The organism is Caballeronia sp. ATUFL_F1_KS4A, from assembly GCF_023630905.1.
GTDB lineage: Bacteria > Pseudomonadota > Gammaproteobacteria > Burkholderiales > Burkholderiaceae > Caballeronia > Caballeronia zhejiangensis.
Window position 1 is genome coordinate 1 of the sequence record NZ_JALQEB010000042.1, and the last position, 57,671, is coordinate 57,671.

The window sequence follows — 57,671 nt, forward strand, 5'->3', positions numbered from 1 at the left end:
ATCAGATACCATTTGCCGTCGTGGCTCTCGACTTCGCGCTCGATGAGCTTGAGCGTATCGAAAGCCTGCTTCACGTCGTCCGCGAGCGAGGAATAGCGCAGCGAATGCGTGATGTCGAAGAGCGAGCGGCCGATATCGACGTCGATCAGCTTGAACACGCGCGTCGCGCTCGTCGTAAAGCGCTTGACGCGAATCTGCTTGTCGACGAACACCGTGGCGATTTCCGTCGCCGCGATGATGTTCTGCAGGTCGTCGTTCGCCTTCGCCGTGTCCTCGACGCGCGCCTGCAATTCGGCGTTGACCGTGGTCAGTTCCTCGTTCACCGATTGCAGTTCTTCCTTGCTGCTTTCGAGCTCTTCGGTCGCCGAGCGCAGCTCTTCGTTGATCGCCTGCAATTCCTCGTTCGACGCCTTCAGTTCCTCGACGGTCGTCTCATGCTGCTCGATCGTCGTCGCGAGTTGCTCGCGCGTGTGCTGCAGTTCGCGTTCCAGTTGCAACAAGAGCGGATCCTGGCCGCGTTGCTCGGGCAGTCCTTCGTCGGCCATGTGCTCTTGCACCTCGTCGAACAATACGAGGAAAAAGTCGGCGTTCACGCCGGTGTCATGAAATGGACGCACCGTCATGTTGACCCAGACGGCGCGGCCGTCCTGAGTCAGCTTGACGCGCCGCGCCTCGACGCTGCCGCCCGTCTGATGCGCGCGAAAGAGCGTCGTGCGCAGGTCGAGCCGCAACTCGGGCAGCACGAGCGCCATGATGTTCGAGGACAATTCGCCGCCGCCGTGCCGCAGGAATCGCCCGGCCGTCGTGGACAGATGCACGATGTTCGAATCGCGATCGACAACGACGCTAGGCGGCGCATATTCTTCCAGCACGCGCTGATGCAGCGCCGCGAAGGAGAAGCTGCGGCGCTCCGGCGTTTCGGGCCCGGCGGCCATGCTCACCGGCGCGGCGGTCGTCATCAGCTCTTCGCGCGGCCCGATGTTCGTGGGGCCAAGCGATGGAAACGAGACCGGCGGCTTCACGCGGTTCAGCACGGTGCGCGCGCGATAGTTGCGGCTCTTCTTGTCCACGATGGTGAAAAGATCGTCGGCGGTATCGGCGGATTCGGCCGTGCCGAGAAAGAGATAACCGCCCGCCCGCAGCGCGAAGTGAAAGAGCTCGAGCACTTGCCGCTGCACCGCGCGATCGAGATAGATCAGCACGTTGCGGCAGGAGATCAGATCGAGATGCGAAAACGGCGGATCGCGCAGCAGGCTGTGCGCGGCGAACAGAATGCGCTCGCGCACCGATTTGACGATCTGGTAGCGTCCGCCTTCGTGCTTGAAATAGCGGCGCAAAAGCTCAGACGGGATATCGGTCGCGATCGAGCCGAGATAGGAGCCGCTGCGCGCCTGCGCGATGGCGGGCTCGTCGATATCGGTGGCGAAGATCTGATAGGTCGCCTCGAAACCGGCGGTTTCGCGCGCCTGCGCGAGCATGATCGCGAGCGAATAGGCTTCCTCGCCGGTCGAGCAGCCGGGCACCCACACGCGTATCTGCGACTCGCCCTTGGTCGCGTCGAGCAACTGCGGCACGACATCGCGCCGCAGCGCGTCGAACGCCTCGCGATCGCGAAAGAACTGCGTCACGCCGATCAGCATGTCGGCGAGCAGCGACGTGGTCTCGTCCGGATTCGAGCGCAGATGATCGCGGTATGCGCCGATATCGCGCAGCCCGTTCACCTGCATGCGCCGCTCGATGCGCCGCAGGATGGTCGCGCGCTTGATCAGATACCATTTGCCGTCGTGGCTCTCGACTTCGCGCTCGATGAGCTTGAGCGTATCGAAAGCCTGCTTCACGTCGTCCGCGAGCGAGGAATAGCGCAGCGAATGCGTGATGTCGAAGAGCGAGCGGCCGATATCGACGTCGATCAGCTTGAACACGCGCGTCGCGCTCGTCGTAAAGCGCTTGACGCGAATCTGCTTGTCGACGAACACCGTGGCGATTTCCGTCGCCGCGATGATGTTCTGCAGGTCGTCGTTCGCCTTCGCCGTGTCCTCGACGCGCGCCTGCAATTCGGCGTTGACCGTGGTCAGTTCCTCGTTCACCGATTGCAGTTCTTCCTTGCTGCTTTCGAGCTCTTCGGTCGCCGAGCGCAGCTCTTCGTTGATCGCCTGCAATTCCTCGTTCGACGCCTTCAGTTCCTCGACGGTCGTCTCATGCTGCTCGATCGTCGTCGCGAGTTGCTCGCGCGTGTGCTGCAGTTCGCGTTCCAGTTGCAACAAGAGCGGATCCTGGCCGCGTTGCTCGGGCAGTCCTTCGTCGGCCATGTGCTCTTGCACCACGTCAAACAATACGAGAAAAACGACGGCTTTCACGCCGGTGACATTAAATGGACCCACCGTATTGTTGACCCAGACGGCGGGGCCGTCCTGAGTCAGATTGACGCCCCGCGCCTCGACGCTGCCGCCCGTCTGATGCGCGCGAAAGAGCGTCGTGCGCAGGTCGAGCCGCAACTCGGGCAGCACGAGCGCCATGATGTTCGAGGACAATTCGCCGCCGCCGTGCCGCAGGAATCGCCCGGCCGTCGTGGACAGATGCACGATGTTCGAATCGCGATCGACAACGACGCTAGGCGGCGCATATTCTTCCAGCACGCGCTGATGCAGCGCCGCGAAGGAGAAGCTGCGGCGCTCCGGCGTTTCGGGCCCGGCGGCCATGCTCACCGGCGCGGCGGTCGTCATCAGCTCTTCGCGCGGCCCGATGTTCGTGGGGCCAAGCGATGGAAACGAGACCGGCGGCTTCACGCGGTTCAGCACGGTGCGCGCGCGATAGATGCGGCTCTTCTTGTCCACGATGGTGAAAAGATCGTCGGCGGTATCGGCGGATTCGGCCGTGCCGAGAAAGAGATAACCGCCCGCCCGCAGCGCGAAGTGAAAGAGCTCGAGCACTTGCCGCTGCACCGCGCGATCGAGATAGATCTGCACGTTGCGGCAGGAGATCAGATCGAGATGCGAAAACGGCGGATCGCGCAGCAGGCTGTGCGCGGCGAACAGAATGCGCTCGCGCACCGATTTGACGATCTGGTAGCGTCCGCCTTCGTGCTTGAAATAGCGGCGCAAAAGCTCAGACGGGATATCGGTCGCGATCGAGCCGAGATAGGAGCCGCTGCGCGCCTGCGCGATGGCGGGCTCGTCGATATCGGTGGCGAAGATCTGATAGGTCGCCTCGAAACCGGCGGTTTCGCGCGCCTGCGCGAGCATGATCGCGAGCGAATAGGCTTCCTCGCCGGTCGAGCAGCCGGGCACCCACACGCGTATCTGCGACTCGCCCTTGGTCGCGTCGAGCAACTGCGGCACGACATCGCGCCGCAGCGCGTCGAACGCCTCGCGATCGCGAAAGAACTGCGTCACGCCGATCAGCATGTCGGCGAGCAGCGACGTGGTCTCGTCCGGATTCGAGCGCAGATGATCGCGGTATGCGCCGATATCGCGCAGCCCGTTCACCTGCATGCGCCGCTCGATGCGCCGCAGGATGGTCGCGCGCTTGTAATGACGGAAATCGTGTCCGGTGCGAACGCGCAGCTGCATGAGGATATCGCCCAGCGCGCGCTCGGCGCTGCCCGCCGTGGGCGGCGTTTCCTTCTCGGCCGCTTCGTTGGCCTCGGCGATCGGCAGGTGGATTTTCTTGGCGTTGTTCCAGAGATCCAGCAGCTTCTCAGGCATCTCCGCCGCCGGCAGGATGAAATCGACCTGGCGCGTGGTGATCGCGTGTTGCGGCATTTCGGCGAAATGCGCGTCTTCCGGTTTCTGCGCGACGGTGATGCCGCCCATCTCCTTGATGCGCGAGAGTCCCGCCGCGCCATCGGAGCCCGAGCCGGACATCACGATGCCGATCGAACGCGTGCCGTGCGCCGAGGCGAGCGTGGCGAAAAAGTGGTCGATGGTCGTGGGCGCGCCGTTGGCCGCGCGATCCACCGCACGAAGATGACCCTCCGACATTTCCAGATGCTTGTCGGGCGCGTTGATATAGATATGATTCTTCTCGATGGCCGTGGTCGCGGAGACCTGCTTGACCGGCATGTCCGTCACGCGTTGCAGGACTTCATCGGCGCGGCTCAGGCGATCCGCCGGCAAATGCACGATGACCACGAACGCCATGTCCATTTCGGCCGGCGCGTTATCGAAGAAATTGAGCAATGCTTCGATGCCGCCCGCGGACGCGCCCATGCCGACTACGGCGAAAGGCAAGGGTTCGAAGTTCTCGGATGCCGCCGCCTTCGATCGACTGCTGGTCATGTCTCCGAATCCTCCGGGTTCATCCCTTGTTTCCGATCACCGCGCATATTGTTTGAGTTCACTCGTGAGCCATGTCGTTGTAATGAAAACCCGGCGCGGGACGCGCGTCGCGCCTCTTGAGGCATCGATTGTAGTGTACGCAACGCGACCATTCGGCGCGCGGGTTTCAATTCGACGCGTTTGGCACGCGTCGTCAGACATGGAAGCATAAAACCGGCCGCTGCGTCAGGACACGCAGGGAGAGAAACGTCGCCCGGAGACGAACCGTGCGTCGCGCTACTTCGCGTCGTTGGCGGCGAGCGGTTCGGGTCCGTCCGGAGCCTCGATGACCGCGTGCACCGCGCGCTCTTGCGGCGGAGCGGCGTGCGCGTTGCGCAAGCGCATGATGGTCTGCCGCGACGTGTTGAGCGAGCGGGCGATCTCGGTCACGGTGAGGCCGGCGTCGAGACCGAGCATCGCCTGACGTTGCTGCGCTTCAGAAAGCGAACTCGGGCGGCCCTGCGCAACGCCACGCTCCTTGGCGGCGCTCGCCGCCTCGCGCGCGCGGCTGCGGCGCGTGACGCGTTCGAGCTCTTCCGCGAGCCGCAGCGTCTCGACGAACGCGAGACCTTCCTTCGAGCACAGATCGCTCTTGCCGTACGCGAGACAGATCGTGGCGATGCCGCGCCGCTCCAGCAGGCCGATCGTCGCGACGACGTCCTGCACGCTGTTGCCGAGACACCAGAGTCTCGTCGTGATCATCGTGTCGCCCGCCTGCAGCCGTCGCAACGCGCGCTGGAACGCGGGGCGCGCAGCCGCGGCGATCGTGCAGCTGCAGCGCTCGACGAAGACCGCGCTCATATCGACGAGAAAACCCGCGGAGTCTATCTCCAGCAAGTCGCGCTCGTGGGTCGGTACACCTCTGCTTTCCTCGAAAACGTATACGACGGTTGCCATCGGTTCGGCCTTTTCCCGGTGCAAAGATCGTGCGCGAGCCATAACGGACAGACGCACGGATGCCTGCAGTATGACAGTCCGAAACGCGCGTTCAAGGTACGAAACCCGTTATTTTCGGACTTTCGGACGCAGTCGAAGGAACGAGCGGGATCCCGCTCGACTTGTTTCGAAACGATGCGAACGATCGTTTCAGGCGGCGGCTGCCGAATGCCACAGACGGCGGTCCACCTCGTCCTTGCCCGCGACGAGCGCGAACGCACGGGCTTCCTCGACGGACGCGAAATGTCCAAGCACGCCCGTCGCGCGCTGGAGCCCTCCGGTGTCGGAGATGATCGTCATCGCGGCGTAGAGACCGCCGTCGAATGCGGCCATCGGCATGATGACGAAGCCGCGATAGGTGACTTGAGGCTGGTTCATGGCGTGCCCTCTCTCTTTTATCTAATGACCGTCCCTTGCTCTTTCGGGCAGTGTGAATGCCCGTAGGCTGTGCGCAGATTGTCCATCAGAAGAATGAGCCGACGATCAGGGGAAACCATAATCAAATATCGTACGAAAGTAATCCCTTTAGGCGGCACGACCGTACGTTCACAACTCCGGGCGCGCCAGGTCGGCCTTCACGAGCTCGTCGCCTCGGTCGAGCGCGGCGGCGACCGCGGCCGCCTTCGACGGAAACGGACCGATGCTGTCGGCGCCGTCGAATGGAAACAGCAGCTTGCCGTCGGTTTTGCGCACGACCTTGAGCGTGCCGAAAAAACCGCTTGCGCTGCTGCCCCGGTACGAGGCGTAAATTTGAAAGTCGTCCTCGCTGGTTCCGGGCGTAGGCGTCATCGTGCGCGTCGGATACAGGACCAGCTTAGGGCGTCGGCCGCTCGATTGATTCACTGGAATCACCGCTTCTCATGTCGATGATTCATTGTGGGACACCGCACATGCGCTCATCGTGTACTTAACGCATCCCTTCGCGCCGCTATTGCAAAGGGGGTCGACGGCATGTCCATTGCTGCATGCCAAGACCCGAAAACCGGGCGACTTGCGCATAAACCGCGCGAAGTCCCAATGCCCGAGACCGATAACAAGAACGATGAAGGAAGCGCAAATGCGGGCCACCATCCTCTCTCACGAAGTACCGTCGGAAGTATCGTCCGTGGAGGTGCATCGGTTCAGCTTCAGGATCGACGACGAGCCGTCGCGACCCATGACCGAATTCATATCGCTGCGCACGGCGCGCGTGCTCGTGCAGCACTTCGAGGATGGCAACGCGTTCATCCGGATGCTGCGGGCGATCGTCGCCGCGCGTCGCGACGAATACGACGACCTGCTCGGACGCGTGTATACGGATCATCCCGGCTGAAAGGATCAGCGGCGCGCTTCGGTCGCCATTCTCAACGCGAGGCCGGCGAGCACGGTGCCCATCAGCCAGCGTTGGATCAGCAGCCATGCGGGCTTGCGCGCGAGAAAGAGCGCGATGGTTCCGGCGGTCATCGCGACGATCGAATTGACGGTGATGCTGAGGATGATCTGCACGACGCCGAGCACGAGCGACTGGCCGAGCACGCCGCCGTGCGAAGGATCGATGAACTGCGGCAACAGCGACAGATACAGCACCGCGATCTTCGGATTCAGCAGGTTGGTGACGAAGCCCATCGTGAAGAGCTTGCGCGGGCTGTCGATCGGCAGATCGCGCACCTGAAACGGCGAGCGTCCGCCGGGCTTCACGGCCTGCCACGCGAGATAGAGCAGATAGAGCGCGCCGCCGAAGCGCAACGCGTCATAGGCGAACGGGATTGCGATGAGGAGCGCGGTGATGCCGAACGCCGCGAATAGCATGTAGACCACGAAGCCGAGCGCGACGCCGCCGAGCGAGATGAGTCCTGCGCTGCGGCCCTGACAGATCGAGCGCGAGATCAGATAGACCATGTTCGGCCCTGGCGTGAGCGCCATGCCGAGCGCGACCAGGGCGAAAGCGAACAGTTGCGGCGCATGAGGCATCGACGGACTCCGGCGGAAATAATGTCGATGCATTCTGCCGCGCGGTTTTCCACGACGCCAGATACGGAACCGGCGTCGCCCGTCGATACACTTCGTGTTTAACGCATGCCGCCGCTTGCAATGAGACTTTCGCCGGTCATCCAGCGCGCGTCGTCGGATGCGAGGAACACCGCGATTGATGCGATATCGTCCGGCTGACCGAGACGTCCGAGCGGCGTTTGCGCGAGCGCGGCCTTGTCGAAGTCGGAATCGATGATGCCCGCGCTATGCGTGCCTTCGGTCACGACGACACCCGGATTGATCGAGTTCACGCGAATCTTGCGCGCGCCCAGCTCGCGTGCGAGCACGCCCGTGATCGCATCGACGGCGCCTTTGGTGCCGCTGTAGACCGCGCTCGTCGGCGGCGTGATACGCGTCACGACCGAACTCACGTTGATGATGCTCGCGCCTTCGCCGAGGTGTTTCGCGGCGGCTTGCGTCGTCAGCAGCGTGCCGAGCACGTTGATGTTGAACTGTCTATGAAAGTGCTCTTCGGTGATCTCTTCGAGCGCGGCGAATTCATAGACGCCCGAGTTGTTCACGAGGATATCGAGGCGTCCGTAGGTCTCGATCGCCGCATTCACGATGCCCTGCGCATCGGCCGCTTTCGACACGTCGCCGCCGACGGCGATCGCCTTGCCGTTCGATGCCGTGATCTCCGCGACGACTGCATCCGCGCCCGCCTTGCTGCTCGCATAATTGACGACGACCGACGCGCCTTCTGCCGCGAGCGCCTTTGCAATCCCGGCTCCGATACCTTTCGATGCGCCCGTGACGACCGCGACCTTGCCTGCGAGTTTGCTCATGATGGAATCCTTGAAGAGGTTATTTAATGCCCGGATGCGCCGTTGCGTTTTGCAAGAGCGGCGCGACAGGATGAAATGTAGCCATCTCCGCCAAGGCGATAAAGCAGCGTAGAGTGAAAAGACTTGAGGCCTCACGCGAATAATCGATCGGAGACGGCGCATGAATACGACTATGCCTCGCACGGACGTTCAGTTCGCCGGTCAGATTCCCGAGCTTTACGAGCGGCTTCTCGTGCCGATGCTCTTTGCGCCCTACGCCGAAGATCTTGCAGCGCGCGCGGCGGCGCTCGCTCCATCGCGCGTGCTGGAAACGGCAGCGGGCACCGGCGCCGTCACGCGCGCGATGGCGCTTGCATTGCCCGCTCATGTCGATATCGTCGCGACCGATTTGAATCAGGCGATGCTCGATCGCGCCGCGACGACGCCCATCGGACGCACCATGACATGGCGGCAGGCGAACGCGTTGCAGTTGCCTTTCGACGATGCAAGCTTCGATATCGTCGTCTGTCAGTTCGGCGCGATGTTCTTTCCCGACAAGCCCGCGGCTTTCGCAGAAGCGCGTCGCGTGCTGCGGCCGGGCGGCGCGCTGCTCTTTAACATATGGGATCGCATCGAAGAGAACGCGTTTGCCAATACGATCACCGATGCACTCGGCCATCTCTTTCCCGATGATCCGCCGCTTTTCATGAAGCGCACGCCGCACGGCTACTTCGATCGCGGAGCGATTTCACGCGATCTCGCATCGGCGGGCTTCGACGCGATGCCGCGTTTCGAAACCGTCACGCGACGCAGCCGCGCATCGTCGGCGCAAGAGGTCGCGCTCGCCTATTGCCAGGGCACACCGTTGCGCAACGAGATCGAATCGCGTGCGGGCGCGAGTCTGGACGAAGCGACATCGATATGCGCGCAAGCCATCGCCGCGCGCTTCGGCTCCGACTATCCGGACGGGAAGATTCAGGCGCACGTCATCGAAATCCGGCGCTAACCGAGCACGCGTCCGAGCCATGCAATCAACGCATCCGGCGAGCAACGCGCGCTTCTATAACCGATATGTCCGTCCGGCCGCACGACCCACGCCATGCCGTTCTTCGCGCCGAAGGCATCGGCGAATTCGCGCGCTTCGTCGCTCAACGTCCGATACGCTTCACACGCAGGCACGAACGACGCCGCCTTCGCAACGTCCGGCGACACGATCAGCACCGCGCTCGCCGCCGTGCCGAGTGCGGCGCGCCATGCTTCGACCGTTGCAGCGAACGCGGCGACGCGTGCGCCATCGGCATCGTCATCGATATAGCCGATGAGCGTGTGACGTCCGCGTCCGAGATGATCGTGCAAGCGCTGCGCATGACCGATGAACGCCTCCACGAGACCGCCGGCTTGCGGTGCACGATCCCCGGGCGCGGGCAATTCGGGCGTCATGTCGATGGTTTCGTCTGCAACTATCGAGCTGCTGCCGCGATAACTCACCAGCAATTGCGTCTCGCGCATCGCGGGCTTGATCTCGCCGTGCGCGAGAACCGTGTTCAGCGCGCGGCTCGTCGATTCGACGACATCGAGCCCGACTGGCCGCCGCTCCGCTTCGTAACTGTCGAGCAGCGTCTGACTCGCGAGACCGCGCGACGCGAGCGTGAGTTTCCACGCGAGATTGTGGACGTCCTGCAAGCCCGTGTTCATGCCCTGCCCGCCGACGGGCGGATGAATATGCGCCGCATCGCCTGCGAGAAACACGCGGCCGCGCGAATACTGCTGCGCGATCCGGTGACTCACGCGATACACCGATGACCAGCGCATCGACGAAAGCCGCGTGCCCTTCGGCAGGACCGGCAGCATGATGCGCTCGATCTCGTCGAAAGCGGGCGTGGCGTTCGGCGCGTGTCTGGCGGCATCGTCGGGAAGCAGGACCATCGACAGACGATAGCGACGCACCGAACCGCGCACCGGCAACGCGGCGAGCGTCGTCGATGCGGCCCTGTCCTCACCCGACACATTGAAGCGATACATCCTTCCGCGCGGCAGATTCCAGTCGACATCGACATCGGCGAGCATGAAGGTCTGCGGATACTGATCTCCTTCGAACGCGACGTTCAGATGACGACGCACCGTGCTGCGCGCGCCGTCGCAGCCGACGAGCCAGCTGCATCGAACCGTGCGGCTCTCGCCACACGCGTCCTGTACGCATGCGTCGATGGCATCGGCCGATTCGGTGAAATCGATGAGCGTCGCCCCGTATTCGACGTGCCCGCCGTTGCGCGCGAGCGCCGCTTCGAGAATGCGTTCCGTCTCGAACTGCGCGAGCGAGAGCGCGCCGTACGGCAGCCCGACGCGCGGCACTTCGGCGCTGAACGCGGGCGCGCCGTCCTGATACGTGTCGGCGCCGGTCAGCCACACGCCCGCATCGATCGCGTCGCGCGCGATGCCGATATCCTCGAAAATCTCAAGCGTGCGCGCCGTGACGCCCAGCGCCTTCACGAAAAACGCGCGCTCGTCGTGTGCATCGATGATGCGCACGTTCACGCCATCGCGGCGCAGTTCGGCAGCCAGCATGAGGCCGACGGGCCCCGCACCGGCGATCAGCACATCGGTCGAATCGAACATGATGCGTGTTTCTCCTGAGGAAACCGGCGAATGTCATCGACTGCCGTCAGGGAGAATAACCGCTGGATGCGCGCTCGTGGCGATGTGCATCAACCGGCGAGCGGCCCGAGACGCATGCCGATCGCGCAGCCCGCCGCGATCACGAGAAGCACGGTCGCGGCGATCGTCGCGTAGAGGAAATCGCGTTGCCGCGCGAACACGGCGAGCATCAGCACGACGCGCAGCGCCGGCAGCAAGATGAAGAGCGCGACGCCCGCCGTCAGAAGTTTCGTGCCGGCGAAGAGACCCGCGCCGATCAGCGCGCACGCGGCCCACGTGCCGCACTGTAGAAAACCGGCGAGCAGGCGATCGAGCGTTTTCGGCGTGAGGTCCTTCATCGCAGCAGATCGATACCGATGCCTTGCATGAACATCTGACAGGCGACGAGCAGCAGCATCGACAGAAACAGCAGGCGCAGGCGCTCGCCGCGCACTTTCATCAGCACGCGCGCGCCCGCGATCGCGCCGATCACCGAGCCGAGCGCGACCGGTCCCGCGATCGCGCTCACGATCTCCCCGCGCAGAAAATACGCGCTCGCGCTCGCGGCGGCCGTGACGCCGATCATGAAGTTCGACGTCGCCGTCGATACCTTGATCGGCAGACGCAATGCGTTGTCCATCGCCGGAATCTTCAGGATGCCGCTGCCGATGCCGAGCAGCGCGGAAACGAGTCCTGCCGCGTACATCAACGTGAGGCCGACGGGCACGCGGCGCACTTCGTAAGGGATGTCGCGACGCAAGGTTCTGTCGGGGTAGCTGGAATGAAGGCCGAGCGCGGCGGCGAGTCCGTTCGATGGAATCGGCCTCGACGTGCCCGCCGGATCTTCGCGGCGGATGAACATCTGCCACGCCGACACCAGCAGCACGCCCGCGAAGAGGAAATCGAGCGCGGCCACCGGTACGACGCCCGCGACGAACACGCCCGTCAGCGCGCCGAGCGTCGTGCCGGTTTCGAGTACGACGGCGAGCCGCACGTTCGTCAGACCGCCGCGCAGAAACGCGGCCGCGCCGCCGCAGGAACACGCGATCACCGACACGATGCTCGTGCCGATGGCGGCGTGCATGTCGATATGGAAGAACATCGTCAGGATGGGCACGATGAACAGGCCGCTCGCCATGCCCAGCATGCCGCCCGCCGCGCTCGCGCCCAGGCCCGTGCAAAAGAGCCAGAATGTGGCTTCGAAACTCATCGTCAAAGCATCGGTGAGGTATCGCCAAAGAATCAATATAACATGTTATAACGAGCGGCAAAAGCCGACGATGCATGGTCTCGCGCTATGATTGCCCATTGCACGACGACAACGACAGCCAACATGGCCCGACGAAGCAAACAGGAAGACATTCAGGCGGAGACTCTCGACACGACGGATGAGGACGCGTCATCTGGCGGCGGTTCCAGCTATCTCGTGCCGGGCCTCGAACGCGGCTTGCGCATCCTCGCCGAATTCTCGGCGCGCGAGCCGGTGCTGGCCGCGCCGGAGCTCTCGCGGCGCATCGGCATTCCGCGCACGACGACGTTCCGTCTGCTGCAAACGCTCGAAGCGCTGGGCTTTCTCGAACGCGTGAACGGCGATCGTAGTTTCCGGCTCGGCGTCGCCGTGCTGCGGCTTGGGTTTGAGTACGTCAACTCGCTGGAGCTGACCGATTTCGGCACGCCGATTCTCGAACGTCTGCGCGATGCGACCGGGCTTTCGACACATCTGCTGATCCGCGATCAGCGCGATGTCGTGTTCGTCGCGAAAGCGCAGAGTCATGAGCCGCTGTTCAGCTCGGTGAAGGTGCATGTCGGTACGCGTCTTCCTGCTCATGCGACCGTGCATGGTCATGTGCTGATGGGCGATTTGTCGATGGCCGCGCTGAAGGCGCTTTATCCCGAGGCTCAACTGGAGAAGTATACGGAGCGGACGCCCGCGACTATCGAGGAGCTTTACGAACGCGTGGAAGAATGTGCTTCGCTCGGGTATGGGCTCAGTGAAGCATCGTTCGAGCGGGGGATTTCGGTCGTTACTGCGCCCGTACGGGATCATTCCGGCGCGATCGTCGCGGCGGTGGCGGCGACCGTGCCGCGGTCGGATATCGGCGCCGATGATGAGAAAGCGCGGCTTGTCGCGAAGGTATGTGGCGCTGCGGTCGAGCTTTCCATGCGGCTGAATTATCGGCCTTCTGAGGGGGACCGTACTGTGGGGCGCGCTGCGAGTGCTTGAGGTTTTCTCTCGCCGGATCCCGTTTTCTTTTTGGTCTATTAGCACTGCCCCTGTGCGGGGCGGCGGTCACTTTCTTTGCTGCAAAGAAAGTAAGTTTTCTTATCTACGAGTTTAATATTAAAAGAATTTCTCGACCGTCGAATACCGCGAGCGTACACATTAGTAGACACTAGGAGTGTCGAGCAAAAACGCCGCATCGACGCTTTCGCGCATTCCGCCAAGTTCGGTCCTGAGACAAGCCGCACTTGTTACGTCGCGCATTTCATAAAGACTGTCTTCATGGTTGCGCATCGTGTCGACGGTTCTTTGAAGCGTGCGAAATAGCAGTCGCATGGCAGCGATACGTGGATCGAGCGTGGAAGGCTCGGAGTACGCTGAGGAAGGTTGTCGCCGTGAGGATGCGTGTGAGACTGCCGATTGTTTTTGATGTAGCACCGGTCTAGCTCCTGTTTTGGACAAACCCGGAGCCGCCCCCTTTCTCTCAGTTGGGGGCGGGCGGGAACAATGACAGGGTTGGAAGACCGGGACGCTACACCATTGCCAGCAACCCTCGCGGGTTCTCTGCCACGTCCCGCTCTTAGGCCCGACAAAGCATCGAGCGCCGTTGGTCAGATGGCGCACGTGGTCTAGCTGCGCTCCATGTCGAAAGAGCGCGACGAACGTCAGCCGGCATTGCGCGGGCTCACGGGTGCAGAGTGTCTTCAAAACCGCCGAGTCCTGGCTGGCGCTACCACGCGCCAGCGATGTAATTATGCGTCGCACCTGCGCGAAATCATTTTAAGAGAAATCCGACCTTGTATTGCTGCTTCTTGGCAGTGTCTTTGGCCTAAGGGTTTTTTTTGCTTCCTCTCGAAATAATTCCCGCCTACGTTTCGCCGGTCGTGCGCTGAATCCGTATGCGCCCGATTAGATAGGAATGTTTATCAGGCCATGGCCTGACAGCATCTCGATGCAGGGAATCTGAATGGAAGCACAATCAAAGCGATCCACCGCCCTCGCGCGCTGGATCACGGCCAGGCAGAACTACTATCTCAAGGTGCGAGGCGCACCGCCGAGCGATGGCCTCTCGATCATCTCCGTCAAGGCGATCGAGCGGCTAGGCAGTCCGTATCACATCACGCTTGAACTGACCGCCAATGTGGAACTGGCGCGCGCCGACTATCTCGGGCACAACGCGACGTTCAGCATCGAGCCGTTACCCGGCGACGGCACGCCGCGCGAGTGGAACGGCAACATCACGCGCTTCACACGAACTCGCAAGACGCGCGACTTCTGCGCGTATCGCGTCGTGGTCGAATCGCCGCTTGCGCGTTTGCGCATCACCAAGCGCTCGCGCATCTACCAGAACAAGACCGTGCCCGAGATCATCGAGGCGATCTTGCGCGATCACGATTACCACGCGTGACGACAGCGATTACGCCGAGCTGGACGAGAACGGTCACTACACCGTGCGCTTCGACTTCGACACGGATCAATGGCCCAGAGGCGGCGAGAGCGTTCGCCTGCGGCTCGCGAAACCGTTCGCGGGCGCGAATCAGACGGGCTTTCACCTGCCGCTCCTACGCGATACCGAGGTCGGCATAGCCTTCGCGGGCGGCGATCCGCGCTGTCCCTATATCGCTCATGCTCATCACCACAGCCACGCGACCGACCTAATTCATGGGCGCAATGGATGGAAACGGCACCGACGAAAGCGAAATCGCCGCGGAACGTCATGCCGTGCGTCTGCTGTTCGATTTCGAGCCGCACGCCGATGACACCGTTTGCGCCATCGCACGCCTCGTCCGTTCCACGAGCGGCCAGTTCCAGCTCGACCGGCGCTACGTGCCGCCTTGCCTGTCGCTGGGCGCGCATGAGCTTCACGTCGAGCGCATCGGCCGGATCGCCGACATCCTGCTGGCGAAGAGCCTCGCCCTCGGCGCGCGGCGCAGCGAGCGCATCGAACAGGTCGCGGAATACGGCGTCGCCGACGTGCAGTTGTTCTGGCTTCTGCATTGCATCCATGCCGCGTGGCCGCAACTCCGATTCCTCGCTTCGAATCCGAACTTGCCGCCCGAGCGCTTGTACACGGTCCTCGCCGAGCTCGCCAGCGCGTTGATGACGTTCTCCACGAGCTCGCAGCTCACGTACATTCCTGCGTACGACCACGTCCGCGCCGACGAAGTGTTTGCGGAAATCGAATCGATGATCCGGAACTTGCTGGATGCGATCATCCCGTCGCGTGTCGTGCCGATCGATCTCGCGCACGAGAACGCGACGACGTGGACCGGCCAGATTCTCGACACCCGTATCGCCGATGGCGCCGCCGACTGGTATCTGTCGGTCAATTCGACGCTGCCCGCGTTCGAACTCGTCGAACGCATTCCGCGGCTGTGCAAGATCGGCGCGCCGGACGAGGTCGATCACATCGTCAATTCGGCTCTGGCAGGTATCGCGTTGAAGGCCGTTCAGCGCGTGCCGGCGGCAATTCCCGTGCGCCTCGATAACCAGTACTTCGCGCTCGATGCCGCGAGTCCCGCGCACGCGCGGATGCTGGCCGCGCGTGCATGCCAGATCTATCTGCCGACATCCGTCCCGGATGTCTCGCTCGAACTCTACGCGGTGCTGCGCTCATGAACATGCTGTCCACGTCTTCCGCACACTCGAGCCTCGTCGAGCCGGCTCCGGGCGTCGCGCCGTCGGTCATGACCGGTATCCGCGATCTGCTGCGCGACACCGCGCTCTTCGTCGCGAATCTGTCGACAGGCGGCTCCTCTGCCGAGTTCGCATCGTTGCGTGCGCACTGCAAGTCGATGACCGACGAATTCAGCGCGGCGCTCCATCTCCGAGGCTATCCGGACGACGTACGCGAGGACGCGGTGAAGGCCCAATGCGCCTTGCTCGACGAAACGGCGCTGCATCATCTCTCCGATGAAGAGAAGCCGCTGTGGTCCGCACAGCCTTTGCAGGTCGAGAGGTTCAAGCAGCACGACGGCGGCGAACGCGTCTTCGAGCGGCTGGAGTTCCGCATGCGCGAACACTCGCCGCAAGTCGATCTGCTCGAGTGTTACGCGGCGATTCTCGGACTGGGCTTTCGCGGCCGATATTCGGGCAATGGCGAGAATCAGCGTCTGGCACTCATCGATGAGTTGAGCGCGCTGATCGCGCGCCTTCGTCCCGAAAGCGAGCGCTCGCTCGTCATCGACCAGCCGGGCCGGCGCTTCGGCAACTGGCTTCGGCGCATCTCGCCGTGGGCCGTCGCCGGAATCGGCTGCGCCGTCGCGCTCGTTACGTGGTTCATCTGGCACGTCACCCTCGACATGCAGCTCGCCGCGCTGATTCCCAACGCAGTCAAGCCGTGAGCGCCATGCAGAGACTGGGTTATCCGGCGCGCACCATCGTCGTCTTCGCGGCGCTGCTCGCGCTCGCCGTGCAGTGGTTCGTGCAGCCGTTCGGCAAGGAATGGATCTGGCTTTCGACGGCAGGCATTGTGATCGTCGCGGCGGCCCTCGTCGGCTGGCGCACGCGACGCCTGTCACGCGCGCGCCGCAGCAGCATGCATGTCCTGAACGCGCTGGGTGCGGCGACCGTCGATATTCCGCTGAACCTGCGCACGCGCATGCCGCTCGTGCTCGTCATGGGCGATGCGCTCGCCTCGCTTTTCGATCACGGCTCGGGCACGCCGCGTCTCGTGCTTATCGGCGATGGCGCGATCTGGCTGCGCGTGGATCGTCCGCAGGATCTGCCCGGCATCGCACTCGCGATGCGCCAGTGGCGCGACGGCCAGGCGCCCGACGGCGTCGTGCTGAGCATTGCGCCCGCGCTCCACGCCGACGCCGATGTGCTCTCGCAAAGCCTGCGCGTGGCGCGCCAGGCGCTCGCCGATGCCTCGCGCATCGTGAGCGTGCGCTTGCCGGGTTATGTCGCGGTGTATCAGCGCCTGACACGTACCGCGTCCAGCGACGCAAACGCGGCACGCCGATGGCACTGTGTGTCGTCGGGGACGCCGCTCGTCGACGCCCGGCGCTTCGAAGCGCTGATCCGCAATGCGGAAGACGATGCCTGCCGCCATGCGGGCGATCGTTACGCGTCCGCCCATGCGGCCGCACTGGCATCCATCGTCGGCTGGACGCAGCGCATGGTGTTCGGCACGCTGACCGATCCGCGCCAGCCGGCCACGCCCTGGGCGCTCTACGGCGCAGGCTGGATCGACTGCGGGCCCGCCAGCGACGCACATAAACCGTGGGAGCAGGACGTGCAGATGCAAACGCACATCGCGCCCGCGAGCGTCGAAGCAAGCCCGGCTCCGTGGCCGTTGCCGCAATCGCTGATCGAAGCAATGCCCCGCCGCATCGTGACGTCGCCGCGCGTGGCCGCCTTCGCACATGCCATCGGCATCGTGGCACTGGCGGCAGGCGCCGCGATCCTCGGCGCGGGCCGCAACAATGCGGCGCTGCTCGAGCGCCTGCAGGCGGACATGGACCGCTACGCAGCCGTCACGCCGGAGCACGACGCCGCGCGCCGCGACGCGTTGAAGGCGCTCGTCGCCGATCGCGATGAACTGGATCGCTACGCGCGCACGGGCGTGCCGCTCAGACTGTCCTTCGGGCTCTATCGCGGCGCGCAATTGCTGCCGACGTTGAATACCGCCATCGCCAGCTATCAGCCGCCTGCGCCGCCGCCCGCCGTGGTGACGCTCGACAGCATGTCGCTCTTCGACAGCGGCAAGGCGCAACTTAAACCGGGATCGACGCGCGTGCTCGTCGAAGCCGTCGAAATGATCAAGGCGCATCCGGGCAAGCGGATCCTCGTTGCGGGCCATACGGACAACGTGGGCAATGCCGCGAGCAATCTGAAGCTGTCGAACGCGCGCGCCGCGGCTCTGCGCGACTGGCTGATCGAAGCGTCCGGCATACCGGCTACGCAGTTTGCGGTTCAGGGCTACGGCGACACACGCCCCATCGTCGCGAACGACACGCCACAAGGGCGCGCGAAGAACCGTCGCGTGGAAATCACTCTCGTACCGGACACCGCGAACGTCGCGAACTGACATCGTTAATCGAATTCCCGGAGTTCTCTCTTCGGGATCTTGTCGCTCAGGAGTTGTTTTTCTGAGCATTGCTTGGCAGTACCAAAGAGGAGTAGTAAATGGCAATTCCCGCATACATGTGGCTGAAGGATGACGGCGGCGCCGACATCAAGGGTTCCGTCACCGTGCAAGGCCGCGAAGGCAGCGTCGAGATCGTCGAGTTCGGTCATGGCGTGCATATCCCGACCGATGGCAACACCGGCAAGCTCACCGGCACGCGCGTGCACGCGCCGATCACGCTGACCAAGGAAACCGATTCGTCCACGCCGTATCTGTACAAGGCGGTGACGAGCGGCCAGACGCTGAAGTCGGTCGAGATCAAGTGGTACAAGATCGACGACGCGGGCAAGGAGAAGGAATACTTCAACACCAAGCTCGACAACGTCAAGGTCGTCGCGGTCCGTCCGAAGATGCTCGACATCAAGAACCCGGCTTTCGAGAAGCACAACCATCTCGAAGAAGTCGAACTGCGCTACGAGCAGATCACCTGGTCGTTCAAGGACGGCAACATCATCCACAAGGACACGTGGAACGAGCGCGCGTAAGCGCGTGACCCAGCGGCTCATGACAACGTGAGCCGTCGAAGCCAGCCTGCTTGCGGGCTGGCTTTTCTTCTGCAATTCATCCCCACCATACGCCCTCTTTCATTCACCTCGGCACCGACTTCATATGACAATGCGCGACTCCACTCATCTGCTTCGCCGGCTCAACCAGCACTGCGCCCGCACGCTCGAAGCGGCCGCGAGCCTGTGCCAGACGCGCCTTTCCGACGAAATCACCGTCGAGCATTGGCTGCTGAAGCTCATCGAGGCGGACGAAGGCGACATTCCCGCGATCCTGCGTCACTATGAAATCGATGTCGATGCGATCTGGAACGCACTGCTCGCCGCAATCGACCGCCTGCCGCGCAATCTGCGGGGCATGCCGTCGCTTTCCATCCAGCTCGCGAGCGTGCTTCAGGACGCGTGGAATCTCGCATCGCGCGAGGATATCGACGGCACGATCCGCTCGGCGCATCTGCTGCGCGCGCTCATCGGCGCACCGCATGTCATGCGGACGCAGGACGCGTGGCCGCTTTTTTCGCTTTCCGATGCGCAGATCGAACGGCTCGTGCCGCGTCTCGGACGCGCGTCGTGCGAGAACGCGCCCGCGCAGGAAGACGAAGGCGACGCAAGCGCACCAGTTGCAGATGCTCAAGCGCCCGTCAAGCAGGCGGCCCCGCGCTCGACCGAAGGCCAGGCGCTCGAGCGCTTCGCCATCGACCTGACGGAGAAGGCGCGTCGCGGCGAAATCGATCCGGTGTTCGGCCGCGATCGCGAGATCCAGCAGATGATCGACGTGCTCGTGCGGCGGCGCAAGAACAACCCGATCCTCGTGGGCGAGCCGGGCGTCGGCAAGACGGCGCTAGTCGAAGGGCTCGCGCTGCGCATCGCCGAAGGCAGTGTGCCGTCTCTCTTGCGCGACGTGCGCATTCTCACGCTCGACCTCGGGCTGCTGCAAGCCGGTGCGGGCGTGAAAGGCGAATTCGAGCAGCGCCTGAAAAACGTGATCGATGAAGTCAAGGCATCGGCGACGCCGATCGTGCTGTTCATCGACGAAGCCCACACGCTGATCGGCGCGGGCAACTCGGCCGGCGGCTCGGACGCTGCGAACTTGCTGAAGCCTGCACTCGCGCGCGGCGAGTTGCGCACCATCGCCGCGACGACGTGGTCCGAATACAAGGAATACTTCGAGCGGGATGCGGCGCTCGAGCGGCGCTTCCAGATGGTCAAGGTGGAAGAGCCGGACGACGATGCCGCCTGTCTCATGTTGCGTGGCCTCGCGACGCGCTACGCACGGCATCACAACGTGCATATCCGCGACGAAGCGCTCGTTGCGGCAGTCAGACTGTCGCGCCGCTACATCCCCGCGCGCCAGTTGCCGGACAAGGCCGTCGATCTCATCGATACCGCCGCGGCGCGCGTGCGTATGGGTCTCGACGCGCCGCCCGCCGAACTGCAGCGCGCGCGCGCGGTCGTGGCCGCGCTGGAACTCGAAGGCGCGAGCATCGATGCCGACGAACGGGCGGGCATCGACGATACAGCCGCGCATCGCGACGCGCTCCGCGCCTCACTGGCGCAAGCGAAACAGGAACTCGCGGACGTTCAGGCGCGCTACGACCGCGAACTGTCGCTGGTGCGCGCGCTGCTGGAACAACGCGGCGACGGCAAGACGAAGCCGGATGCAGATGCGTTCGCCGCAGCGAAGCACGCCCTCACGGATGCGCAAGGCAAGTCGCCGCTGATCTTCGCCGATGTCGATGCACAGGCCATCGCGCGCGTGGTCGCCGAATGGACGGGCGTGCCGGTCGGCAATCTCGTCGAAGACGAGCTGCTCAATCTGCTCACGCTCGAAGATCAACTGGCGAAGCGCGTGGTCGCGCAAGACGACGCGCTCGGCATGCTCGCGCAAAGCCTGCGCACCGCGAAGGCGGGGCTCAAGAGCGAACATGCGCCGCTCGGCGTGTTCCTGCTGACCGGACCCTCGGGCGTCGGCAAGACGGAGACGGCGCTTGCGCTCGCCGATGTGCTGTTCGGCGGCGAGGCCGCGCTCACCACGATCAACATGTCGGAGTATCAGGAAGCGCACACGGTGTCGCAGTTGAAGGGCTCGCCGCCGGGTTACGTCGGCTATGGCCGCGGCGGCGTTCTGACCGAAGCGGTGCGTCAGCGCCCATATAGCGTCGTGCTGTTGGATGAAGTCGAGAAGGCGCATCGCGACGTGCTCGACATGTTCTATCAGGTGTTCGATCGTGGCTCGATGCGTGACGGCGAAGGTCGGGAAATCGACTTCCGCAACTGCGTGATTCTGATGACGTCCAACCTCGGCTCCGAACAGATTCACGATGCGACCACGGACACGCCCGGCATCGCGCACGCCGCGTTGCTCGACGCCATCCATGATCCGCTCGTGAAGCATTTCCAGCCGGCGCTGCTCGCGCGTTTCCAGACGCTCGTGTTCCGCCCGCTCGACGTAAGCGCGCTCGGCGATATCGTGCGCCTCAAGATCGCGAAGATCGCCGATCGCCTGAAGCGTCAGCACGATGTGACGCTCGCCTGCGAGGAATCGCTGATCGCATCGCTCGCTCAGATGTGCCTGTCGCGCGATTCGGGCGCTCGCAATATCGACGCTTTCCTCGACCAGCGCATTCTGCCGACTGTCTCGCGCGAACTCCTGACGCGCATGGCGAGCGGCGCCGCACCCGCGGAGATTCGTCTCGCCTATTCAGAGGAAGGCAATCTGACGATCGAGTTCATCGATCGCGACTCGTCCGTGCCCGCAACCGCCTGAAGCGAGAAAAGATGCCAGGCCCGTCCCTATATGAAATGCTGCTCGGTCAGATCGACGGCGAACCGCTCAGCGATTTCGATGACCGCACGCTCGAAGTCCTGAGCGTGCAGCAGAACGTGCGACGCATCCTGAACACGCGCGCCGGTGCCCTCAAGCATTTGCCGGACTACGGGCTGCCCGATCTGACCAACATCTACAAGGCGCTGCCGGCTTCTTCACAGGCGCTGAAGGAGCAGATGGAAGTCGCGCTGCTGAAGTACGAGCCGCGCATCCGCGCGATCGACGTCGCGATGGTCGATACGTCCGAGCCGGGCCTGCAAGTGAGCTTCGAAATGACCTGTCATCTGAAGCGCGCGGGCCTTGTGCGCTTCGGAACGTACTTCGTGCCGCCCGGCGTTTTCCGGCTGGAGCGGCGCGTGCGCGAGGGCAGGATTTGACTCAGCTTGCGCGCGGGCTGATTCGCGCGCTACACCGAAGCCCCCCGCTCGCCGACCAACTCGCGAAGATCGTCCGCGATCCGGCCGATGACCGGCTCCCAGTCATGCAGCTTCTTCTGTCGATACAGACGCACGGCGGGATACCATTCGGTTCGCTCGCCCTGCAGTCCCCAGCGCCACTCGGGCGCGGACGGCAAGATTCCCCATGTCGGCTTGCCGAGCGCGCCAGCGAGATGCAACGGCGAAGAGTCCACCGATATCACGAGATCGAGATGATCGATGAAGCCGGCGGTATCTGCAAAGTCCGTCCACTGAGACGACACGTCGTGCGCGCGAATGCCCGACTGCCTCGTCAAACTGGCGTTCGCCTGGTTCTTCTGCAGCACGAACCATTCGATACCCTCGATCTCCGACAGCGGCTTCAATGCGCGCGCAGGCACGAAGCGGTCGATGCCGCTGAAGTTGTGCGGCCCGCTATACCAGCACAGTCCCACCTTCAGCTTGCCCGCATACGGCTGCATGAAGCTGTCCCAGCGAGCGCGGGCATCAGCTGGCGCCTCGATGTATCCGCGTCGACTGTCGGAGATGGCCGCTGCTGTCTCGTGCATGTATGCGGGCAGCAAGTAGTCGAAGACCCAGTAATCGTAATTCGCCAGTTCGTCCGGCCGCCAGCCAGATGCAACGCTTTGCGCGCCGTCGAGATCGCGAAACAGCCGGTGCAGTTCCGGCCGGCAAACGAAGTGAACCGACGCGCCCGCCGCTGTCAGCCGGCTCGCGTAACGCGCGAGCATCAGATTGTCGCCGACGCCCGCATGGTAGGCGACCAAGATACGCTTGCCTTGCAGCGATTGACCCCGCCACCATTTTGAAAGATACGGGGCAATATCCGGATCAAGCGCAAGAACATACTCATCGCTCGACACCCCTTCGAGCTTGCGCCATCCCTCGCGCTCGCGTCCGAGCAGAATGAGCACGTCCCCAAGCGGACCGAAGGCATCCACTCGGTGCGGTGCAATCTCTTCGGCTCGGCTAAATGCATCCAGCGCTTCGAGATAACGGCTCTGCATGTACAGCGCTTTCCCCAACATCAGCCAGATGTCGACGTCGTCGGGAGTCTGCGCGAGCAGCGCGCCCGCACGTTCGATGACCCCGGCATAATCGGAGAGGAATCGTCCGCGAAGATGCAGCGCGCTCTTCTCGTCGGCCCGGATAAGCGCCTGCTTCGCATGGAACCGCATCAGTTCCGGTCGACCAGCGAACAGGTAAATCTGCGCGAGGGCGGAATGTGCGTCGCAGTTGTCGGGATCGAATTCGAGCGCCTCGACAAAGCACTCGATCGCGCTTTCCCGATCCCCGCATTCGTTCAGATAGATGATGCCGCGCTGTACGCGGACGATCGCGTTGTCGGGGTTCCGCGCGATCCATCGCGTGCACATTTCCAGCGCGAGAAGCGGCTCACCTAATCGGATGAGGCCATTCGTTGCCTCGATCGCGTAATGAGCCTCGTGAGGTTCGATATCGAACGTCCCGTGCCACAAGGCGATTGCCTGGTCGCGTTTGCCACGCTCGATTGCAGCCTGAGCAGCGCTGGCGAGCGCCGTCGCTCGCTCCCTGATGTCATGCTCCACCATCGCTCTTCCGTCGTTCAATAAGGATGCCGGAGCGTAACAGAGCCGAGCGTCTCAACCGTAACAATGCGACGCGCGAACGCCGCTACTCATGCCACTGCCCCGCCCCTCCCGCGAACGCCGGCACGCCCATCTCCTCGCGACTGCGCGCCGCACGCGCTTCATCGGCTTCCACGGTCTTGCTCGTATCGATGAAAAGCGCCGCGACCGCACCGACCGCGAGCAATCCCGCTGAAATCGTGAACGGCACGTTATAGCTTCCTGTCTGCTGGATCAGATAACCGAACGCGACCGGCGACACCATTCCCGCGATGCCGAAGCCCGTGTTCATCATGCCGCCCGCCGTGCCCGCATACTTGCCCGCGATATCGAGCGGCAACGTCCACAGCACCGGATTCGTGATCTCGAGGAAGAAGAACGATGCCGTCAGGAACCACACCGCCATGATCGGGCTCGGCGCATTGACCATCGGCAGAAGGAAGGCGAGCGACCCGCCCATGCCCACGACGAGAATGCTGCAGCGCGCGAGCCGCAGTTTTCCCGTGATCCGGTAGATGCGGTCCGACAGGACGCCGCCGAGCGTATCGCCGATCACACCGGCAAGCAGCGGCAAAGCGGTGAACAGCGCGAGATGCTTCAGATCGAAGCCGCGCGATTCCTTCAGATACGAAGGCAGCCACGTCAGATACACCCACAGCAGCCAGCCATAGCAAAAGTCGACGAAGGTCACGAGCCACATGCGATGAATCAGCATGCGCCACGGCGTCGGCTGCTTTCTCGCGCGCGCGCATTCTCCCGCGCGATAGCCGATCTCAGCGGTTTCCTCGGGCGTCACGCGGCGGTTTTCATCGGGTGAATTGGTGAAGACGAAGAGATACAGCACCGTCCACGCAAGGCTCGCGATGCCCAGCAGAACGAATGCCTCGCGCCAGCCGCTCGCTGCGACCACGGCAAGCACGAGCGGCGGCGTCACCGCGCCGCCGAGCCGCGCGAAACTATGCGTGATGCCTTGTGCAAAGCCGCGTTCGCGCACCGGCATCCAGAACGTGAAGGCGCGCGTGGCGGTCGGAAACGCGCCGCCCTCGCCGATGCCCAACGCAAGGCGCAACAGCACGAGCATGCCGATGCTGCCCGCGAAGCCCGTCGCGAGCGTCGCCGCGCCCCATATCAACGAGAGCACGGTCAATACGAGCTTCGGGCCGAATCGATCGGCAAGCCATCCGCCGACGATCTGCATCACCGCATACGGATACGCGAACGCGGAGAACACGAGCCCGAGCTGCACGGACGTGAGACCCATCTCCTGCCGGATCAACGGTCCTGCCACGGCGATGTTCACCCGATCGATGTACGAGATGAAGTACATCAGACACATCACGCCGAGAATGATATGGCGCGTCTTCACGCGCTGACGTTGCTTGTTCACAGTGTCTCCTTCCTTTGGTCCATCTGATGTGGAATATCGAGCCGTGTCAGCTATACGAGCTTCAGGCGCTGCACCTTGCCCGAAGGTCCGCGCGGCAATGCATCGGTGAAGCGGAATTCACGCGGCGTCTTGTAACGGCCGAGTTCGCGCAGACAGTGCGCGCGCAAGTCGGCCACATCGAGCGATGCCGCGCCGCCGTTCGGCACGATGTACGCGACGATGTCCTGGCCATACGCCGCATCGGGCACGCCGACGGCCGCTGCTTCGAGCACGCCGGGATGACGCAGCAGCGCTTCGTCGATCTCGCGCGGCGCGATGTTCTCGCCGCCCTTGATGATCAGTTCCTTCGCGCGTCCATTGATGTAGAAGAAGCCCGCCTCGTCGCGGTAGCCGAGATCGCCGCTGCGCAGCCATCCGTCTTCCGTGAACGCGTTGCGCGTTTCTTCCGGACGCTTGTAGTAGCCGCTCATCAATTGCTCGCCGCGCAGCACGAGCTCGCCGGTTTCGTTGGGCGCGCACTCACGTCCATCGATGTCGACGATCTTCGCTTCGCCGCCGGAAGGCAAGCCGATGCTGCCGATTCGCCTTAACGTTTCATCATACGGATTACTGAATATCGGCGCGGCGGTCTCCGTCATGCCCATCGTTTCGATGACGCCGATGCGAAAGCGCTTCTCGAACGCCCGATGATGATCGGCCGGCAACGCTGCCGACGCGCTGCGGCAAAATTTCAGCGCCGACAGATCGCAGCCCTCAGCGCCCTCGCCGTTCAGCAGATAAGCGACGATGGTCGGCACCACGTTGATCCATGTGCATCCGAACTGCGATGCCTCGTTCCAGAACGTGCGCGCCGAGAAACGCGGCGTCATCACCGCCGATCCGCCGTGCCACAGTGGCGACAGCAGCGCGACGACGAGACCGTTGATGTGATAGAGCGGCAACGATACGAGCACGCGATCATCATCGGATAGCCGATGTTCGTCGCTGATGTTGCGCATGTTGGCGAGCAGGCTGCGATGACTCAGCAGCACGCCTTTGGGCGCGCCCGTCGTGCCCGACGTGTACATGAGCAGCGCCGTATCGCCGGGATTCATCGCGCCCGCATCGCTCGCGACGATATGCGCGCCGGGCGTTTCGTCGCGCGCGAGTCCGATCGTGCGTGACGGAAGCGTCGGGATATCGGGTAAAGCGTTCGCATCGGGCGACGTACGCACCACAGCGACGTCACGGTCCATGCCTTCGCGACGCAACACGTCGATCGCTTCGACGATGGTGTCGTGCGTGTCATCGGCGACGAAGATCGCGCGCGTCTCCGAATGCTCGACGATATAGCGCACCTGCGAAGGCTGACACAAGAGATTCAGCGGATTCGCCACCAGGCCGCTATACATCGCCGCCAGCAGCAGCCGCGCGGTCTGAATGCCGTTGCCCATGAAGACGGACACGACATCGCCCGCACGCAGGCCCGCAGCATGAAAACGCTCTTCCAGCGCGAGACATGCTTCGCGCAACGCGCCGAAGGTCAGCATGTCGTCTCCGACCGCGGAGAGCAGGAAGGGTTTGTCCGGCGCGCGTCCGGCGCGAGCGTCGATCAATGCGCGCAACGTGGATGCAACGACCGGCGCACGATCGGAAGGAACGATTCGATCCGCTAGCGCGCTCATCGCCCGATCCTCCTGAAGTAATCGCCGAGCAACGCGTCGACTTCCGGCACGCGCTCCGCAATCCGATACGCGATGCGCGTCACGTTCAGGTATTGCCGATAGCCGAGATTCGCCGAGAAGTTGTTGCCGCCCCAGGTGCCGCATCCCATCGACAGCGAGAACGGCAGGCCGTTGTCGAAGTTGCCGCCGGTCGCGAGGCAGTGCGCCTGATCGACGATCACGCGCGCCACCGGCAATTCAGTGCCGAGCCGGACGGCGAGGGCATCGTCCGCGCCGTGCACGCCGACCGAATGTCCCGCGCCCATGTATTGGTAGATGCCGCGCACGATGCCGATTGCGGCGTCGATGTCGCGCGCGCGATAGACCGTCAGCACGGGCGAGAGCTTTTCGCCGGAGAACGGATACTCGGCGCCGTAGCCGCTCTCCTCGACCATCAAGAACTTCGGCTCGCGCGCCGCGATATCGTCGAGGCCCGCTTCGCGCGCAATGGCCGTCGCCGAGCGCGCGGTGCAGCGCGCCGAGAGCTTGCCGTCGTGCCACATCGCCGCCTGCAACCGCGCCTTCTGCGCACCGTCGAGCAGCACGCCGCCCTGCTTCGTCAACGCATCGAGCATGCGTGCATGGATCGCGTCTTCGATCACGACACTGTTCTCCGATGAACAACTCGTCGCGTTGTCGAACGTCTTGGACGCGGCAATCTTGCGCGCTGCATCATCGGGAATCGCGCTCGCCGTGACGATCGATGCGACGTTGCCCGCGCCCACGCCGAACGCGGGCGTGCCGCTCGTATAGGCCATGCGGACGTTCGCCTGCGAGCCCGTCGCGACGACGAGATCCGCGAGCTTCATCAACGCGGCGGTCGCGGCCTTGCCGATCGGATGCGGCAACATCTGCACGAGATCGCGATCGAGACCGGCCTTCGCGAACTCCGCATGAATGAACTCGATGAGCAACGCGCACGACGAATAGCCCTTCGGTGAGGGCGCGACGATGACCGCGTTGCCGCACTTGAGCGCGTTGATGATCTTGTTGGCGGGCGTCGCGGCCGGATTCGTCGATGGCGTGATCGCCGCCACGACGCCGACCGCGCGCGCAATTTCGACGATGCCGTGTTCCTCGTCGCGCGCGATCACGCCCGTCGTCGCGACGCCGTGAAGATCGCGCAGCAGGCCGAGCGTCTTGCGATGGTTCTTGCGGAATTTGTCGTCGGCGTTGCCGAGGCCCGTATCGCGCACGGCCAGGTCCGCGAGTTGCCGGTTGCGCTGCGGCTCGATGATGGCCCACGCAGCGGCCGATGCAGCTAAGTCGAGCGTCTCCTGGCCCGCTTGTTCGAAGCGTCGTTGCGCGGCGCGCGCTCGCGTCACGAGCGCGGCAACGATGCGCTCCGCATCGGGTTCTGGTTGATTCGGCGCATCGTCGTGAGGACGTGCGAGCGTCGCGCCGCTTGCCATGTGATTCATGCGATAAACCTCGGCTGTTGGAAGATTGAAGGTGCTTTCCAATCTAGTCAGCCGCGTCCGTCGCGCGGTCCCGTTTTCTGGACTAACGCGTGCAGCGATAGCGCGAGCATCGGAAATTCAGCTTTTCGGGACTTTTTAGAGTCCCGAAAACCGGTGTTTTCGACGCACAATGAAATAAAACCGAAAAGTATGCGAACGGAGACAAGCGTGACTTCGAATCAATCGAATGCCGCCGCCGTGCGCGCGTTTCGCGTGCTCGAAACGCTCGCCGAGGCGAATCGCCCGCTTTCCATGACCGAGCTCGTCGATGCATTGGGTCTGCCCAAACAGACCGTGCATCGCATCCTGGTGCAGTTGATGGACGCATGGCTCGTCACGCGCGGCGCAAGCGACAAGCTTTATGAATGCTCGGCGCGCGTGCGTACGCTCGCCATCAACGTGCTGATGCACGCGGGTCCCGCTGCCGCGCGTCATGCGCTATTGGAACAGCTCGTCATGCGCGTCGGCGAAACATGCAATCTGACGATGCTCGCGGGCAACGACGTCGTCTATGTGGATCGCGTCGAAACGGGATGGCCGCTGCGCATGCATCTGCAGCCAGGTTCGCATGTGCCGTTGCATTGCTCCGCAAGCGGCAAGCTGCTGCTGAGCTTTTTGCCGAAGGATCGGCGCGAACGCATGATCGAACGCTTGCCGTTGCGTTCGTATTCGGAGCGCACGATCACCGATCGCGACGCACTGCGCAAGGAGCTCGCATTGACACGCCGCCGCATGCTCGCCATCAACAATCAGGAGCATTTGCAGGGACTCGTTGCGATCGCGGTGCCGGTGATGCTCGATCGCAATCGCGCGTGTGCGGCGATTGCGATTCAGGCGCCGGTGGGGCGCGTGGCGCTCGATCAGTTGCTTGCGTTCGAACCCGATCTGCGCCGTGCTGCGGAAGAAACCGCGAAGACGTTCAAGGATTGAAGGCCGGTTTTCGATTCGGCAAACCGGCCTTTGCTTCAGTGCTTATCGTTCGCTGGTCTGGAGATGCCGCGTCGAATGATGTTCGTCTTCGACCTCGACTTCCTTGCGGCCGCGCTTGAACACGACATACGCGACGATCAGAATGCCGAGACTCGCGACGCCCAGCCACAGCGGCTTGCGTTGATCGGGAATGAAGGCCATCGCGACGAGAATCGCCATCATCCCGAAGATCGCGAGCCACGTGAGATAGGGAAATCCCCACATGCGTACGCGCAGGTCGCTTACTTCGAAGCTCGTCATACGGCCGCGCAAGCGCAGTTGCGAAAACGCGATCAGCAGATACACGAAGATCGCCACCGTGCCATACGAATTCACGAGGAACGCGAACACCGTATCCGGCGATACATACGACATCACCACCGACACATACCCGAACACCGTGCCGAGCAGAATGGCGCGCGTCGGCACGCCGCGCTTGTTGACCTTCGCGAGTCCGAGCGGCGCATCGCCGTGACGCGTCAACGCGAACAGCATGCGCGATGCCGCATAGAGGCCCGAGTTCAGCGCGGACAGCACGGCGGTGAGGACGATCGCGTTCATCACGTTGGCTGCGGCGGGCATGCCCATGACTTCGAGCGCGCTGACATAAGGCGTCGCCATCTGATGCGAATTCCACGGCACCAGCGCGACGACGAGCGCGACCGATCCGACATAGAACACGAGCACGCGCGTGATGACGGAATTAGTTGCCTTCGCAACTGCCTTCGCAGGCTCCTTCGCTTCGGCCGCCGCGATCGTGACGATTTCCGCGCCGAAGTAGAAGCCGGTCGCCGCGACCGCGCCCGTCATCACGGGCCCGATGCCCTTCGGCATGAAGCCGCCATGGCCGAGGAACGTCGCCGCGACATCGGTCGTGTGCATCGATGCGGGCCAGAAGCCGCAGACGTACAGGCCGCCGAGAAACAGGAACACGATGATCGCGCCGACCTTGATCGACGAAAACCAGAACTCGAATTCGCCATAACTGCCGACCGAAATGAGATTGGTCAGCGTGAGCACGACGAGCAACACGAGGCTGATCATCCATGCAGGCACATCCGGTATCCAGAACTGCACGAGCTTCGCGCCCGCGACTGCTTCGAGCGCGATCACGATGACCCAGAAGTACCAGTACATCCAGCCCGTCAGGAACCCGGCGAGACGGCCCGGCCCGCGCTGCGTCTTGAACGCGAGCCGCGCATATTCGTAGAACGAGCCGACGGCGGGCATCGCGCAGGCCATCTCGCCGAGCATACGCATGACGAGAACCACGAGGCCGCCCGTGATGAGAAACGAGAGAATCGCCGCGGGTCCGGCCTGCTGGATCACCACGCCGCTCCCGACGAATAGTCCGGCGCCTATGACGCCGCCCAATGCGATCATCGTCATGTGGCGCTGCTTGAGGCCACACTTGAGATCGCTCTGCTCCGTACTCGATTGCATGTCGTCTCCTGATTTGCTTGTACCGATTCGGCGCTCGCCCGCGGGTTCGTTGCCGGCGGGTCGAGACGTTCGTTCAATGACGCTTCAAAGCGCCGGACGATCCTTTCGATAGGCGTTCTTCACCGCGATCCTGCCATCGCTGAACGTGAAGACGTCCACCATGCGCGCCTCGATGCGCGAGCCGTCCGCCTTCGTGCCGCGAAACGTCGATTCCGATACGCCGCGATTGCCGCTCACGAAGTGCTCGCCGTCATTCCACGATGCATCGGGAAAGGTTTCCCACGCAAGCGTGAAGCCCTTGCGCACTTCGTCCCGGCCCTTGAACGTGCTGCCCAGCGCATCGGGTCCGGCCACGCCGTGAAAAACGCATTCGTCCGCCATGCAGTTCATCAGCGCGTCGATGTCGTGGCGGTTCCATGCATCGTTGAACGTCTGCAAGAGGCGAATGTAATCCTGATTCGTTTGTGTGCTCATGTGTCGATGTTTTCAGTGCGTTGCGAAAGAGACCAAAATGCGTTCAGCGCTTCTCGTCCTGCGCCAGATACTTGTGATACAGAAACCGTTGGCCGACGCGGCGGAACGGCGCGAAGCCTTTCCACTTCACCATGCCCATCACGTTCGGATATTCGAGCGCGGAGTCGTAGATCGGCAGATCGTCGCGGCTGTGCTGCCACTTTCCCGCGACGCGCTCGGCCATGCGCCGCCCCGCATGCGCGGAGAACGACACACCGTTTCCGCCATAACCGACTGCATAAAAAATGCTCTGTTGCGGATCGGGTTGCGCGACGCGCGGCATCATGTCGTGACTCACATCGACCCAGCCCCACCACGAGTAATCGATGCGAATGCCTTTGAGCGATGGAAACTTGCGATGCAAGCCCTCGATGAGCACGTCCATATGGCGAGGGTTTGCCGCATCGGCGCCGGTGATCGCGCTGCGGCTACCGATCTGCACGCGGTTATCCGGCAACAGCCGATAGTAGAAGCGCAGCGTGCGCGTATCGGTAATGACCTGGCGCGAGAGGAAATTGGTCGATGCGAGTTCTTCCTGCGTAAGCGGCCGCGTAACGAGCGAGTTCGAGAGTATCGGCATGATCTTCGCGGATAGCGCGCGATGCATGTCGTTGCGCGTATAGCCGCCGGTCGCGAACGCGATCGCCTTCGCGCGAATCACGCCGCGCGGCGTGCGGACATGATGCACGCCGCGAATCGTCTCGACGTTGAGGACCGGCGTGCCCGGATGCACCTTCACGCCGAGCGAGCGCGCCATACGCATATAGCCGAACGCGAGCTTCAACGGATGCACGCCGATGCCATCGGGCTCCAGCAGCGCGCCGCAATTCTCGCGATCGTCGACATACGATTGCGCGACTTCCTTCGCGCTCAGCATGCGCGCGTCGTAGCCGAATACGTCGCGCATCACTTTGCATTCGTTCGCGAGAAAGTCCATCTTGCGCGCGCGATGCGCGATGTACAGATGCCCGCCCGGCTGCGGATCGCATGTGAACTCGCCGATCAATTGCTTGAAGGTGTCGAAACCTTCGCGGATCTCGGCATCGAGCCTGAGCGCCGTCTGCTTGCCCCAGCGTTCGATCCATTGCGAGCGATAGAGGCGTCCGCTCGCGTTCTGCCCTTGCCCGCCGTTGCGGCTCGTGCAGCCCCATGCCGTGCGATTCGCATCGACGATGGTCGCGCGGATGCCATGTTCGCGCGCCAGAAAGAGCGCCGTCGAAAGGCCGGTGAATCCCGCGCCGACGATCAGCACGTCGACGTCGGCATCGCCGGGCAAGGGGCCGTCGTCTTCGGGCGGCTCGCCTGCCGTCGCGACCCAGTAGGTGGGCGCGTAATCCATCGGCTGACGGCCGATGGGCGAAACGAGCGGGTCGTAGAGCGGATCGTATGGGGCGCACGCGCCACGAAAGGCCGGCGCAACGTAGTCGAGAGTAGCCACCGATGACTCCTTGGAAAGTACCCTCATACTGCACCGAACTCGACGTACCGCTTAGAGCCACGCCGAAACCATCGTTAGTGCCAGGATGCCGCCGCCGCTGGCCCCAGCGATTGATCGCGTCTGGCACTACGACGCGCGCTTTTTGTCTGGTCATACTGGGCCGAATCCCTTCTCTCTCGCACCGAATGTCTCGGGAGGCCAATGATCATGCGGAGTGACCCATGCCGAAGCGCTTTCAGGCATCGAAGGGCAAGCATTCATGCCTTCGAGTCATCTTCCCGCCGATCTGCGCAGCGTTGCCTTTCGCTCCGATGAGCGTTTCGATCGCCGCTTGCCCAAGGCCACGTGCGCGTCGATCGGCGATCGCCTCTTGCGCGCGAAGAGCATCGCGCGGCTCGTGATGGAACGTGTGCCGAGATTCACGTCGTCGGCAAGCGCTGGCAAGTCATGCCATGCCGCGATGTCGACGAAACCGCCATCGTCTTCATCGGCCTGTTCGAAAACGACGACATACATCGCGCGTTAAGTCGTGCCTCTGCGCCGCGCACCGAGCCATGCGGCGAGCTTCGCGAATAGCGTCATGTCCGGCGCAACGCTCAGATCCACTGCGAAGTGATGCCGATAGTACGTGCTCAAATCGAGGCCGACGCCAAGGCCGAGCACTTCCACAGCGCGCGATGCTTCGTGCTTCTCGACGACCTCTCTCAAGTGCTGATCGAGATAGTTCGGCTCGTTGGCTTGCGCGGTCGCGCTGTCCATCGGGCTTCCATCGGAGATGACAACGAGGATGCGGCGCGCTTCGTCACGCGCGATGAGCCGCGAGCATGCCCAATCCACCGCTTCGCCGTCGATACCTTCGCGGAACAAATCGGCCTTGAACAGCGCCGCGATATCGCGTCGCGCGGCACGCCAGCCTGCCTCCCCTTCCTTGAAAATCATGTTGCAGGCTTCGTTGAGCCGGCCCGGATACTTCGGCCGGCCCTTCGCGAGCCAGTCGAGCTTCGCGCGCCCGCCATTCCATGCGCCGGTCGTGAAGCCGAGCACTTCCGTCGTGACGCCCGCCATGCCAAGCGCTCGCACGAGCACGTCGATCATCACCGTGACCGGCTCGATGCTCGCCTTCATCGAGCCCGAGCAGTCGATGAGAAAGCCCACCGCACAGTCCGCGTGCGGACGTTCGCGCTCGCGTCTGAATACGCGCCGCTCATCCGGCGATGCCACCACTTGCGCGAGCCGCCGGCCGTCGATGCGCCCGTCTTCCTCGCCGAACGACCAGCCATCGCGACGCGGCACGGTGATCGATGCCTGCAACATGCGCGCGAGACGCGGCACGTTGATATGCCGCGCGGCAATCAGAGCGTCCAGCCGCTCGCGATATTCGCGCAACAACGCGGCCCGGATCAGCGTCGATGGGCGAACGGTCTTGTCGTAACGCGTGGTGAAGATGCGATACGCCTCGCCCGTCGCCTCGCGCGCGCTGCTGTCGCCACTCGCAGCGAGCGCCAGCCGTTCGAGTTCGCCATGTTCGTCGTCGGTATCGAACCAGGTGCCGAGCATGGTGCGCGCGGCATCTTCTTCGTCGTCGGGTGAATCGCTCTCGACGAACGTGTGCCGCACTTCCTGCACCATTTCGCCTATCGTTCGCGCGATTTCCAGCGCATGGACCGCATACGCGCGCTGGTCGTGACGATGGCGGCGCATGCCCGCAAGCGCATTGCCGAGCGATGGCGCGAGCGCCGCACGCGTCGCTTCGATGAGCCCTTCGGTTTCTTCGAGCACGGCGCGGCCCGAAAGACGCGACTGCGCCATTTGCGCGGCTGTGTAAATCAACAAGCCGATATCGCTGTCGAGCAAGCCGGATTCGTAGCACGCGAGCGACCACGCATCGAAGCGATGCCGCACATTGCGCTTCACGCCTTCCATGCCGGAAGGCACGCGCGTTTCGCAGCGCAACTGTTCGAGCATGTCGAAGACCATGCGCGCGACGGGTTCACCGGGAGCGAGTTCGCGATGCAGCGCGGCATCCGAATGCGCGATGCGCAACGCGGACGCATCGGCCGCGCCGCGCGTCGAATCGGCGTCATCTTCCTCTCTGTGCTCGCCGCGCAAATGCGGCGCACGCAACGGCACCGGCCGCAGATGCCGATACAACTTGCCACCGCGGTAATGCAATGCGTCGTCGCCGGTCAGGGCTCGCACGGTGGCCGCGCACAGCGCATCGCGTCGCGCGCGTTCGCGCGAGTCGTTCATCGCGCCGACTCGTCGTGCCACTGCGATGGCGTATCGAGTTCCTCGCCGAACGCGCGCTGAAAATATTCCGCGACGATCGGCCGTTCCGCTTCATCGCATTTGTTCAGGAAAGTGAGACGCAGCGCGAGCTTCGTATCGCGGAAAACTTCGCGGTTTTCCGCCCAGCTAATGACGGTGCGCGGCGACATCAGCGTCGAAAGATCACCCGCCGCGAAGCCGCGCCGCGTGAGGCCCGCCATGCTCACCATCGAATCGACGAGCGCGCGGCCCGCGTCGTCATCGAGCTGCGGCACGCGCGCGAGCACGATGCGGGCCTCTTCCTCGCGCGACAGATAGTTGAGCGTCGCGACGACGTTCCAGCGATCGATCTGCGCGTGATTCAACATCTGCGTGCCGTGATACATGCCGTTCAGGTTTCCGAGGCCGATCGTGTTGGTCGTCGCGAACAGCCGAAAAAAACGATGCGGCTGGATCACGCGGTTCTGGTCGAGCAGCGTAAAACTGCCGTCGCGTTCCAGAATTCGTTGAATCACGAACATCACGTCGGGACGGCCGGCGTCGTATTCGTCGAACACGAGCGCAACCGGCCGTTGCAGCGCCCAAGGCACGACGCCTTCCTGAAACTCGGTGATCTGCACGTCGTCGCGCACGACGATCGCGTCCTTGCCGACGAGATCGAGGCGGCTCACGTGGCCATCGAGATTGACGCGCATGCAAGGCCAGTTGAGCCGTGCCGCCACCTGTTCGATGTGAGTCGACTTGCCGGTGCCGTGCAGCCCCTGCACCATCACGCGCCGGTTGAATGCGAAGCCGGCGAGAATCGCCAGCGTGACCTCGGGATTGAAGCGGTACGCCTCGTCGATTTCCGGAACGTGCGGATCGCGCGTGCTGAACGCAGGAACGTCCAGATCGGTGTCGATTCCGAAAAGCGAGCGCACGGACACCTTCCGATCCGGCTCGTCCATCCATGTGTCGCGCATCATGAGGCTTCGTCTCCCGTAGCAGAGACTTCAGCATAGCAACTATTCTTTTTCGGAACAATTCATTTCGTTTATTTTTATCCAAACGGCGTATGAGGCGGCGATCGGCACCTCATTTAAAATAATGTCGACAAATTGATATGGAAATCATGCCGATGGACAAGCCCGACACGCCCACGCTGCGCGCCTTCGCGCTGCTGGAATATCTGGTCCAGGCGGGCAACCCCGTGTCGCTGACGGACATGGCCGACGACATGGGTATGCCGAAGCCTTCGCTGCATCGCATGCTCGCGTCGCTCGAAGCGGGCGGACTCGTGATTCGCGAGCCCGGCGACCGAAACGCGTATGTCGTCGGCCCGCGTCTTGCGCAACTCGGTCTCAACGTGATGACGCACGCGGGCGCACGGCGTTTGCGTCATGCGATCCTCACCCGGCTCGTCTCCGATCTCGGCGAGACCTGCAATCTGACGATGCTGCATGAAAACGAAGTGCTGTATCTGGATCGCGTGGAAGCGCCGTGGCCGCTCAGGCTCGACCTGAAGCCCGGCTCGCATGTACCCGTCTGGTGCAGCGCGAGCGGCAAGCTGCTACTCGCGCTGCAACCGCGCGAGGAACGCAATGCGCTCGTGCGCGCGATGAAACTCGAGCGCTACACCGCAAACACGATCACCGACACGGAAATGCTGGAAGCGGAATTGGACCGCATCGCGAAGAAGGGCGTGGCGATCGACAACGAGGAGTTCGTGCAGGGCATCGTGTGCGCGGCCGCGCCCATCGCCGACGCGCACGGCACATGTATCGCGGCGATCGCCGTTCACGCGCCTGTGTCGCGCACGCCGCTCTCGCGCGCGCTGGAAATGGTGCCGCGTCTGAAGGAAGCCGCGGTGGAGTTGGGCAAGACATTCTGAAGGCCCGTTCCGGATCAGCCGTATAAAAAAACGCAACCGGACGTTCTGAAAATCGTGGCGTCGCCGCCGCTTCCCGGCGTAAAGTAGTCGTAATCCGAAACCAACCGTTCCGTTTCCGATTCATGCGCGACGTCACACATCTCGATCCTTCCGAACACGCCGGCGATGAAGCACGGACGCTTCGCCCCCTTGCCGTGCTCGAACAACTGGCGGCCGCCGGCCACGCCTACACGCTGTCGCAACTGGCGGCGCGCGTACGCATTCCCAAGGCGACATTGCTCCGGCTGATCGATTCGCTCGAAGCGCAGGGCTATGTCACGCACATGCCCGACTCGCGCGGCACCGATTGCGGCATCGCGCTCGGGCCGCGCGCCGCCCAGCTTGCACTCGCCACGCTCGCCAACAATTCGTTCACGCGCGCATGCCGGTCGATCCTGCGCTCGCTCGTCGACGTGATCGGCGAAAGCTGCAATCTCACCGCGCTCGACGGCGATACCGTCCTTTACATCGAGCGCGTCGAAACGGCCGAGCCGCTGCGCTTGCACATGCAGGCCGGCATGCGCGTGCCGCTGCATTGCACGGCGAGCGGCAAGCTGTTTCTTTCGCAGATGCCGCTGGCCGAGCGCCGCCAGATTCTAGGACGCCTCACGCTCACCAAGAAGACGCATCGCACGCTGACTGACCGGTCGTTGCTCGAAGCCGAGCTCGACCGGCTCGCGGCGCGCGGGATCGGCATCGATAACGAGGAGTTCGTGCTCGGCATGGTCGCGGTCGCGGTGCCCATCACCGACGCCTCCACCGGGCGCGCGCTCGCGTGCCTCGCCGCGCATGCGCCGACCGCGCGCGCGAATCTCAACGATCTGCTGCAGGCGGTTCCGCAGTTGCGCGAAACCGCCGTGAAACTCGCAACGCTCATCGATACGTCCGACGGACTGACGCTCATGACGCGTCAACGCCCCGCCGCACGCTGACTCCGCATTTCGCCGAACTTCCCGCCGAACTTCCCGCCGAAGCCCGCCGCACGGGCATCGGCGGCGATTCGCCCTTCTTTTGAACGACTACATTCCGATTTTTTTAGAGACGAATCATTCCATTTATTCGAAAAACAGGTTGACCACGGAATCGGCCTGTCCTACGATGTCTTCACGATACGAATTCCGGAACCGAACGTTCCGTTTTATTTCACCCGGAGACATTCATGAGCGAGCACGACCAAGCACGTCCGTCCAAGACCACCCTCGCCGCCACCGGCGCGGCGCCCAGCGGTCCGCAGGCGATGACCCCGTCCGAAGCATTCGTCGAAACGCTCGCCGCCAATGGCGTGACCGAGATGTTCGGCATCATGGGTTCGGCATTCATGGACGCGATGGACATCTTCGCGCCCGCCGGCATCCGTCTCATTCCGGTCGTGCACGAGCAGGGCGCGGGTCATATGGCCGACGGCTATTCGCGCGTGTCCGGTCGTCACGGCGTCGTCATTGGTCAGAATGGTCCGGGCATCAGCAATGCGGTGACGGCCATCGCTGCGGCGTACTGGGCGCACAGCCCGGTCGTGATCGTCACGCCGGAAGCCGGCACGATGGGCATCGGCCTCGGCGGTTTCCAGGAAGCGAAGCAACTGCCGATGTTCCAGGAATTCACGAAGTATCAGGGCCACGTCACGCATCCGGCGCGGATGGCCGAATTCACCGCGCGCTGCTTCGATCGCGCGATGTCCGAAATGGGACCGACGCAGCTCAATATTCCGCGCGACTATTTTTACGGCCAGGTGAAGGTCGAGATTCCGAAGCCGCAGCGTCTCGATCGCGGCCCCGGTGGCGACCAGAGCCTGAACGAAGCGGCCGATCTGCTCGCGCAAGCGAAATTTCCCGTCATCATCTCGGGCGGCGGCGTGGTGATGTCCGATGCCATCGAAGAGTGCAAGGCGCTCGCGGAACGTCTGGGCGCGCCGGTCGTCAACAGCTATCTGCATAACGACTCGTTCCCGGCGAATCATCCGTTGTGGTGCGGCCCGCTCGGTTATCAAGGCTCGAAGGCGGCGATGAAGCTGCTCAGTCAGGCCGATGTCGTCATCGCGCTCGGTTCGCGCCTCGGACCGTTCGGCACGCTGCCGCAGCACGGTCTCGACTACTGGCCGAAGGAAGCGAAGGTCATCCAGATCGATGCGGATCACAAGATGCTCGGCCTCGTGAAGAAGATTTCCGTCGGCATTTGCGGCGATGCGAAGGCGACTGCCATCGCGCTCACGCAACGTCTCGCGGACCGCAAGCTCGATTGCGATGCGACGAAGGATGCCCGCGCGAAAACCATCGCTTCTGAAAAAGCCGCGTGGGAGAAGGAGCTCGACGAGTGGACGCACGAGCGCGATCCGTACAGCCTCGACATGATCGAAGAGCAGAAGGGCGAGAAGCCCTTCAGCGGCGGCCAATATCTGCATCCGCGTCAGGTGTTGCGCGAACTCGAAAAGGCGATGCCGGAAGACGTGATGGTCTCGACGGACATCGGCAACATCAACTCGGTCGCGAACAGCTATCTGCGCTTCAACAAACCGCGCAGCTTCTTCGCGGCGATGAGCTGGGGTAATTGCGGCTATGCGTTCCCGACGATCATCGGCGCGAAGGTCGCGGCGCCGCATCGTCCGGCCGTGTCGTATGCGGGCGATGGCGCGTGGGGCATGAGCCTGATGGAGACCATGACATGCGTGCGCCACAACATTCCGGTGACGGCCGTCGTCTTCCATAACCGTCAATGGGGCGCGGAGAAGAAGAATCAGGTGGACTTCTATAACCGCCGCTTCGTCGCGGGCGAGCTCGACAATCAAAGCTTCGCCGAGATCGCGAAGGCGATGGGCGCGGAAGGCATCGTCGTCGACAAGCTGGAGGATGTGGGCCCGGCGCTGAAGAAGGCCATCGATCTGCAGATGAATCATGGCAAGACGACGATCATCGAAATCATGTGCACGCGTGAGCTCGGCGATCCGTTCCGCCGCGATGCGCTCTCGAAGCCGGTACGCATGCTGGACAAGTACAAGGACTACGTCTAAGTCCTGCCTCACGCCGCTGCGCGCCCGCGCAGCGGCGTTTTCCGACCGACCATCGAGAGCCCGCCATGAAAGCCATGCATCGCATCATCGATCAGGCTCGCGACCTGCCGATGCGCGTCGTCCTCTCCGAAGCCGAAGACACGCGCGTCCTTCAGGCGGCGCAACGCGCGCACAGGGAAGGTATCGCGCGCATCGTGCTCGCGGGTGCGAAAGCGCGCGCGTATCAGGTCGCGGATGGCGCGGGCATCGATCTCGAAGGCATCGAGGTGATCGATCCTTCTCAATCATCGCTTGGCGAACGCTTTGCGGAAGAGCTTTTCGCGTTGCGCGAGAAAAAGGGCATGACGCCCGATCAGGCGCGCGCCGCCGTGCGCGATCCGCTGTGCTTCGCGAACCTCATGGTGCGTATGGGCGAGGCCGACGGATCGGTCTCCGGCGCGGTCAACACGACGGCGGATGTCGTGCGTAACGCGATTCAGATCATCGGCGTTCGGCCTTCATTCAAGCTCGTTTCCAGCTTCTTTCTGATGATGCTCTGCGAGCCCTTTCATGCGATGAAAGGCGGCCTCGTCTTTTCCGATTGCGCGCTCGTCGTCGAGCCGAATGCGGAGCAACTCGCCGAAATCGCGATGGCCGCGGCCGACAGCGCACGCAGTCTCCTGATGGAAGACCCGCGCGTCGCGATGCTGTCGTTTTCGACGAGCGGCAGCGCGCATCATGCGGCCGTCGACAAGGTCATCGAAGCGACGCGGCGCGTGAAGGAAGCGCGCCCCGGCCTCGCCATCGATGGCGACGTGCAGCTCGACGCCGCGATCGTCGCCGAAATCGCGATGCGCAAGGTGCATCACTCGCAGATCGAAGGACACGCCAACACGCTGATCTTCCCGAGTCTGGAAGCGGGCAACATCGGCTACAAGCTCGCGGAGCGCATCGGCGGTGCGAAGGCTATCGGCCCGTTGTTGCAAGGGCTGGCGAAGCCCGCCAACGATCTGTCGCGCGGCTGCAGCGCGGACGATATCTTTCACGTAATCGCCGTGACTTGCGTGCAGGCGCAGGCAGCGCGGCATCACCCGGCGTGAGCGCGCATCATGGACACGCGAGCCGATACGGAAGCCTTCGCTCACCCTGAATCGACGGATGGCGCGCCGCTCGCCGAAAGCGCCGCGCGCAACGAAACGCCTACGCTGCGCGCATTCAGCGTGCTCGAACATCTGGTCGCGGCGAAGGGCGCGCTGTCGCTCGCGGAGCTGGCGAACATCATCGAGCAACCGAAGGCATCGCTGCATCGCATGTTGCAATCGCTCGAAGCGGGCGGCTTCGTCGCGCGCGAGCCGGGCCAGAAGAACGCTTACGTGATCGGCCCGCGCCTCGAACGGCTCGGCGTCGACGTGATGATGCACAGCGGCGCGCGGCGCCAGCGTCATGCGATTCTGGAGCGTCTCGTCGCCGATCTCGGCGAAACGTGCAACCTGAGCACGCTGCACGACACGCAAGTGCTTTATCTCGACCGCTGCGAATCGCCGTGGGCGCTGCGACTGGAGCTCAAGCCCGGATCGCATGTTCCCGCGCATTGCAGCGCGAGCGGCAAGCTGCTTCTTTCGATGATGCCGCGCGACGAACGCAGCGCGCTCGTTCGCGCGATGCGGCTCGAACGCTTCACGCCCAACACGCTCGACGATCCGAACCTGCTCGAAGCGGAACTGGATCGCATCGCGAACAAGGGCATCGCCGTCGATAACGAAGAGTTCGTGTTGGGCATCGCCTGCGTCGCCGTGCCGGTTTTCGACTCGCGCGGCAAGTGCATCGCGGCCATCGCCGTGCATGGGCCGGTCTCGCGCATGGCGCTGTCCCGTGCGCTGACGTTCGTGCCGCGCCTGCAGGAAGCCGCCGCCGAGCTCACGGCCACTTTCTGACGCGCCGCAGCATCGTTACTTCGGATGGCGAATCAATAAATCGCGGCTCAGGGACTACCCCCATCCCCCTTCCGCTTCTGAATCGGAATTCGCACTTTCCGTTTCACTTTCGCGAGCTTCCGCGCTTTTCTCTTGGCTTCCTTGCCCGCTTCTTCCACATTGAACGAAACGCAAGCGAAACGATTCGTTCCAAAAGAAGACCTCAGGAGACAGGTGTCATGCAGCAGGAAGTCGATTACGTCATCGTCGGTGCGGGCTCGGCAGGTTGCGTGCTCGCCAACCGTCTGAGCGCCGATCCGTCCAACACCGTGCTGCTGCTCGAAGCGGGCGGGCCCGATGCGAGCCCGTGGATTCATATCCCCGTCGGCTACTTCAAGACCATGCACGATCCCGAGCTCGACTGGTGCTATCGCACGGAACCGGACGATGCCGTCGCAGGACGCAGCATCGACTGGCCGCGCGGCAAGGTGCTGGGCGGCTGCAGTTCGCTCAACGGGCTGCTCTATGTGCGCGGTCAGCGCGAGGACTACGATCGCTGGGCCGAACTCGGCAACGCGGGATGGAGTTACAAGGACGTGCTGCCCTACTTCAGGAAATCGGAAGATCAGGAGCACGGCGCGAGCGAATATCACGGCGCGGGCGGGCCGTTGAAAGTATCGGATTTGCGCTTGCGCCGTCCGATCGCCGATCACTTCATCGCGGCGGCGCAGGAAATCGGCATCCCGTTCAACGAGGATTACAACGGCGCGACGCAAGAAGGCGTCGGCTATTTTCAGCAGACGGCCTACAAGGGCTTTCGCTGGAGCACCGCGAAGGGCTTTCTCAAGCCGGTGCGCGACCGGCGCAATCTTATCGTCGAGACGCGGGCGCAAACGCGCAGGGTGCTGTTCAACGGCAAGGAAGCGGTCGGCATCGAGTACATGCATGAAGGCGTCGTGAAGAAAGTACGCGCGCGTGTCGAAGTGATTCTCGCGGCTGGCGCGATCGGCTCGCCGCAGATTCTGCAGAACTCGGGCGTCGGGCCTTCGAGCGTGTTGAACGGCGCAGGCGTGCAAGTGAGGCACGACCTGCCGGGCGTGGGCCGGAATCTGCAGGATCATCTGCAAGTGCGGCTTGTGTTCAAGACGCGCGAGCGGACGTTGAACGACGAGATCAACAATCCGCTGAAGAAAGCGCTCATCGGCTTGCAATACGTTATCTCGCGCACCGGGCCGCTGACGCTCGCGGCGAGCCAGGTTGCGATCTTCACGCGTTCGTCGCCGGATGTCGCGCGTCCCGACATCCAGTTTCACATGCAACCACTTTCCGCCGACAAGCCCGGACAAGGCGCGCATCCGTTCTCGGCGTTCACGTCTTCGGTGTGTCAGTTGCGGCCGTACAGCCGCGGCAGCGTCGAGATTCGCTCGAACGATCCGCTGCAATATCCCGCGATTCATGCGAATTATCTTTCCGACGAACGCGATCATCCCGTCGTGATCGGCGGCATCAAGGTGGCGCGACGCATCGCGGCGGCGCCTTCGCTCGCGAAGCACATCGTGTCGGAGTTCATTCCTGGTTCGGAGTATCGAACCGATGCCGATCTGCTCGACGTCGCGCGCAAGTTCAGTCAGTCGATCTATCACCCGGCGGGCACCTGCAAGATGGGCAACGATGCATCCGCGGTCGTCGATGAGCGCCTGAAGGTGCGCGGCATCGGACGACTGCGTGTGGTCGATGCGTCGATCATGCCGGAGCTCGTATCGGGCAACACGAATGCGCCTGTCATCATGATCGCGGAGAAGGCGTCCGACATGATTCTCGAAGACCAGCGCTATCAGCACGTCACGCATGTGGAAGACGTAACCCAGGTCGTTGCGGAAAAGCCCATGGCCCATGCAGGCCAAAGAGACTGAGCACAAGTCTCGAACCCATCACGGAGACAAACCATGAACGCACTGCCCCGAACCGATGGCAAACAGATGAGAAAGGTCGTCGTCGCAAGTCTGATCGGCGCGACGATCGAGTGGTACGACTTCTTTCTATACGGCGTGGTCGCCGGCATCGTCTTCAACAAGCTCTATTTTCCAGGCAGCGATCCGCTCATCTCGACGATGCTCGCTTACGGCACCTTCGCCGTCGGCTTTCTCAGCCGGCCGCTGGGCGGCGTGATCTTCGGGCACTTCGGCGATCGCGTCGGCAGAAAGAGCATGCTCGTGATGACGCTGACGATCATGGGCGTCGCGACGGTGTTGATCGGCATGGTGCCGACGTATGCGCAGATCGGCATATGGGCGCCATCGCTGCTGCTGTTTCTGCGCGTGCTGCAAGGCATCGGTCTCGGCGGCGAATGGGGCGGCGCCGTGCTGATGGCGTTCGAATACGCACCCGAGAACAAGCGCGGCTTCTATGCGAGCATTCCGCAGATTGGCCTCGCGCTCGGCTTGTGTCTGTCGTCAGGCGTCGTCGCGGGGCTCTCGCTCATGCTGACCGACGCGCAGTTCCTCGCGTGGGGCTGGCGTATCGCGTTCTTCCTGTCGTTCGCGCTTGTGCTCATCGGCATGTATATCCGCCTGAACGTGATGGAAACGCCGGAGTTCGCGCGCATCCAGAAGACGGGCAGCGAAGCGCGCATGCCGATCGTCGATGTCATCACGAAGTATCCCGGCAATACGCTTGCGGGCATGGGCGCACGCTTCATCGATGGCGTGTTCTTCAACGTGTTCGGCGTGTTTTCGATTTCTTATCTCACCGGCACGCTGCATCTGCAACGCACGGACGCGCTGCTCGGCGTAATGGTCGCCGCGTTCGTGATGATCTTCACGATTCCGTTCTTCGGACGGCTGTCGGATCGCGTTGGGCGTGCGCGCATTTACTTCTGGGGATCGCTTGCGACCGGGCTTTCCGCGTTCCTCGGCTTCTGGCTCATGAAGAATAGCGGCGGCAATACGATGCTCGCGTGGCTCGCGGTCGTGATTCCGCTCGGCGTGGTTTATGCATCGATCTATGGTCCGGAAGCCGCGCTCTTCTCCGAACTCTTCGACGCGAAAGTGCGCTACTCGGGCATCTCGTTCGTGTATCAGTTCTCGGGGATCTTCGCGAGCGGCATCAGCCCGATCATCGCGACGTGGCTCTTGCAACGCAACGGCGGCGATCCGTGGATGATCGCGGGATACTGCCTCGCAGCGGGCATCGTCAGTGCGATGTCCGCGGCGTGGGTCGGGTTGCGGCAGAGAAGGGAAATGGCGTTTTCGGTGCGGGGCGCGAGTTGACTTGCAGCTCAGAAGAAGAGACTCATCAAAAACTTCACCGGCCTGAACGACACCGGCTCGGCGTGCTCGTCGAGCGAGAGCCGGGCGAAATAGACGGCGTATGCGGGCACTTCGCGCCAAATCGAATACGCGTCCATCGCCCTGACTTCACGCGGAAACGCACCCGGCAAGACCTTTGCGCCAAGGCTCTCGAACGCGAGCTGCGCTCGTGGAAGGTGGAAATAGCGAGCAAAGACCCGCACGATGACACTTCGACGCGGTCTCGAGCCGCGCCGCGAGAATGGGCTTTGGCGTGCCGTCATCTTGGAGCGCATTTCGGAAGATCACGGCGACGTCGGCGCGTTCGAAAGGCACGGTGATACGTCGCAGGCAGATCAGCACCATGCGAATCATGGAGGCGCGCATCACGCGGGACTCCCCGCAACGCCAACCTGCCGCCTCAACCATTCGACATCGACGTGCTGCAGATAGCTTCTGATGTTTCCCCACACCGGATGAAATCCATAGCCGCCATGCAGCAACTCATCTTCGGCCTGTTGCCTGGTCCACCCTTGATACACCACGCGATACAGCGCCGATACCAGCCCCGTGCGATCCGCGCCATGCTGACAGTGAATGAGGATCGGACCATCGCGGTCGACATCGCGCAGCGCCTTGAGCGCGGCGATCATGTCCTCGTCCTTGATGTTCCATGTGTTGATACGGATGCGCTGCAGCGCGATGCCGCTGCCTTCGAGAACATCCTCATCGGAATGAAACGAACGGAAGCTGACGATCTTGCGGATACCCAGTGCGCGCAGTTGCACGATATCGGCCGCCGATATCTGCGCGCTCCGATAAAGCGAAGGCGTGATGCGATGAAGATTGTCGACGCCTGCGTACACGATCGGTTCGGCCCAGTTCAGCGGGCGTTCGACCGTCATGGATGCAGACGTGGCCGGAGCGGGCGCTGCCGCCATCTTCGACTGCAGGACGTATGCCGCAGCCATGAAGCCCGCGCCGTAAAACAAAATGCGGAAGACTTTATTCATGCGACGACCGCCCCGTGCCAGGCTCACGCGACAGATGAAACAACACGAGCGCTGCAATGCTCATGGTCCAGTAATCGGTGGGTGCGAACCCGATCCAGTGCTTGTGCCAGGGCACATGAAGCGCATCGAAGCGATCGATGCCGAACGCGGGATTGAGAACGAACCAGAGAAAGTCTTCGATCAGCCAGAACGTCATGACGCATGCGACGATGCGCGCCTCGATGCGCCATGACCATCGACCGAAAAAGATCACGGGCAGATGAAAGAACAACGCGACGAATGGAAAGACCCACGCGTGATACCCCGTCATCGGTCTGCCGCCCCAGAAGATGTCGAGCAACCAGTGATGTTCGATGCGCCATGTCGGCAAGCTCGCGGCCCAACCTGCGTTGCCTTCGATCTGTATTTCGACGTTGGCGAACAAGAAGCCCAGCAGCGCGACCCAGCCGACGAGTGCGAGCGTGCGCCTGCCAGGCACGAGGACACGTGCGTTCATGCCGCCACCTTTGTATCCGGATTGCCGAGCGCATCGCACACCGTATCCAGAACGAAACGTGCTGCATACGGACGCGAGAGCGGCGCGATTCGCTCGCGCATCGCATCGAGCCGGGCCGGATCGTCTAGCAGCGCGCGAACGCGATACTCCAGCGCCACTGCATCGACGGCTTTCAGCGCGACGCCGTGTTCGAGCAGGTAATCCGCATTGCGCTCTTCCTGCCCCGGGATCGGCGAGGTGACGATCATCGGCAGTTTCATTGCGAGGCACTCGGACGTGGTCAGCCCGCCAGGCTTCGTGATGACGAGATCGGAACACGCCATCAGGCGCTCGACGTTGGGCGTGAAGCCGGAAACGTGCAAACGTGCTGGATGGAACGCGCACAGTTTTCGCAACGCGGCGCGCATCGCTTCGTTGCGACCCGCCAAAGCGATCAACTGAAAATCGCCGTCCATGTTCAGCAGACGTTCGGCGAGTGCGTCGAGCGCGCCAAGACCTTCGCCGCCGGACATCATCAACAGAGTCATGCGCGCAGGGTCCAGGCCGCATTGCGCCGCGCACGCCGCGCGGTCGAGAGGCTCGCTGAAGGCGGGCATGACAGGTATCCCGCCGATGTGAACCGATGCCGATGAAACGCCGCGGTTCGTCATGCGCCAGGCGACTTCGTCGTTTGCGGCGAAATATCCCTGCATGCCCGGCACGACCCACATGCGATGAAGATCGAAGTCCGTGACTTGCACCCACACCGGCGTATGAATGTTGCCGAGACGACGTTCACGCGAAAGCAACTCGGCAGGCAGGAAATGCGTGCAAATGATCGCATCGGCGCGATGCCGCTCGATCTCCGTTATCAGCGCGCGGCAGTTGAGCCGCTCGACCGCGCGTCGAAGACGTTCGCCGAATGATCGTGGCGAAGCGTTGTCCGTCTTCTGATAGAGATAACTCCAGAGGGCCGGCTGGCGAGCGACCAGTTTGATGTAGAACTCCGCGTAAAGCGCCTTGAAACTTGCGGGAACGAAGTCCATGACATCGAGATGCACGGCTTCGACACTTGCGGGATGAGTTTTTGCATAAGCGCACAGCGCCTCTGCTGCGCGAACGTGGCCGGCGCCCGCGCTCACGCTTAGAACAAGAACCTTGGGCATACTTATCGGAAAGCTCGATGGGGTGACTGTTCGATTCGGCTTGGAGATTGCGCCAGCGCGCCGCCGATATCGTCAATAGAACCAACTTACGAAGTCGTCATCCGTGAGAAAACGCAGGCGATTCTATTCAATCGTCGCGCCGCATCCGCTATCCGGGATCATTTTTTACTTCAGCGTCATCGCGCGAACGGATTCGCGGCTAACAGCTCGTCTGCCTTCGGGCTATTTTTCAACTGGCGCGACAGGCAAGCCCCACGTAATATCGACACATCCAATAAACGTTCCACAAGGAGACATGCATGCCCATCCGTCCTACCGCGATGCTTTGGGCGCAGCTCTTCGAGCGCTCGCGGGTCTCGGGGATGAGCCTGCAAAACCAGATCCGCCAGATGATCGTCAATGCGATCCTGAGCGGTCATATCGCGCCCGATTCCGCCTTGCCTTCGAGCCGCGAACTCGCCGATCAGCTCAACGTGTCGCGCAACACCGTCGTGCTCGCGTATCAGCAACTCGTCGAGGAAGGCTATCTCGTCTCGCGCGAGCGCAGCGGCCATTTCGTGAATCCTGCGACCGACGAGTTGCAACGCGGCTTCACCGCAGCGGGCGTCGCGGAAACATCGAGCATCGAGACGCAGCAAGGTCATCCCGACTGGAGCGCGCGCATCCGGCACGCCCCGTCGCATCAACGCAATATCGTCAAGCCGTCGAACTGGCAGAGTTACGAATATCCCTTTATTTACGGGCAATTCGACACCGAACTCTTCCCGACGAGCGACTGGCGCGAGAGCTGCATGCACGGCTTGTCGGTGATGGAAATCCGCAACTGGGCGCCCGATCTCATCGAACGCGACGACGAAACGCTCGTCGAACAAATACGCACGCGCGTGCTGCCGCGTCGCGGTGTCTTCGCGATGCCCGAAGAGATCGTCGTCACGAACGGCTGCCAGCAGGCGCTCTATCTCATCGGCGCGTTGTTGTGCGGCACGCAGACGAAAGTCGGCATGGAGAACCCCGGCTATCCCGATGCGCGCAACATCTTCCAGCATCACAACGCGCAAATCGTGCCGCTCGAGGTGGACGAAGACGGCGCCGTCATCGACGATGAAAGCGTGATCGCGCCTTGCGATTACGTGTATGTCACGCCGAGCCATCAATGTCCGACGACCGTCACGATGCCCATCGAGCGGCGACGCAAGTTGCTCGACCTGTCGGTGAAGCATGATTTCATCGTCGTGGAGGATGACTACGAGAGCGAGAACACGTTCTCGGGCACGCCGCATCCCGCGTTGAAGAGCCTCGATACGGCAGAGCGCGTCGTCTATATCGGTTCGCTGTCGAAGACGCTCGCGCCAGGACTACGGCTCGGTTATATCGTCGCGCCGCGCGAGCTGATACGCGAGCTGCGCGCGCTGCGCCGTCTGATGATTCGTCATCCGGCCGCGTACATCCAGCGCGCATTCGCGACCTTTCTCGCGCTCGGTCATCACGACACGCTATTGCGCAAGCTCGGGCGCGTCTACAAGGAACGCGCCGAAGTGCTGATGGATGCGCTCGCCACGCATCTGCCGGAATTGCGCGCATCGAACGTGACGGGCGGCGCTTCGTGCTGGGTCGAAGGTCCGCCGTGGCTCGACGCGACGCGTCTCGCGAAAGACGCGCAAGCGCTCGGCGTGCTCATCGAACCGGGCAGCGTGTTCTTCGCCGATCCCGCCGATGGTCAGCGATGCTTCCGCATGGGTTTTTCAGCGATACGCGCGGAGCTGATCGAGCCGGGCGTGCGGGCGCTCGCCCAAGTCGTGCAGCAGCGGCGCCCCTGAACGTGCGCGTCTATTTCCACGGCGCCATCGCGTGAAAGACGCCATCGCGACGCACGAGCGCATGAAACAGCGCCGCCGCGAGATGCACGACGATCAGCGCGAAGAAGCACAACGCGAGGAACCGATGCGCGTTCCAGAGCAGCGTGTGCAACGAATTGCTATGCGGTAAAAGTGACGGCAGGCGATAGCCGCCTATCACGACCGGATAATCCGCCGCCGACAACATGCCATAGCCGAGCAATGGCAGCGCGATCATCAACGCATAGAACGCATAGTGCGATAGATGCGCGGCGAGCTTCATCGGCTCGGGCATGTTCGCGGGCAGCGGCGGCGCACCGCGCGCGATTCGCACGGCGAGACGGATCAGCGCGAGCACGAGTATCGCGATGCCGAGCGGCTTGTGTATCGACACGAGCGTCAGATAGTCCGGCCTCACCGTCGACACCATGCCGACGCCGATGAACAGCATCGACAGAATGCAGATCGCCATGATCCAGTGCAGGGCGCGTTGCAGCGGCGAGAACCGCTCGTTGATCGCGTTCATTGCTGCGCTCCTTGCGAAGGCGTGTGCGGATAGGCCTTGTCCTCGGCGGTGCGTCGATTGAACGATACGGAATAGGCAGCCGAGCGCGCGGCAGGAAACGGATCGTCCGATACGCGCATGCCCGAGGGCAGCACGGTCGGATCGAAGTTGAGATCGCGGCAAGGACCGTCCGGCTCCGGCTCGATGGCTTTCACGACGAGCGTGCCCACTTCGACCGTATGCCGGTCTTCCGGCCACGCCTTGCTCGGGTCCGCGGTCGGATCGCCGGGATTCGCGACGGTGACGACCATCGCCCAGCGTTGCGGCGCGCCTTGCACGCGCTGCGTGATCTCGGCATCGAGAAAATTCGCGCCCTTCTGCTTCAATTCGTCCGGCGTCAGCGTCTCGGGCTTCGCGGCGGGAATGAAGGACCAGCGCACCGTCTGATCCTGTCCCTCCGCGTTCGTGAAGACGAAGCTGTTGAGGCTGTTGTAACGCTCGTCCGCATACGATGCCGTCCACGGCGCACTGCCGGCCCACGCGCCGAACGCAGCGATCTCCGGGTGCGCGGCGGCGAACTTCTGCATCGACTCGGGATCGCTCTTGTTCGCGAGCGCGCGTTGCAGGTCGAAAAAGGCCTGCGGTGTCGCAACGGGGAAGAACGGCGCATCGATCATCGCGGAGCGCCACTCGCTGCCGTCGGGCATCACGATGCGCAGGCTCAGGCCGCGCACGCGCGCCATCGCATCCGATGCTTTCGGGTCCGGCGTCGCGAGATTGAAGCGCCCCGTGACGGGATACGTACCCGGCATGAACATCCTGGCTTTGGAGATTGCCGCGCCCGAGCCGTTGGATTCGAAATCGCCGCTGAAGCAGATGCCCTTCGCATGATTGCGTCTGAAGCCCGGCACCGCGCCGCCCGGTGGCGCGAGGCTGCCCACGATCTTCGCCGGTGTGAGGCGATTCGGCGTGAGCCAGCCCGCCGTGTAGGCGAAGGCCGCGACCAGCACGGCGACGATGGCCGCGATGAGGATCAGCGCGGGAAGAGGCGAACGCGGGGAAGCGGATTTGTCAGGCATCGTAGTCTCTCGATCAACGATTCTGTTGCACGGTAATCTAGCAGCGTGACGGAAATCGTGCCAGCAACGCGCAAAATTCGCAGATACCCCCGCTTCGCATTGTCTCCTGGTTCGAAAAAGGAAGTTATGGCCTGCCGATAGCCGCTCGCGATAACTTCGCGTTCATCGCAAGTCGAGCCATTGCTTCAATGCGGGATGGCTTTTGATCGAGTCTTCGAGCAATCCGGTTCTCAATGTCCTGCCTTCGGTGTTCATGTGGAGGTCGGTGTTCAGAAACAGTTTGCGGTTGAAGAGAAGCTGGTTCCGGTCGTCGAGCACGGTTCCGAGCGGAGAAATGGCGCTGGCGAATTGCTTCGATGCCTCTTCGACCCGATCCGCGCGCGTCGTGCTCGTCTGCACATAGGGCGTATTGGCGAAGTAGACCGACACGCCCTTGTCGTGCATCGCATGGACGAATCGCTTCAGCACGAGAAAGCTATCCGGACAGATTTCCGTTTCCTGTTCCGCCGATTCCGGACGTCCCGTGTAATTCGAGCCATCGATCTGCTGCATGTTGCCCAGGCCGTCGAGGTGATACGCGGAATAGGCGAATGATGTCGGCGGCGGCGCATCGATGAATCTCGTCACGATTTCCTGATCGTGAAATGCGCGAAGCCTGTCTTCGATGGATTTCGGAAACCATGTCTCGCGAATTCGAGCCTGCGCGAGTTCGAAGATGAGTCCAGGACCCATCGATGTAATTGCGTCCAGCCGCCGGAATACCGACCACGTCCGCCAGCGGTCGTGATCCCAGGCGATGGCGTTTCGCGCTCTCCAGGTGGCATTCTCCTTGCTGGCATCGTCGCAATAGTATTCGCGCTCCAGTGCGAGAATCACGGTGTCGTCGTTCTCGGCGACGGACGTCACTTCGCCAAGAATTTCATCGAGCGCGAGTCCCGCGTGAAATCCGTAATTCAAAACCGGAATGCCGAGATCCTTGCTCAGTTGCGTCGTGTCCACGCTGAAAAGCACGTTCGATCCGGCCGCTACGATCAGCTTTCGCTGTCCCTTGTAATGCTGCGCGATGCTCCGCTTCACGACCGTCATTTCCCGTACCCAATACTCGCCGGCAATTGGCGCGGGCGCGAGCATCAATGCCGCCGAGAACCAGGCGATCGCGATAATGGCCAGCGACGTCGCGAAGATTTTCAGATACGTCATGGTCAGAACTCGAAATAGAGAAACTCCGATGGACCCGCTGATCCAATAGCCAGAACCACGACGAAAAAGAGCAACGCCGAAAGACTTGCGGCCAATAACGTGGCGTCGACCCGGCGCGGCAATATCCGGTTCCGGACGCGCGTGAATGAAAGTTCAGCCGACCTGTAGCGCTCCAGCAAACGCTGCAGGTTCGGGAATCCCCACACGAGAACGAAGCCGAACAGCAGCGTGACGAACACCATCGACGGAATGCCGACGGATGGCAGAAAGCCGTCGAAACGCAGCTTCGAACCGAGAACGGGAGCGATATGCCGTTCCAAAGACGCGGGTAGCGAAACACCGTGAAAACCCGCCATGCCCGCGAGCATGTTCCAGGCGGTCTGAAAGTTCTCGGCCCTGAAGAAAACCCATCCCACGACGACGGCTGAAAAGGTCAGCGCTACGCCTGCGATTCGCGCGAACCGGCTCGAACCATCTATTCCCAGACGCGGAGACACGGCGCGCCAGCCGTGATTCACGATCAGATACGCGCCATGCAATCCGCCCCACGCGATGAACGTCCATCCGGCGCCGTGCCACAAGCCGCCCAATAACATCGTTATCATCAGATTGACGTAGCGGCGCAGCGGGCCGCCGTGTTTGCTTCCGCCGAGCGGTATATACAGGTAATCCCGCAGAAACGCGGATAACGTCATGTGCCAGCGCCGCCAGAAGTCGATGATGCTGGCCGCCTTATAGGGCGAATCGAAATTGATCGGAAGTTTGACGTTGAAGAGCAGTGAGATGCCCACGGCCATATCGCAATAGCCGGAAAAGTCGAAATACAACTGGAGCGTGTACGCGAGCGCGCCCGTCCAGGCTTCGAAGAAAGTCAGCGGCACGCCCGCCCTCGCCGCGCTGAAAAGCGGCACGGCGCCTTTGGCTAGCGTGTCTGCAATCAGAACTTTCTTCGCGAGCCCCAGCACGAAAACCGTCAATCCGGCGGATATGTTCTCCGGATTCATCCGGAAGGTTTTCGGATTGCCGAACTGCGGCATCATCTGACTGTGATGCAGCACCGGTCCTGCGATCAGATGCGGGAAATACGTGACGAACAGTAAGTAGTTGACGAAGTTGTATTCGCGCGCGATGCCGCGATAGACATCGACGAGAAAGGCGATCTGCGTGAACGTAAAGAACGAGATTCCCAACGGCAGAATGATGTCGAGCGCCGCAAGATTCATCCCCAGCAGATGATTCGATGAATCGATGAGAAAGTTGGCGTATTTATAGTAGCCGAGCAGACCCAGATCGATCGTTATGGCGCCGATAAGAATCAGCTTCGGATGGCCGCTTTTCCTTTCGCTTTCCCTGCCGATCCACCACGCGGCGGCATAGTTGAACAGGATGGAACCGAGCAAGAGCACGACAAAGCGTGGCGTCCATATTGCATAAAACCAAAGCGACGCCAGCCCGAGCCAGAGCGCAGCGAGCCGATGGCTATAGCGCCCGAGCAGAAACGCGCCGACGAAAACCACGGGAAGAAACGCGAAGATGAACGAATAGGAATTGAAAAGCATGCTCGAGACTCCGCGGCAAACGGCGTCCGGGCGTGCATCACCGCGGATGCGTCGTCGTTCGTTGTCGGTCGAACAGGATGCTAGATGCTGAATGGGACGGCGGGCGGCGCTTGGCCGATGTCACCATCGCTTTGGCTGACGGAAAGGGGCACGCCGACGCCCGGCGCGCTCGCGTTCAATGAGGAATGCGTCGAACTAGCCCGCTTTCAGCACACGCAGGGCCACCGCGCCCGCCGCCTCGCCTTCGGCCGCCTGCTTCGCCTCGCGCATCGACAGATAGCGCAAACAGCACACGCGCAGAAACGACGCGAAGTTGGTCGGCGCTTCGCCGCGCAGCGCCATCAGTTCGTCGTAGAGCTTGACGGCGAACTGGCTCGTCGTGAGATTTTCGCGCCCGGCGATTTCGTGCAGCACGTCCCAGAAGAGATTTTCGAGCCGGACGGTAGTGATCACACCATGAATGCGCAGCGAACGCGTGCGCGATTCATAAAGGATCGGATCGGCGTTGATGTACACCCGACACATGACGTTGATCTCCAGGAAACGGGCCGCCATGCTCGTCGCACGACGGCCGACCGAACAAACTACTCCGCTACGCGATCATCGGCAATCACGTCAAACCCTGCGCTGCTTCATCTGGCCGGCGATGTAGTCGGCCTGACGGATCGCCAGCGTGACGATCGTGAGCGTCGGGTTTTCCGCCGCGCCCGTCGTGAACTGGCTGCCATCGGAGATGAACAGGTTCGCCACTTCGTGCGTCTGGCCATGCGAATTGCAGACGCCGTCGGCGGCTTTCGCGCTCATGCGCGCGGTGCCGAGATTGTGCGTCGACGGATACGGCGGCACGAGATACGTCGCCTTCGCGCCCGCCGCTTCGTACACCGCGCTGCCCTGCTTGTACGCGTGCTGGCGCATCGCTTCGTCATTCGGATGATCGTCGAAGTGGACGTTCGGCACCGGCAAGCCGTACTGATCCTTCACGTCGGTGTTGAGCGTGATGCGGTTCTGTTCGCGCGGCATGTCCTCGCCGACGATCCACATGCCCGCCGTGTACTGATACTGATCCATCGCCGCCGCGAAGTTCGGCCCCCACGAGCCGGGGTCGAGAAACGCTGCATAGAAGGGCAGCCCGAGCGAAAGCGTCTCCATGTGATAGCCGCCCGCGAAGCCGCGCTTCGGATCGAACACGGATTCATCCTCGATGATGCCGGCCATCGTCGTGCCCTTGAACATCTCGACCTTGTCGTTGAACACGCCGTAGACCGAGCCTGTCGTGTGCCGCATGTAGTTGCGGCCGACCTGGCCCGAGCCGTTCGCGAGGCCATCGGGGAACTTGCTCGACTGCGAGTTGAGCAGGAGCCGCGGCGTCTCGATCGCATTGCCCGCCACCGCGACGACGCGCGCCCTCTGCCGTTGCAGCTTGCCGTCCTTGTCGTAATAGACGACGCCCGTCGCCTTGCCGCGCGCATCGTGCTCGATCTTCACGACATGCGATTGCGGGCGCAATTCCATGCGGCCCGTCGCCTGCGCGCGCGGCAGTTCGGTATAGAGCGTCGACCACTTCGCGCCCATGCGGCAGCCCTGAAAGCAGAAGCCGCGCTGAAAGCAGTGCGTGCGATCGTCGCGGACCGTGCTGTTGATCGCCATATGGCCGGTGTTGCACTCCTTGTAGCCGAGCTTCGCCGCGCCCGCCGACATCACTTTGAAGTTGTTGTTGCCCGGCAGGCCCGGATTGCCGTTCGTGCGCGTGACGCCCATCTTCTTTTCGGCGCGGTCGTAGTAGGGATCGAGCTCCGCGCGCGTCACCGGCCAGTCGAGCAGATTGGCGCCCTGCACGTCGCCGTAAGTCGTCTTGGCCTTGAACTCGTGCGGCTGAATGCGCAGGCTCGCGCCCGCCCAGTGGACCGTCGTGCCGCCCACGGTCTTGCAGATCCACGCGGGCAGGTTGGGGAAATCTTTCGCGACGCGCCAGTTGCCCGATGTCGTGCGATTGTCGAGCCATGAAAGCTGCTTGAACGCGCTCCACTCTTCCGTCGCGAAATCGCCTTGCGTGTGCATCGCGCCTGCTTCGAGCACGACCACGTCGACGCCCTTCTGCGCGAGTTCGTTGGCGAGCGTCCCGCCGCCCGCGCCCGATCCGATGATCACCACGACGTGATCGTCGTTGTGCCTGAACTGCACCTTGTTGTCCGTGTACATGTCTGTCTCCGTTTTCCGTCGGATCGCTCGAATGGGTTAGCTGTCTTTCGGAATCGGACCGCTGTTCGCGAGAGGCGGATCGGGCAGCCATGACAGGTTGTTGAAACCCTGATAGAGATAGCCGCCATCGCCCTTCGATGCGCCATAGCCGAAGTGCTGATACGCCAGCGCGTTGCTGTACAGGGACACGACGGCCGTGCTGCGTACGGTGTTGAAGAACGGCGTGCCCGCGAGCGCGGCGACGTCCTGCGCCTTGTCGTTCGCGCCGCGCCTCGTCCAGTCGGAGCCGGCTTTGGCGTCGAGCTGCGCGACGCCGTCGGCGAGTTGCTGGCGCACGGCGGGATCGGCTTTCGCCTTGGCGTCGAGATCCTTGACGACGAGCGCGTAGACGGCGTCATCGAGTGTTGCGTGCGGATAGATCTGTCGCGTGACTTGCAGCAGCACTTCGCCCTGATGCGTGTCGAGCCCCTGCATTTCGAGCGCCCAGACGCGGCTCGGCGCGAGGCTCGCGAAGATCGAGGTCGCCGCGATGGTGCCGACCAGCACGCCGGTGCCGCGCAGAAATTCGCGTCGCGTCAGTGCGATGTTCGGTGGCGCGGCGATGTCGTCGTGGTCGTGATGCTCTTCACCGTCGTGCGCGCGCCGCTGCGCGACGATCGGGATGATCGTGTCTCGCATGTCTCTCTCCTTGTGGGGCACTGCAACAGCTTATTTATGTGTGTGGTCCCGCGTGATGCCGCTGACTATCTGACTATTCGTAATGTCCATGCCGTTCGAGAACTTCGATCTTGTAGCCGTCCGGATCCTGAATGAAGAAGTAACGCGCGATGAGCGAGCCGTCGTCGTTCTTGAATTCGCGCACGTCGTTGGGTGAGAGACCGAGGCCGATCAGACGCTCGCGCTCCGCCTTCGCATCCGGCACGCTCACCGCGACGTGGCCGTAGCCGTCGCCATGTGTGTATGGCTCGGCGCGTCCCTTGTTCCAGGTGAGTTCGAGCTCGGCGTTGGTTTCGTCGTTGCGCAGATAGGCGAGCGTGAAGTCCGGAAAGTCCAGCCGGTGCGCGACGCCGAGATCGAAAGCCTTCTCGTAGAAATCGAGCGAGCGTTGCAGGTCCTGCACGCGAATCATCGTGTGAATGAGCTTTGACATGAGCGCCTCCCCTTTTTAGTGAAGTTTAGGAAGCCGCGCGCGCAAAGGGTAATGGCCGGTTAAATCGGGCGTAGGCGTTTGCCCGGGGCTTGCGCATTGGCTCGACGCCACATGATCGAAAACGAACATCCGAACGCTGAAACGAAACTATTTGTCGCAATTGAGATAAATTTCGGTCGCCGAGAGTAGGATTGAACCGGCTTTTCGATGCCGAACGTTCGAATTCGATCATCGCGATAGCCGAACAGAAAGGGCACGGCGCGCCGCCGCTCATCGCCCGTCGAGAACAACGGAGACTCAATCTTGAAAACAGTCATCGGCTTGCGCTGGTGGATCATCGCGCTCGTCTGCGCGGGCACGATCGTCAACTATCTTTCGCGCAACGCGCTCGGCGTCATGGCCGCCGAGCTGAAAACGCTCATGAACATGAGCACGCAGCAGTATTCCTATGTCGTCGCCGCGTTTCAGGTCGGCTATACGATCATGCAGCCGGTGTGCGGACTCATCATCGATGTAATCGGGCTGCGGCTCGGCTTCGCGCTGTTCGCGTGCCTCTGGTCCGCGACCGGCATGGCGCACGCGCTCGCCGGCGGCTGGATGTCGCTCGCGGCGCTGCGCGGACTCATGGGCCTCTCGGAAGCCGTCGCGATTCCGGCGGGGATGAAGGTCGTCGCCGAATGGTTTCCGAATCGCGAGAAGTCGGTCGCGGTCGGCTACTTCAACGCCGGCACGTCGCTCGGCTCGCTGTTCGCGCCGCCGCTCGTCGTCTTTCTTTCGCTGCGCTACGGATGGCAAAGCGCGTTCGTCGTGACCGGCGCGATGGGCTTCGTC

At 62.7% G+C, this 57,671-nt stretch carries 49 protein-coding genes and 1 pseudogene (1 of these 50 running past the window's edge); 20 read left to right on the plus strand and 30 right to left on the minus strand.

Annotated elements, in window-relative coordinates; translation table 11 throughout:
* The 4 genes from NCS03_RS28255 to NCS03_RS28270 all read right to left on the minus strand — a co-directional run.
* On the minus strand, nt 1-4,277 hold a 4,277-nt coding region (locus NCS03_RS28255), incomplete at its 3' end, for a CheR family methyltransferase (protein WP_250530278.1).
* A gap of 276 nt (nt 4,278-4,553) precedes the next feature.
* A complete protein-coding gene (locus NCS03_RS28260; protein WP_051078960.1) occupies nt 4,554-5,213 on the minus strand; it encodes a recombinase family protein in 660 nt (219 codons plus the stop codon).
* Nucleotides 5,214-5,402: 189 nt separating this feature from the next.
* Nucleotides 5,403-5,630, minus strand: a complete 228-nt coding sequence (locus NCS03_RS28265; RefSeq protein ID WP_034470053.1) for a hypothetical protein — start codon at nt 5,628-5,630, stop codon at nt 5,403-5,405.
* Nucleotides 5,631-5,798: 168 nt separating this feature from the next.
* Nucleotides 5,799-6,041, minus strand: a complete 243-nt coding sequence (locus NCS03_RS28270; protein WP_033536913.1) for a DUF6723 family protein — start codon at nt 6,039-6,041, stop codon at nt 5,799-5,801.
* Nucleotides 6,042-6,309: 268 nt separating this feature from the next.
* Between NCS03_RS28270 and NCS03_RS28275 the strand changes: the two genes are divergently transcribed.
* A complete protein-coding gene (locus NCS03_RS28275) occupies nt 6,310-6,564 on the plus strand; it encodes a hypothetical protein (RefSeq protein ID WP_144403779.1) in 255 nt (84 codons plus the stop codon).
* A 5-nt stretch (nt 6,565-6,569) separates the two neighbouring features.
* Here the strand turns inward: NCS03_RS28275 and NCS03_RS28280 are convergent, their stop codons facing one another.
* The gene (locus NCS03_RS28280; protein WP_250503760.1) at nt 6,570-7,202 is read right to left on the minus strand and encodes a LysE family translocator; all 633 of its coding nucleotides are present in this window, start codon (nt 7,200-7,202) and stop codon (nt 6,570-6,572) included.
* A gap of 98 nt (nt 7,203-7,300) precedes the next feature.
* A complete protein-coding gene (locus NCS03_RS28285) occupies nt 7,301-8,047 on the minus strand; it encodes a glucose 1-dehydrogenase (RefSeq protein ID WP_008345970.1) in 747 nt (248 codons plus the stop codon).
* A 160-nt stretch (nt 8,048-8,207) separates the two neighbouring features.
* Here NCS03_RS28285 and NCS03_RS28290 point away from each other — a divergent pair, with 160 nt between their 5' ends.
* The gene (locus NCS03_RS28290) at nt 8,208-9,032 is read left to right on the plus strand and encodes a class I SAM-dependent methyltransferase (protein WP_250530279.1); all 825 of its coding nucleotides are present in this window, start codon (nt 8,208-8,210) and stop codon (nt 9,030-9,032) included.
* Here the strand turns inward: NCS03_RS28290 and NCS03_RS28295 are convergent.
* The 3 genes from NCS03_RS28295 to NCS03_RS28305 all read right to left on the minus strand — a co-directional run bounded on the left by NCS03_RS28295 (nt 9,029) and on the right by NCS03_RS28305 (nt 11,870).
* Nucleotides 9,029-10,642 (minus strand): FAD-dependent monooxygenase, encoded by a 1,614-nt coding sequence (locus NCS03_RS28295; protein WP_250530280.1) that lies wholly within the window; start codon nt 10,640-10,642, stop codon nt 9,029-9,031. The genes NCS03_RS28290 and NCS03_RS28295 overlap by 4 nt on opposite strands.
* 89 nt (nt 10,643-10,731) lie before the next feature.
* Nucleotides 10,732-11,019: a DUF1634 domain-containing protein gene (locus NCS03_RS28300; protein WP_250437486.1), complete on the minus strand. Its 288-nt coding sequence runs from the start codon at nt 11,017-11,019 to the stop codon at nt 10,732-10,734.
* A complete protein-coding gene (locus NCS03_RS28305) occupies nt 11,016-11,870 on the minus strand; it encodes a sulfite exporter TauE/SafE family protein (RefSeq protein ID WP_250441587.1) in 855 nt (284 codons plus the stop codon). Before NCS03_RS28305 ends, NCS03_RS28300 begins: the two co-directional genes overlap by 4 nt.
* 123 nt (nt 11,871-11,993) lie before the next feature.
* Between NCS03_RS28305 and NCS03_RS28310 the strand changes: the two genes are divergently transcribed.
* The 8 genes and pseudogenes from NCS03_RS28310 (at nt 11,994) to tssE (ending at nt 21,719) form a co-directional block, all read left to right on the plus strand.
* Nucleotides 11,994-12,884: an IclR family transcriptional regulator gene (locus NCS03_RS28310; RefSeq protein ID WP_008345979.1), complete on the plus strand. Its 891-nt coding sequence runs from the start codon at nt 11,994-11,996 to the stop codon at nt 12,882-12,884.
* A gap of 964 nt (nt 12,885-13,848) precedes the next feature.
* On the plus strand, nt 13,849-14,289 hold the full coding sequence (locus NCS03_RS28315; protein WP_250530281.1) for a contractile injection system protein, VgrG/Pvc8 family: 441 nt from the start codon (nt 13,849-13,851) through the stop codon (nt 14,287-14,289).
* 266 nt (nt 14,290-14,555) lie between these two features.
* A pseudogene (gene tssK / locus NCS03_RS28320) lies at nt 14,556-15,500 on the plus strand (type VI secretion system baseplate subunit TssK); the annotation flags it as partial.
* Nucleotides 15,497-16,225 (plus strand): type IVB secretion system protein IcmH/DotU, encoded by a 729-nt coding sequence (gene icmH / locus NCS03_RS28325; RefSeq protein WP_250530283.1) that lies wholly within the window; start codon nt 15,497-15,499, stop codon nt 16,223-16,225. The pseudogene tssK and the gene icmH, both read left to right, overlap by 4 nt.
* A gap of 5 nt (nt 16,226-16,230) precedes the next feature.
* Entirely contained in the window at nt 16,231-17,913 is a 1,683-nt protein-coding gene (locus tag NCS03_RS28330) for an OmpA family protein (protein WP_250530313.1), read from the plus strand.
* 98 nt (nt 17,914-18,011) lie between these two features.
* Nucleotides 18,012-18,497 carry an Hcp family type VI secretion system effector gene (locus NCS03_RS28335; RefSeq protein ID WP_008346030.1) on the plus strand — a complete coding sequence of 162 codons (486 nt, stop codon included), beginning with the start codon at nt 18,012-18,014 and terminating at the stop codon, nt 18,495-18,497.
* A gap of 124 nt (nt 18,498-18,621) precedes the next feature.
* Nucleotides 18,622-21,282, plus strand: coding sequence for a type VI secretion system ATPase TssH (gene tssH / locus NCS03_RS28340; RefSeq protein WP_250530284.1), 2,661 nt, complete (start codon nt 18,622-18,624; stop codon nt 21,280-21,282).
* A gap of 11 nt (nt 21,283-21,293) precedes the next feature.
* Nucleotides 21,294-21,719: a type VI secretion system baseplate subunit TssE gene (gene tssE / locus NCS03_RS28345; protein WP_033536886.1), complete on the plus strand. Its 426-nt coding sequence runs from the start codon at nt 21,294-21,296 to the stop codon at nt 21,717-21,719.
* Nucleotides 21,720-21,748: 29 nt separating this feature from the next.
* Here the strand turns inward: tssE and NCS03_RS28350 are convergent, their stop codons facing one another.
* The 4 genes from NCS03_RS28350 to sauS all read right to left on the minus strand — a co-directional run bounded on the left by NCS03_RS28350 (nt 21,749) and on the right by sauS (nt 27,897).
* On the minus strand, nt 21,749-23,350 hold the full coding sequence (locus NCS03_RS28350) for a tetratricopeptide repeat protein (protein WP_250507848.1): 1,602 nt from the start codon (nt 23,348-23,350) through the stop codon (nt 21,749-21,751).
* Nucleotides 23,351-23,432: 82 nt separating this feature from the next.
* On the minus strand, nt 23,433-24,773 hold the full coding sequence (locus NCS03_RS28355; RefSeq protein WP_250530285.1) for an MFS transporter: 1,341 nt from the start codon (nt 24,771-24,773) through the stop codon (nt 23,433-23,435).
* A 50-nt stretch (nt 24,774-24,823) separates the two neighbouring features.
* Nucleotides 24,824-26,437 (minus strand): AMP-binding protein, encoded by a 1,614-nt coding sequence (locus tag NCS03_RS28360; RefSeq protein WP_250530286.1) that lies wholly within the window; start codon nt 26,435-26,437, stop codon nt 24,824-24,826.
* The gene (sauS, locus tag NCS03_RS28365; RefSeq protein WP_250530287.1) at nt 26,434-27,897 is read right to left on the minus strand and encodes an acylating sulfoacetaldehyde dehydrogenase; all 1,464 of its coding nucleotides are present in this window, start codon (nt 27,895-27,897) and stop codon (nt 26,434-26,436) included. The genes NCS03_RS28360 and sauS overlap by 4 nt, the downstream gene beginning before the upstream one ends.
* A 189-nt stretch (nt 27,898-28,086) precedes the next feature.
* Between sauS and NCS03_RS28370 the strand changes: the two genes are divergently transcribed.
* Nucleotides 28,087-28,866 carry an IclR family transcriptional regulator gene (locus NCS03_RS28370; protein ID WP_175980328.1) on the plus strand — a complete coding sequence of 260 codons (780 nt, stop codon included), beginning with the start codon at nt 28,087-28,089 and terminating at the stop codon, nt 28,864-28,866.
* Between the two features lie 42 nt (nt 28,867-28,908).
* Here the strand turns inward: NCS03_RS28370 and NCS03_RS28375 are convergent, their stop codons facing one another.
* From NCS03_RS28375 to NCS03_RS28395, 5 genes are all read right to left on the minus strand, one after another.
* Complete coding sequence (locus tag NCS03_RS28375; RefSeq protein ID WP_008346042.1) at nt 28,909-30,348, minus strand: amino acid permease; 1,440 nt, start codon at nt 30,346-30,348, stop codon at nt 28,909-28,911.
* An 84-nt stretch (nt 30,349-30,432) separates the two neighbouring features.
* Nucleotides 30,433-30,822: a nuclear transport factor 2 family protein gene (locus NCS03_RS28380; RefSeq protein WP_250530288.1), complete on the minus strand. Its 390-nt coding sequence runs from the start codon at nt 30,820-30,822 to the stop codon at nt 30,433-30,435.
* Nucleotides 30,823-30,865: 43 nt separating this feature from the next.
* Entirely contained in the window at nt 30,866-32,299 is a 1,434-nt protein-coding gene (locus tag NCS03_RS28385) for an NAD(P)/FAD-dependent oxidoreductase (RefSeq protein WP_175980327.1), read from the minus strand.
* A gap of 522 nt (nt 32,300-32,821) precedes the next feature.
* Nucleotides 32,822-34,549: a cobaltochelatase CobT-related protein gene (locus NCS03_RS28390; protein ID WP_250530289.1), complete on the minus strand. Its 1,728-nt coding sequence runs from the start codon at nt 34,547-34,549 to the stop codon at nt 32,822-32,824.
* The gene (locus tag NCS03_RS28395) at nt 34,546-35,532 is read right to left on the minus strand and encodes an AAA family ATPase (RefSeq protein WP_250530290.1); all 987 of its coding nucleotides are present in this window, start codon (nt 35,530-35,532) and stop codon (nt 34,546-34,548) included. The genes NCS03_RS28390 and NCS03_RS28395 overlap by 4 nt, the downstream gene beginning before the upstream one ends.
* 152 nt (nt 35,533-35,684) lie before the next feature.
* On the opposite strand from NCS03_RS28395, the gene NCS03_RS28400 reads away from it, so the two are divergent.
* The 7 genes from NCS03_RS28400 (at nt 35,685) to NCS03_RS28430 (ending at nt 44,641) form a co-directional block, all read left to right on the plus strand.
* On the plus strand, nt 35,685-36,437 hold the full coding sequence (locus NCS03_RS28400) for an IclR family transcriptional regulator (protein ID WP_008346053.1): 753 nt from the start codon (nt 35,685-35,687) through the stop codon (nt 36,435-36,437).
* A gap of 122 nt (nt 36,438-36,559) precedes the next feature.
* Complete coding sequence (locus NCS03_RS28405) at nt 36,560-37,408, plus strand: IclR family transcriptional regulator (protein WP_250530291.1); 849 nt, start codon at nt 36,560-36,562, stop codon at nt 37,406-37,408.
* 305 nt (nt 37,409-37,713) lie between these two features.
* A complete protein-coding gene (gene xsc, locus NCS03_RS28410) occupies nt 37,714-39,480 on the plus strand; it encodes a sulfoacetaldehyde acetyltransferase (RefSeq protein WP_051078970.1) in 1,767 nt (588 codons plus the stop codon).
* Between the two features lie 65 nt (nt 39,481-39,545).
* The gene (gene pta, locus NCS03_RS28415; RefSeq protein ID WP_250530292.1) at nt 39,546-40,559 is read left to right on the plus strand and encodes a phosphate acetyltransferase; all 1,014 of its coding nucleotides are present in this window, start codon (nt 39,546-39,548) and stop codon (nt 40,557-40,559) included.
* A gap of 9 nt (nt 40,560-40,568) precedes the next feature.
* Nucleotides 40,569-41,393, plus strand: coding sequence for an IclR family transcriptional regulator (locus NCS03_RS28420; protein ID WP_008346059.1), 825 nt, complete (start codon nt 40,569-40,571; stop codon nt 41,391-41,393).
* A gap of 218 nt (nt 41,394-41,611) precedes the next feature.
* The gene (locus tag NCS03_RS28425; protein ID WP_250530293.1) at nt 41,612-43,285 is read left to right on the plus strand and encodes a GMC family oxidoreductase; all 1,674 of its coding nucleotides are present in this window, start codon (nt 41,612-41,614) and stop codon (nt 43,283-43,285) included.
* 42 nt (nt 43,286-43,327) lie between these two features.
* Complete coding sequence (locus NCS03_RS28430; protein WP_372492603.1) at nt 43,328-44,641, plus strand: MFS transporter; 1,314 nt, start codon at nt 43,328-43,330, stop codon at nt 44,639-44,641.
* Between the two features lie 8 nt (nt 44,642-44,649).
* Here NCS03_RS28430 and NCS03_RS28435 read toward each other — a convergent pair whose 3' ends face one another.
* The 4 genes from NCS03_RS28435 to NCS03_RS28450 form a co-directional block, all read right to left on the minus strand.
* Complete coding sequence (locus NCS03_RS28435) at nt 44,650-44,883, minus strand: ElyC/SanA/YdcF family protein (RefSeq protein WP_250520191.1); 234 nt, start codon at nt 44,881-44,883, stop codon at nt 44,650-44,652.
* A gap of 162 nt (nt 44,884-45,045) precedes the next feature.
* The gene (locus NCS03_RS28440) at nt 45,046-45,672 is read right to left on the minus strand and encodes a dual specificity protein phosphatase family protein (RefSeq protein WP_250530294.1); all 627 of its coding nucleotides are present in this window, start codon (nt 45,670-45,672) and stop codon (nt 45,046-45,048) included.
* Nucleotides 45,665-46,168 carry a hypothetical protein gene (locus NCS03_RS28445; RefSeq protein ID WP_250530295.1) on the minus strand — a complete coding sequence of 168 codons (504 nt, stop codon included), beginning with the start codon at nt 46,166-46,168 and terminating at the stop codon, nt 45,665-45,667. Before NCS03_RS28445 ends, NCS03_RS28440 begins: the two co-directional genes overlap by 8 nt.
* Entirely contained in the window at nt 46,165-47,313 is a 1,149-nt protein-coding gene (locus NCS03_RS28450; RefSeq protein WP_250441607.1) for an MGDG synthase family glycosyltransferase, read from the minus strand. Before NCS03_RS28450 ends, NCS03_RS28445 begins: the two co-directional genes overlap by 4 nt.
* 299 nt (nt 47,314-47,612) lie before the next feature.
* Here NCS03_RS28450 and pdxR point away from each other — a divergent pair, with 299 nt between their 5' ends.
* Nucleotides 47,613-49,130 carry a MocR-like pyridoxine biosynthesis transcription factor PdxR gene (gene pdxR, locus NCS03_RS28455; protein ID WP_250441608.1) on the plus strand — a complete coding sequence of 506 codons (1,518 nt, stop codon included), beginning with the start codon at nt 47,613-47,615 and terminating at the stop codon, nt 49,128-49,130.
* A gap of 10 nt (nt 49,131-49,140) precedes the next feature.
* On the opposite strand, the gene NCS03_RS28460 is transcribed toward pdxR, so the two are convergent.
* From NCS03_RS28460 to NCS03_RS28495, 8 genes are all read right to left on the minus strand, one after another.
* A complete protein-coding gene (locus NCS03_RS28460; RefSeq protein ID WP_008346072.1) occupies nt 49,141-49,674 on the minus strand; it encodes a cytochrome b in 534 nt (177 codons plus the stop codon).
* A complete protein-coding gene (locus NCS03_RS28465; RefSeq protein ID WP_175980319.1) occupies nt 49,671-50,732 on the minus strand; it encodes a catalase family peroxidase in 1,062 nt (353 codons plus the stop codon). The genes NCS03_RS28460 and NCS03_RS28465 overlap by 4 nt, the downstream gene beginning before the upstream one ends.
* A 162-nt stretch (nt 50,733-50,894) precedes the next feature.
* The gene (locus tag NCS03_RS28470; RefSeq protein WP_250479348.1) at nt 50,895-51,932 is read right to left on the minus strand and encodes a hypothetical protein; all 1,038 of its coding nucleotides are present in this window, start codon (nt 51,930-51,932) and stop codon (nt 50,895-50,897) included.
* Between the two features lie 2 nt (nt 51,933-51,934).
* Nucleotides 51,935-53,491: an MBOAT family O-acyltransferase gene (locus NCS03_RS28475; RefSeq protein WP_250530296.1), complete on the minus strand. Its 1,557-nt coding sequence runs from the start codon at nt 53,489-53,491 to the stop codon at nt 51,935-51,937.
* A gap of 195 nt (nt 53,492-53,686) precedes the next feature.
* Nucleotides 53,687-54,016, minus strand: a complete 330-nt coding sequence (locus NCS03_RS28480) for a ribbon-helix-helix domain-containing protein (RefSeq protein WP_250479381.1) — start codon at nt 54,014-54,016, stop codon at nt 53,687-53,689.
* 90 nt (nt 54,017-54,106) lie between these two features.
* Complete coding sequence (locus tag NCS03_RS28485) at nt 54,107-55,690, minus strand: GMC family oxidoreductase (protein WP_008346081.1); 1,584 nt, start codon at nt 55,688-55,690, stop codon at nt 54,107-54,109.
* 36 nt (nt 55,691-55,726) lie between these two features.
* A complete protein-coding gene (locus NCS03_RS28490) occupies nt 55,727-56,368 on the minus strand; it encodes a twin-arginine translocation signal domain-containing protein (RefSeq protein ID WP_008346083.1) in 642 nt (213 codons plus the stop codon).
* Between the two features lie 73 nt (nt 56,369-56,441).
* Nucleotides 56,442-56,840, minus strand: a complete 399-nt coding sequence (locus tag NCS03_RS28495) for a VOC family protein (RefSeq protein ID WP_008346085.1) — start codon at nt 56,838-56,840, stop codon at nt 56,442-56,444.
* A 303-nt stretch (nt 56,841-57,143) separates the two neighbouring features.
* Between NCS03_RS28495 and NCS03_RS28500 the strand changes: the two genes are divergently transcribed.
* On the plus strand, nt 57,144-57,671 hold the 5' end (the start) of the coding sequence (locus NCS03_RS28500) for an MFS transporter (RefSeq protein WP_250530297.1). It continues 759 nt past the right edge of the window; only the first 528 of its 1,287 coding nucleotides appear in the window; it begins with the start codon at nt 57,144-57,146; the stop codon falls past the right edge of the window.

Bases quoted from the DNA above. Each gene is read 5' to 3' on its own strand.
- NCS03_RS28260 (WP_051078960.1), bottom strand. From the start codon at position 5,213: ATGGCAACCGTCGTATACGTTTTCGAGGAAAGCAGAGGTGTACCGACC.
- NCS03_RS28265 (WP_034470053.1), bottom strand. From the start codon at position 5,630: ATGAACCAGCCTCAAGTCACCTATCGCGGCTTCGTCATCATGCCGATG.
- NCS03_RS28270 (WP_033536913.1), bottom strand. From the start codon at position 6,041: ATGACGCCTACGCCCGGAACCAGCGAGGACGACTTTCAAATTTACGCC.
- NCS03_RS28275 (WP_144403779.1), top strand. From the start codon at position 6,310: ATGCGGGCCACCATCCTCTCTCACGAAGTACCGTCGGAAGTATCGTCC.
- NCS03_RS28280 (WP_250503760.1), bottom strand. From the start codon at position 7,202: ATGCCTCATGCGCCGCAACTGTTCGCTTTCGCCCTGGTCGCGCTCGGC.
- NCS03_RS28285 (WP_008345970.1), bottom strand. From the start codon at position 8,047: ATGAGCAAACTCGCAGGCAAGGTCGCGGTCGTCACGGGCGCATCGAAA.
- NCS03_RS28290 (WP_250530279.1), top strand. From the start codon at position 8,208: ATGAATACGACTATGCCTCGCACGGACGTTCAGTTCGCCGGTCAGATT.
- NCS03_RS28295 (WP_250530280.1), bottom strand. From the start codon at position 10,642: ATGTTCGATTCGACCGATGTGCTGATCGCCGGTGCGGGGCCCGTCGGC.
- NCS03_RS28300 (WP_250437486.1), bottom strand. From the start codon at position 11,019: ATGAAGGACCTCACGCCGAAAACGCTCGATCGCCTGCTCGCCGGTTTT.
- NCS03_RS28305 (WP_250441587.1), bottom strand. From the start codon at position 11,870: ATGAGTTTCGAAGCCACATTCTGGCTCTTTTGCACGGGCCTGGGCGCG.
- NCS03_RS28310 (WP_008345979.1), top strand. From the start codon at position 11,994: ATGGCCCGACGAAGCAAACAGGAAGACATTCAGGCGGAGACTCTCGAC.
- NCS03_RS28315 (WP_250530281.1), top strand. From the start codon at position 13,849: ATGGAAGCACAATCAAAGCGATCCACCGCCCTCGCGCGCTGGATCACG.
- icmH (WP_250530283.1), top strand. From the start codon at position 15,497: ATGAACATGCTGTCCACGTCTTCCGCACACTCGAGCCTCGTCGAGCCG.
- NCS03_RS28330 (WP_250530313.1), top strand. From the start codon at position 16,231: ATGCAGAGACTGGGTTATCCGGCGCGCACCATCGTCGTCTTCGCGGCG.
- NCS03_RS28335 (WP_008346030.1), top strand. From the start codon at position 18,012: ATGGCAATTCCCGCATACATGTGGCTGAAGGATGACGGCGGCGCCGAC.
- tssH (WP_250530284.1), top strand. From the start codon at position 18,622: ATGACAATGCGCGACTCCACTCATCTGCTTCGCCGGCTCAACCAGCAC.
- tssE (WP_033536886.1), top strand. From the start codon at position 21,294: ATGCCAGGCCCGTCCCTATATGAAATGCTGCTCGGTCAGATCGACGGC.
- NCS03_RS28350 (WP_250507848.1), bottom strand. From the start codon at position 23,350: ATGGTGGAGCATGACATCAGGGAGCGAGCGACGGCGCTCGCCAGCGCT.
- NCS03_RS28360 (WP_250530286.1), bottom strand. From the start codon at position 26,437: ATGAGCGCGCTAGCGGATCGAATCGTTCCTTCCGATCGTGCGCCGGTC.
- sauS (WP_250530287.1), bottom strand. From the start codon at position 27,897: ATGAATCACATGGCAAGCGGCGCGACGCTCGCACGTCCTCACGACGAT.
- NCS03_RS28370 (WP_175980328.1), top strand. From the start codon at position 28,087: ATGCGAACGGAGACAAGCGTGACTTCGAATCAATCGAATGCCGCCGCC.
- NCS03_RS28375 (WP_008346042.1), bottom strand. From the start codon at position 30,348: ATGCAATCGAGTACGGAGCAGAGCGATCTCAAGTGTGGCCTCAAGCAG.
- NCS03_RS28380 (WP_250530288.1), bottom strand. From the start codon at position 30,822: ATGAGCACACAAACGAATCAGGATTACATTCGCCTCTTGCAGACGTTC.
- NCS03_RS28390 (WP_250530289.1), bottom strand. From the start codon at position 34,549: ATGAACGACTCGCGCGAACGCGCGCGACGCGATGCGCTGTGCGCGGCC.
- NCS03_RS28395 (WP_250530290.1), bottom strand. From the start codon at position 35,532: ATGATGCGCGACACATGGATGGACGAGCCGGATCGGAAGGTGTCCGTG.
- NCS03_RS28400 (WP_008346053.1), top strand. From the start codon at position 35,685: ATGGACAAGCCCGACACGCCCACGCTGCGCGCCTTCGCGCTGCTGGAA.
- NCS03_RS28405 (WP_250530291.1), top strand. From the start codon at position 36,560: ATGCGCGACGTCACACATCTCGATCCTTCCGAACACGCCGGCGATGAA.
- xsc (WP_051078970.1), top strand. From the start codon at position 37,714: ATGACCCCGTCCGAAGCATTCGTCGAAACGCTCGCCGCCAATGGCGTG.
- pta (WP_250530292.1), top strand. From the start codon at position 39,546: ATGAAAGCCATGCATCGCATCATCGATCAGGCTCGCGACCTGCCGATG.
- NCS03_RS28420 (WP_008346059.1), top strand. From the start codon at position 40,569: ATGGACACGCGAGCCGATACGGAAGCCTTCGCTCACCCTGAATCGACG.
- NCS03_RS28425 (WP_250530293.1), top strand. From the start codon at position 41,612: ATGCAGCAGGAAGTCGATTACGTCATCGTCGGTGCGGGCTCGGCAGGT.
- NCS03_RS28440 (WP_250530294.1), bottom strand. From the start codon at position 45,672: ATGAATAAAGTCTTCCGCATTTTGTTTTACGGCGCGGGCTTCATGGCT.
- NCS03_RS28445 (WP_250530295.1), bottom strand. From the start codon at position 46,168: ATGAACGCACGTGTCCTCGTGCCTGGCAGGCGCACGCTCGCACTCGTC.
- NCS03_RS28450 (WP_250441607.1), bottom strand. From the start codon at position 47,313: ATGCCCAAGGTTCTTGTTCTAAGCGTGAGCGCGGGCGCCGGCCACGTT.
- pdxR (WP_250441608.1), top strand. From the start codon at position 47,613: ATGCCCATCCGTCCTACCGCGATGCTTTGGGCGCAGCTCTTCGAGCGC.
- NCS03_RS28460 (WP_008346072.1), bottom strand. From the start codon at position 49,674: ATGAACGCGATCAACGAGCGGTTCTCGCCGCTGCAACGCGCCCTGCAC.
- NCS03_RS28465 (WP_175980319.1), bottom strand. From the start codon at position 50,732: ATGCCTGACAAATCCGCTTCCCCGCGTTCGCCTCTTCCCGCGCTGATC.
- NCS03_RS28470 (WP_250479348.1), bottom strand. From the start codon at position 51,932: ATGACGTATCTGAAAATCTTCGCGACGTCGCTGGCCATTATCGCGATC.
- NCS03_RS28475 (WP_250530296.1), bottom strand. From the start codon at position 53,491: ATGCTTTTCAATTCCTATTCGTTCATCTTCGCGTTTCTTCCCGTGGTT.
- NCS03_RS28480 (WP_250479381.1), bottom strand. From the start codon at position 54,016: ATGTGTCGGGTGTACATCAACGCCGATCCGATCCTTTATGAATCGCGC.
- NCS03_RS28485 (WP_008346081.1), bottom strand. From the start codon at position 55,690: ATGTACACGGACAACAAGGTGCAGTTCAGGCACAACGACGATCACGTC.
- NCS03_RS28490 (WP_008346083.1), bottom strand. From the start codon at position 56,368: ATGCGAGACACGATCATCCCGATCGTCGCGCAGCGGCGCGCGCACGAC.
- NCS03_RS28495 (WP_008346085.1), bottom strand. From the start codon at position 56,840: ATGTCAAAGCTCATTCACACGATGATTCGCGTGCAGGACCTGCAACGC.